Consider the following 57168-nt stretch of genomic DNA (forward strand, 5'->3'; position numbering starts at 1 on the left):
CCGGAGTTCTGCAAGGACAGGCTCGGCCTGGACGCGCCGCTGGGCGCGATCGACACCGCCCGGCTCAACGTCAACGGCTCGTCGCTGGCCGCCGGACACCCGTTCGCCGCCACCGGCGGGCGGATCGTGGCGACCCTGGCCAAGCTGCTGGCCGAGCGGGGCAGCGGACGCGGGCTGATCTCCATCTGCGCGGCCGGTGGTCAGGGTGTGACCGCCATCCTGGAGCGTTGAGGGCGGCAGCCCCGGACAGCCCGGCCCGGTCCAGGTGTCGACCGGTGGGTGCGGGACAATGAGGTACGTGACGACGATCCCCAACGTGCTGGCCAACCGGTACGCCTCGCCCGAATTGGTCGCCCTCTGGTCTCCGGAGGAGAAGGTCCGGATGGAGCGGCGGCTCTGGCTCGCCGTGCTGCGCGCCCAGCGGGATCTGGGCGTCGCCGTGCCGGACGGTGTGGTCGAGGCGTACGAGCGGGTGCTCGACCAGGTCGACCTCGCCTCGATCGCGGAGCGGGAGCGGGTCACCCGGCATGACGTGAAGGCCCGGATCGAGGAGTTCAGCGCGCTCGCCGGGCACGAGCACGTGCACAAGGGCATGACCTCGCGGGATCTCACCGAGAACGTCGAGCAGCTCCAGGTGCGCGCCTCGCTGGAGCTGATCCGGGACCGCGTCGTGGCCACCCTGGCCCGGCTCGCCTTCCTCGCGTACGAGCACACCGACCTGGTCATGACCGGCCGTTCCCACAACGTGGCCGCGCAGGCCACCACGCTGGGCAAGCGCTTCGCGTCGGCGGCGGAGGAGCTGCTGATCGCGTACGAGCGGCTGGAGGACCTGATCGCCCGCTACCCGCTGCGGGGGATCAAGGGCCCGGTCGGCACGGCCGCCGACCAGCTGGACCTCTTCGACGGCGACGCCGACAAGGTGGCCGAGCTGGAGCGGCGCGTCGCCGAGCACCTGGGCTTCTCCCGCGTACTGAACAGCGTCGGGCAGGTCTACCCCCGCTCACTGGACTTCGACGTGCTGGCCGCACTGGCCCAGACCGCCGCCGCGCCGTCGTCGCTGGCCACCACGATCCGACTGATGGTCGGTCAGGAGCTGGCGACCGAGGGCTTCAAGCCGGGCCAGGTCGGCTCCAGCGCGATGCCGCACAAGATGAACACCCGCTCGTCGGAGCGGGTGAACGGCTTCGCGGTGATCATCCGGGGTTACCTGTCGATGGTCGGCGAGCTGGCCGGCGACCAGTGGAACGAGGGCGACGTGTCGTGCTCGGTGGTCCGCCGGGTGGCCCTGCCGGACGCGTTCTTCGCCGCCGACGGGCTGTTCCAGACGTTCCTCACCGTGCTCGACGAGTTCGGCGCGTACCCGGCGGTGATCAACCGGGAGCTGGAGCGGTTCCTGCCGTTCCTGGCCACCACGAAGATCCTGGTGGCGGCGGTCCGGCGTGGCGTCGGCCGCGAGGTCGCGCACGAGGTGATCAAGGAGCACGCGGTCGCTGTGGCCCTGGCGATGCGTGAGAAGGGCTCGCCGGAGAACGACCTGTTCGACCGCCTGGCGGCGGACGGCCGACTCGGCCTGTCCCGCGCCGACATCGACACCCTGGTCGCCGACCGCTCCGCCTTCGTCGGCGCCGCCGCCGCCCAGGTGGCAGCGGTAACCAGCCGCATCACCAAGGTGGTCGAAACCCACCCGGAAGCCGCCACCTACAGCCCGCCCCCCATCCTCTAACCCCACCCCACCCCACCCCCCAACCCCACCCAGCCCCGGTGATCAAGAGGTTTGCGTCAACTTTGATCTCCTACTTGACGGAAATCTCTTGATCAACCGCATGGGGTGCGTGGGCGGTGTGGGTGGGGTCGGTGGGGTGGGGTTATTCGCCAGTTGGGGTTTCGGCGGCGGTTCTGAGGTTGGGTGCGCTGGCCGGTTCGGCGATGCCGCCGGGCGACCCCGTGAAGCCCGCGGGTTCGGCGGTCTCCGCGGCGACCACCGGCTGGTCGGCCGGCATGACCTCGGGCATCTTGGGCACGACGACCACGGCCGTCCCGTACGCACAGATCTCCATCCACATCTCACCGCAGTCCCGGCTGTCGAACCGCATGCCGATCACCGCGTTCGCGCCAAGCCGCAGGGCCTCCTCGCCGAGCCGGGCCACCGAGTCGGTGCGCCACCGGGTCAGGTTGTCCGGAGCCATCGGGTCGTACGCGCCACCGCGCAGGTTCTTGACCCCCTCGCGGTACGGGTTGCGCGTCCTGGCCATCGATGACACCACCTCACCGAGAATCTGGCGGATCTCGTAGCCGGGCAGTTGCTCTGTCGTCACGACCAGCACGTTTCCGATGCTGTCAGGAGTGGCGTGACCCGATCGGGTGCATTGTTCACCTGATCGGATGCTGCAAAACGACGCGGCGCGGACGGCCGGCACGCCGCCGACCATCCGCGCCGCAGCGGGCGTTAACCGTCAGACACCGGCCACCGAGGTGATCCAGGCCCGGTTGTACGCAACGCTGCCGTAGTTCTGGATGCTCTGCCCGTCGGCGGTGGAGGCGACGCCGACCTGCTGGCCGTTGTAGAACTGCGGGCCACCCGAGTCGCCCCGCCACGCGTTGCCGCTGATCTCGGTGCTCCGGATCGCCTGCCCGCCGTACGCGTCGGTGACGCTGTTGCTGGTCACCCGCACGGTGGCGGTCTTCAGCTGGCTCGACGCGGAGCAGCCGCTGTAGCAGGTCATGCCCCAGCCGTAGATCGAGTTCGTCGAGTTGAGGGGCGGGTTGCTGCTGGCCAGGCTGACCGTCGAGGTGCTGACGGTGCTGGAGAGTCGCATGAGGGCGAGGTCGTTGCGGGTGTAGGTGGCGCTGACCGTACGGGTGACGCCGCCGGAGGAGCGGTACACGCTGCCGACCCGGACGGACATGGTGCCGCTGATGCAGTGCCGGGCGGTGAGCACCCATTGCGGGGAGATCACGCTGCCGGAGCAGGTGAACGAGCCGTTGCTCATGACCGCCGCCGCCCAGGGGGCGGACGAGACGGTGGTGCCGCCGATGATGGGTTGCGGGCCGGGCGGGGCGGCGGACGCGCCGGACGCGGTGCCGAGGGCGCCGACCAGCGCGATGCTGAGTACGGCGAGCAGGGGGCGGATGCGCATCGGGTGGACTCCTTGGGTGGGGCGGACCCGGGGTCGCCGGGTGTGGATGGGCGACAGCGGGAGGTCCCCTCTGCCGCCTGGATCGACCTATGTCGATGTACAGTAGGGCCCGGGCCGACCGTTATCAAGGACCTGATCGAGGATCGCCGATGTAACGATTCGGCCTCCCGTTGCGCCGTATATGCCCTGCTGAGGCCACCTGCCCCGCCTGTGGAGCCGCTCAGAGCGCCAGTAATGTTGATCACTGCTTGAACTGCAGCCGGCCGGTGCGTCCGTGGCCGTATCTGCCAGGTACGCTGGCTGCGCTCGCCCGTTGTGGGTCGGCACCCAACTGCGTACACAGTCAGGAGTGCCCAGTGCCTCGCGTCGTCGTCGACGTCATGCTCAAGCCCGAGATCCTCGATCCGCAGGGCCAGGCCGTCGCAAACGCGCTGCCCCGGCTCGGCGTCGGTGACGTCGCCTCGGTTCGGATCGGCAGGCGGATCGAGATCGAGTTCACCGGAGAACCGGACCTGGACCGCGCTCGGGAGATTGCCGACAAGCTGCTCGCCAACCCGGTCATCGAGGACTTCACGGTCCGCCTGGTCGAGGCCGACGAGACCGCGGACGCCCGCTCGTGACCGCCCGGGTCGGTGTGGTCACCTTCCCTGGCTCGCTCGACGACGGGGATGCGGCCCGAGCGGTCCGGATCGCCGGCGCTGAGCCGGTCCGGCTCTGGCACGGCGACCCGCAGCTGCACGGCGTCGATGCGGTCGTGCTGCCCGGTGGCTTCTCCTACGGTGACTACCTGCGCTGCGGCGCCATCGCCCGGTTCGCCCCGGTGATGGAGACGATCGTGGACGCCGCCCAGGGCGGTCTGCCGGTGCTCGGCATCTGCAACGGCTTCCAGATCCTGTGCGAGGCGCACCTGCTGCCCGGCGCGCTCACCCGCAACCAGCACCTGCACTTCCGTAACCGGGACCAGGTCCTGCGCATCGAGTCGGCCGGCACCGCGTGGACCAACGCGTTCCAGCCCGGCCAGGAGGTGCTCATCCCGGTCAAGAACGGCGAGGGCTGCTACGTCGCGGACACCGCGACGCTGGACCAGCTCGAAGCCGAGGGTCGGGTGGTCGCCCGCTACGTCGGCGGCAACCCCAACGGGTCGATGCGCGACATCGCCGCGATCACCAACGCCGCCGGCAACGTGGTGGGCATCATGCCGCACCCCGAGCACGCGGTGGAGGCGCTCACCGGTCCTTCGCTGGACGGCCTCGGGTTCTTCACGTCGGTCCTCAAGCACCTGGTGGGGGCGCCGGCGTGACCGGCGACACGATCATCGGTCTGCTCAACCGCCGGTCTGGCGGGCACGAGCGCAGCGAGGAGAGGTCATGACCACCCATCCGGACCCGGTACGCGACACACCGGAGGCGTACTCCGCTCCGTCGCAGCCGGCGGAGCCCAGCCTGGCGCAGCCCGTGGCACCGGCCACCGCCCCCGCCCAGCCGGCTCCCGCCGTCTGGACCGAGGGCGTGGACACCGTTCCGCGCGCCGACGGCACCCCGGGCGAGCTTCAGCCGTACACCGAGCTTGGTCTGCGCGACGACGAGTACGACCGGATCCGGCAGATCCTCGGCCGCCGGCCCACGCAGTCCGAGCTCGCGATGTACTCGATCATGTGGAGCGAGCACTGCTCCTACAAGTCGAGCAAGGTGCACCTGCGCCAGTTCGGCGAGAAGGCCCCGCCCAGCGACCGGATGCTCGCCGGCATCGGTGAGAACGCCGGTGTCGTGCAGATCTCCGACGAGCTGGCGGTGACCTTCAAGGTCGAGTCGCACAACCACCCCAGCTTCGTCGAGCCGTACCAGGGTGCGGCCACCGGCGTCGGCGGCATCGTCCGGGACATCCTCGCCATGGGCGCCCGCCCTATCGCGGTGATGGACCCGCTGCGCTTCGGTGCCGCGGACCACCCGGACACCGCCCGCGTGCTCACCGGCGTGGTTGCCGGCGTCGGCGGCTACGGCAATTGCCTCGGTCTGCCCAACATCGGTGGTGAGCTGGTTTTCGACCCCTCCTACCAGGGCAACCCGCTGCTCAACGCGCTCTGCCTGGGCGTGTTGCCGGTCGAGCGGCTGCAGAACAAGGCCGCCGCCGGCCCGGGCAACGTTGTCGTCCTGATGGGCGCCAAGACCGGCCGCGACGGCATCGGCGGCGTGTCGGTGCTGGCCAGCGCGACCTTCGACGAGGGCAGCGAGGCACGTCGACCCGCCGTGCAGGTCGGCGACCCGTTCATCGAGAAGCTGCTGATCGAGGCGTGCCTTGAGCTGTACGACGGCCAACTGGTCGTCGGCATTCAGGACCTCGGCGGCGCCGGCCTGACCTGCGCGCTCACCGAGACCGCCGCCGCGGCCGGCACCGGCATGCGGGTCTGGCTGGAGCGGGTGCCGCTGCGCGAGCCCTCGATGGACCCGCACGAGATCCTGGCCAGCGAGTCGCAGGAGCGGATGCTGCTGGTCGTCGAGCCGGAGAAGCTCGACGCGGTGCTCAAGACCTGCGAGAAGTGGGGCGTTCTCGCCACCGCGATCGGTGAGGTCACCGCACCGGAGCCGGACGGCAGCCCGGGTCGACTGCTGATCACCTGGCAGGACCACCTGGTCGTCGACGTGCCGCCGGGTTCGCTGGTCGACGATGGTCCGGTCTACGCCCGGCCGATGCGTGAGCCGGCCGACCTGATCCTGCTCCAGGCCGACCGGGCCGAGACGCTGCCCCGGCCGGCCGACCCGGAGGCGCTGCGGGAGACCGTGCTGCGCATGATCGCGTCGCCGAACCTCGCCGACAAGACCTGGGTCACCGAGCAGTACGACCGCTACGTGCTGGGCAACACAGTGCTCGCCCAGCCGGAGGACGGCGGCGTTATCCGGATCGACGAGCGGACCGGGTTGGGTGTGGCCCTGTCGGTTGACGGCAACGGCCGGTACGCCAGGCTCGACCCGTACAACGGCACCAAGCTGGCCCTGGCCGAGGCGTACCGGAACGTGGCGGTGACCGGCGCGAAGCCGATCGCCGTCACCGACTGCCTCAACTTCGGCTCCCCGGAGGACCCGGGCGTCATGTGGCAGTTCGCCGAGGCCGTCCGCGGCCTCGCGGACGGCTGCCTGGAGCTGGGCATCCCGGTGACCGGCGGCAACGTCAGCTTCTACAACCAGACCGGCGCGGCGGCCATCCACCCGACCCCTGTGGTCGGGGTGCTGGGCGTGCTGGACAACGTCGCCAACCGGGTGCCGATGGGCTTCGTGCCGCGCGCCGGTGGCGACCACGACCAGCTCTACCTGCTCGGCGAGACGAACGTGGAGCTGTCCGGCTCGGAGTGGGCCTGGGTGACGCACGAGCACCTCGGTGGCATCCCGCCGCAGGTCAACCTCGCCCGGGAGAAGGCGCTCGCCGAACTGCTGGCCGAGGCGGCCCGGGTCGGTCACCTGGCCTCCGCGCACGACCTCTCCGATGGTGGTCTCGCCCAGAGCCTGGTCGAGTCCTGCCTGCGGCGTGGCGTCGGTGCACGGGTCGCGGTGCCGGAGCAGTTCGCCGAGGGCTCGATGCCGTTCGTCTACCTGTTCAGCGAGTCCGCCACCCGGGCGTTGGTCTCGGTACCGCGGGGCCACGACAAGGCGTTCGCGGCGCTCTGCGCCGAGCGGGGGGTGCCGTTCGAGCTGATCGGTGTCACCGACCCGTCCGGCGGCGCGCTGGAGGTGCACGGCCAGTTCCGGATCAGCCTGGACGAGCTGCGTACCGCGCACACCGAGACGCTGCCGCGCCTCTTCGGGGGTGCCGCCGCCGTCGAGGTGCCCGCGCCGGCCGCCGGCGTGGCGGGTGCGGTCGAGGCCGTCCCGCTGCCGGTCGCGGAGGCCGAGCCGGTCGATCCCGCGGAGGTGGTCTCCGAGCCGATCGCCTCGTTCGGGCCGGTCCCGCAGACCGGTGCCGTCGAGCCGATCGAGTCGGAGCAGCCGGGCACCGCCGCCGAGTCTGACCCCGGTGTCGCCGAGCCGTCGCCTGACGAGCGCTGAGGCGTTGGCGGCCGCCGTCCACGGCCAACCTGGTTCCGGTGCCCGGTTCGACTGGGGGCTGACCGGGGCGGCCGAGCTCGGACGGGTCTGCGCGGCACTGGTGGTGGTGGACGTCCTGTCGTTCACCACCTCGGTGGAGGTGGCGGTCGCCCGTGGCATGCGGGTGCACCCGTTCCCCTGGGGTGAACAGGCCGCGGACTACGCGGTGCGGGTCGGCGCGACTGCTGCGGTGGGGCGGCGGCGGGTGAGCGCGGAGCATCCGTGGTCGCTGTCGCCCGCCGCACTGAGCACCGCGCCGGTGGTGGCGGACCTGGTCCTGCCCTCACCCAACGGCTCCGCCATCAGCGCCGCCGCCAGCGCCACAGGCCTGCCGGTGGTCGCGGCGTGTCTGCGCAACGCACCGGCCGTCGGGCGTTGGCTGCGCCGCCAGGGGTACGGCACAGTCGACGCCCCAATCGGTGTGATCGCCTCGGGGGAGCAGTGGCCGGACGGCTCGCTGCGACCGTCGGTGGAGGACCAACTCGGCGCCGCCTCGGTGCTGGACGCCCTCTCCGGCGTGCCGGGTGGGCTGTCCGTGGAGGCGGCCATGGCGCTCGCCGCCCTGGCCAGCACCCCGGATCTGCCCGCCGCGGTACGCGGCAGCGTCTCCGGACGCGAGCTGACCGAGAGTGGTTTCGCCGAGGACGTGGACGTCGCCGTCCAGGTGGGTGTGTCGACAGTGGTCCCGGTGCTGAGCCAGGGCGTCTTCTCCGCCGCCTAGGCATTGAATGGGCTGAGCCCCGGAACCGTTACCACGGTTCTGGGGCTCAGTTTTTGGTTGGTTAGTTGGTGGTTAGTTGCCGGTTGGTCGTTTGGGTGTTTGGCAGGTGGTTCGGGCTGATTCGAGGGTGCCGTTGATGGAGGTGACGCAGTATTCGTAGTTCCAGAAGCCTGAGGTTAGGTAGGCGATGCCGTGGGTGGGTTCGGTGAATGTTTCTTCGCTTGGGGTCAGGGGGCTGCCGTTGGTGAAGTCGCGGGTCCAGACGCGGTAGCCGGCGGCTGTGTCGTTTTTGGTCCAGGTGAGTTGGACGGTGTTGGCGTCGAGGGGGTTGATTTGTAGGCCGGTGGGTGCGGTGGGGGTTGTGGTGCCGACCCTGATGGGGCGTGCGGGGCTGGGGACGCCGGAGCCGGTGGTGTTCCAGCTGGCTACCGAGATGAGGTAGCGGTGGTTGGGGTTGAGGCCGTCGATGCGGGCGGAGAAGCCTTTGATGCCGGTGCTGGAGAGGATGGCGTTGGGGGTGTCCTGGTCCCAGAAGAGGACTTCGTAGCGTTCGATGGCGCTCGGGTTGGTGGGTACGCCCCAGGTGATGGTGAAGCCGGTGGCGGTGGGCTGGGTGATGATTCCGGTGGGTCCGGGGGGTGCCGTCGGGTTGGCTGTCGCGGTTCTGATGGGTGACCAGGCGGATTTTTGGTCGTCGGTGTCGCCGTTGTCGGTGCGGACCTGGTATTCCCAAGTCAGGCCTTCGACGGAGAGGGTTCGTGAGGCATATGACGCTGTGCGGTCCGGGGTTCCTGTCTACGTAGCTGCGCTGGAGGCGTCCGAGGCTGCGGTCCGTCTGTACGCCGCTCGTCTGCTCGCCTGGTTCCCCGAGGAAGAGGGCTTGCTCGGCCCAACGTTGGCTGACCTGATCCGGCGGGAGCCGGAACCGGTCGTCGCGGCAACTGCCTGCGTTGCGGCTGGTCTGAGTTGCCCTGACGGCAGTGAAGCACTCGTTGGCGCGCTTTCAACTCGCCGAGACAGCGCTGACCTTGTGGAGCGCTGGTCGGCGGTGTTGGGCCTGTCGCGGATGTTGCGGCGCCCGGACCGGTCCCTGGTCAGGGATCTCTACTCGTGCCTCTTCTGGGCTGTCGAACCCGTTCCCCACTGGCCCTTTCTCGAAGGTGACATGGCCAGCTTGGCGGCCCTGACGATTGCCGACCTGAATCCGGACGTCGCCGGCGATCGCATCGATGTGCTGGCCGAGAGGGCGGCTGCTGCTGACCCCACCACGGACAACGTCACGCTGCTGAGGGCCCTGCTGGATGCCGCGTTCCCTGAGCCGGTGCCGGACACTGCGGAATTCGACGACCCCACGCTGGTCCAGCAACGAACGCTCGCAACGCTGTTGGGTAGCAACATCCTGCAGGGCGGGGCGATGGTGGCCATGCTTCTCGGGCGGTACAACCTCCCTGACAGTGAGCCACGGCTTCGAACGTGGTGCAGCGGTTGATGCATGCCGGGTGCGCCAAGGCCCGCTTGACGTGGCGGGCCGGGCGGCCAACTTTCAGGAGGTGGGGCGGCGGCAGACGGTGCGGATGGTGGGCGGGCGGCTCAGATGAATGTGTCTCCGCAGACCCGCCAGGGATCTCCGTTCCGGCCCTCCAGGGAGAGGTCGACCTCGCGGGTCGCACCGTTCGCCCCGACGAGCCGCACGTCGATCCGCGCCTCATAGCCGGGTTCGTCCGCGAACGCCCCGCCGAGGACGGCGTGATCGACGGGCCGGAAGCCGTCCTTGAGCTTGGCGACGAAGGCGTCTTGAGTCATAGCCTTCTGGGCGTCGGCGCAGAGCAACTGGTATGCCCCGGCGTCGTCACCCGCTTCGACCCGGTCGAAGTATTGCCCGGCGACCGCCTTGGCATCGTCGATGTCCGGCCCCGCGAACCAATACAGAAAGAATCCGGTCACTGGAAGCGCGCAGATCACCAAGGTGACGACGATGCCGATCACGAGACCGACTTGGGTGCCGCTCGACCAACCACCGCTGCCTCCGCTGCGCGGCGAGGGTGGCATCATTTCGCTTGGCGACAAGGGTGGCATCATTTCGGGACCCGGCGCTGACGGTGACGAGGTCATATTCGCGACGGTATTGATCGCCGACACCGAACCGACCACGTTCCGGACACGACTAAGTCAAGATCGCTCGCCGGGCGTCGCCACCTCGGGTGGTAACGCCCGATCATGCGGCGCACCATTTCCGGGACGTTGTCCCTCGGCCGCTTTGGCCGCGCGGATCGACTGGGCAGACGACCTGGGGATGCTTATGAAGCCACCTCGGCACACGCACGGCAGCCGGCCTTGGCTCCACCATGACTGTGGTTACAGTCGGTGACAGCTGAGTGCGTGCGGACGCAGTCGAATTCCGGCAGAGAACGAACCATTGCTGCCAGGACGCCGTGCGCGAGGGGGAGGCCACCCAGCTCGCTGATCCTGAACCAGGCAATGTCGTCATGCTCCTCAGGTGCACTGTTGGTGGGAGAGCCGACCCAGTCGCCAATTTGCCAGACACCCACGTGAACGGCGTCCTCGCCACTGCCGTCATGCACGACGCCCACGCGTGAAGCGGACTCCGCCACAATCTGAACACCGAGCTCCTCGTGCATCTCACGTGCGAGGGCTTGTAGTTCCGATTCACCCGCTTCGACCAGCCCGCCGGGCAGGTCCCAGACATCTGGGTACGCCCGTTTGGTCGGCCTGCGATGGACCAGCAGGATTGCACCGTCCCGTACGAGTGCACCTGTGACGACGACACGCATGACGGGATTAGAGCACGGGGATAGGACACGTTCGTTCCCATCAACGAGGGCTCCCAGCCGTCCAGATCTGCGGGAGACAGCGGGTCGATCACGACGGTGACGCTGGGTGTCCGACGGTGGTGGTGAAGGTGACGCAGCGGATCTGGTCGAGAGTTTCCAGCCACGCACCGTCCGCGGCGCAGTCCGAAGGACGGTGAACGGTCCGGGTGACTTCGGCATCGTGAGCACTTGCGCAGTTGACCACCTTCACCCGGCCACTCACCTCGCGCAGTCCGTCAGTCGTGGCGATGCCCGTTTCGCCGAATACCTGGAAGCAGGTGCCGGCCGGGAACGCACCTGATCGCTGGCGGCGGTGATAGGCGCCCAGGGACAGGACCGCCCCGGCCAGCACCACCAACACCACCACGGACGACCCGGCCAACCATAGGGCCCGCCGTCTACGAGCCTTGTTGTCGCCCGTGTCGTCAGCCATTGCCACCCTCCGATCGGCAGCGCCGAGACTAGAGCACGACGCCGGTCAGCGGGGGACGGCCGGGACCGCACCCACGGACGACAATCGCCGCCAGTCCGGAGCAACGACGACAGGAGAGCGAGAGCCCACGCCAGTCACCAGTTCCCGCCTGACGAAGCGGTCCCTGGGCAGGTGCGGCACGACCGGGGGGCGGCATCCGCCCAGCCGAACCGGAGGTACCCGGCCCGGTGTCGGTTCATCGGACGTCGAAACCACCGGTGCTGCGGTAGACGCCGGGTTCGAATTCCTGGCTCCGTACACCGTGCCCGGTGAGGACGATTTCGGTGGGCTGTTCGGACACCATTGCCAACTCCTGCGGTTCCTGCGCCACGGGCGGCGCGGGCGGATCCTGCGGCGCGGGCGGCACGCGGCGCGGGTAGAGATTGCGTAGGAATCTCTCCACCGGGTGTTCGACCCAGCGGTAGCAGGCCCACGCCAGGGCGATGCCCATCACCGTCCAGATCAGCAGGACCTTGAGCTTCGTCCAGCTCGCGGGGCTGGACTTCACAGTGCCCATCAGCCAGTGGATGACCGACAGGTGGACCAGGTAGAAGGCGTAGGACCAGGCGCCGAGGGCGACGAGAGGTTTGCTCCGGAAGATCGAGGGGCGCCCGGAGATGTCGCGGATCGCTGCCGCGAGCACCACGACTACGCAGGCCGGCACCAGGCCCTGCTGCGACCAGTGCGCGCCCCACCAGCTCTGCTGTGCACCCCACCACAGCAGCAGCACCGAGGCGGGCACCGTCGACAGGGCGAGCCACAGGTTGAGTTTCGGCCGCCATCCGCGCAGGAGCGCAGCGGCGGCGATCATTCCCAGCAGGAATTCGACGAATCGGACCGGCGGGAAGCGAAGGAACCAGGAGAGCCGGATCCAGTACTGCTTCGGGTCGATCAGATCCTGCACGAAGAACCAGTAGGCCCATTCGACGAACAGGCCAACCGCCGCGATGATCGCGAGCGCCGGCAGCCGCAGCCGCAGCAGCGGCCGGATGACGATCTTGAGACAGTTATCCCAGGTAAGACTCATCCAGCCAACGACAGATCCAAATGAATCGCTCCCACTGGGACCTCGGGCCCAGGCTCCCCTGTAATCGGCCTTACGGCGAGGTGCCGCCCCCGGACGCAGAAAAGAGCGGCTGCCCGGTTCGGGCAGCCGCTCTCGTCGTTCGAGGCCGGACGGAGGAGTCCCGGTCAGTCGTCCAGCCAGTCGAGGCGTCGGCCGCCCCGCTCGGTCGGCGGCGGGGTGTCCGGCCGGGCCCGCCCGCCCTGCTGGTCGTAGCCCCGGTTGTCGTAGCCGCCGGGCTGCGGGGGCTCCTGACCGTAGCCACCACCCTGCTCGTAACCGCCGGCCTGCTGGCTGCTGCCGTAGCCGCCCTGGTCGTAGCCCCGGTTGTCGTAGTCGCCGCCGCGCTGCTGCGGGGCTTCCTGCCCGTAGCCGCCGCGCTGCTCGTAGCCGCCGGCTTGCTGGCCGTAGCCGCCCTGGTCGTACGCGCTGGTCTGCTGGCCGTAGCCGCCTGCTGGCTCCGCAGCCCGGCCGCCGCCGTACGGGGCCGGGTCCGGCTGGCCGTAGCCCTGCCCCTGCTCGGGCTGGTAGACGCCGGTCGCGTACGGGTCGGCCGGAGCCGGGTACTGGGTGTTGTCGCCGGTGTACCGGCCGGTCGGCTCGTCGTACCGCTCGCCGTAGGCCGCTCCGCCAGCGGGAGCCGGCGGGTAGGCGGCGGTCCCGGCCGGCGCGGTGTAGTCACGGCTGCCGTAGCCGCCACCGGAGGCCGGAGCGTTGCCGTAGGCCGGTGCGCCGCCATAGCCAGCGCCGGAGCCGGGCGCGGCGCCGTAGCCGTCACCGGCCGCGCCAGCGCCGTAGCCGCCCTCGGGGCCCGCGGGAGTGCCGTAGCCGCCGCCAGAGGCGGGTGCGTTGCCGTAGCCGCCGGCACCGTAGCCACCCGGTGCCGGCTCGTCGCCGTAACCGGCGCCGCCCCAGCCCTGCTGGCCCGCGCCGCCGTACGCCTGTGCAGGCGCGGCGTACGGGTCCGGCGGAACGTCGTCGACCACCGGGCGGTGCATCATCGTCGGCGCATCGCTCAGCGCCGCGCCACCGATCATGGTCGGGTCCGCCCCGCCGCCGGGCCGTCCGCCGACCACCCGCGTCTCTTCGGCGCCACGGAAACCGCCCCGCGCAGGTGGGACCGGACCGCCGCCGCCAGCCGCCGCAGGGGCGTCGTCGTCGTCGCCGTTCTCCCTGCGCTTCATCCAGAGCAGCACGATGGTGCCGACGCCGGCGGCCACCAGAAGACCGCCGAGCAGAATGATCAGGTACGAGCCCATGCCGCCGCCGCTGTCCTCGTTGTTCGAGGCGTTCGCCGCGGCACCTGGGCTGGCGTCCTCGGAGGCCTGCTCCTCGGCGCCCTCGTCGGTCGCCTCCTCGGTGGGAGTGGCCTCGGCGGTAGCAGATGGGGTGGCGCTGGGCGTCACTTCGACCTTGATATCCAGGCTGATGCGCTGCCCGGTAACAGACTGTCCCGCGTTCGCGTTCAAACTCTTGGTGGCATTGATGTTGTCGAAACTGGCACCAAGGTCGAGCCGTCCCGGAGCGATCGGATTGCCGGCGGTTCCAGTGATTCTAAAGTCGCCGCTTCCGTTGCTGACGGTGTCGAACCGCTTGCCGGTGCTGTCCTGAAGGATCACGATGGCGTTAGGCACCGGCTCGCTGTTGGCCCTCTTGACCACCTTGCCGGAGACCGACCGCACGGTCTGGTTCTGCGGCGTCGACGGCGGCGCGGCCTTGCCCTTGACCGTCAGCGCGACGGTGGCGGTGTCCGGGCCCGAATCGGCCTCGACAGCCACCGTGACGGTCGCTGTCGCGTCGCCGGCGTTGTCGTTGGCCGCGATCCTGACCAGCACCGACCTGGCTTGGGGGTTGCCCAGACCGGGGAAATCGACGTCGCCGCAGCCGCTGGCGCAGCTGACGCCCGACGGCAGACCGGACAGGCCGATCTTCGCCTTCCGGTCGTTGTCACCGGGAGTGACGCGCACGGTCACCGTGGCGTCGCTTCCGGCGTTTACGGTGACGGAGCCGGGGGAAACTTCGACATCTGCGGCCATGGCTGGTGTGGCGGGGACGGCGAGCAGAGCGCCGGCAACCAGCGCTACGACCACACCGGCCCGCTGGTTCCAGGCACGTCGGTGTGTTGACACGTCCACCGCCTTCCGGGCTGACTTCCCTCTGACCGGCGGGGCGCCGGGCCGGGGATCATCACGGTTCAGATACGCCGTCGGCAACTATGCCTTGTCCGACCGGATCGGCGCGACCCAGGGCCAGCGTCAGGTAGTTGGCCTGCGGGTCGTATCGTCCCGTCGTGTCCTCTCCGCACAGTAAGTCCGCTGCCGTGACGGCGGCGTTGTTGGCGCTTGACGAGGGGCGTACGCCCGAACGGCCGGTGTTCCGAGAGGCGGTCCGGTCGTTGTTGGCCGTCCTCGCGGAGCGCGCCCCCGGCCGATCGGTGGAGGTGCGCGTCCCACCATACGGGGCGATCCAGTGCGTACCCGGACCTCGACACACCAGGGGAAACCCACCAAACGTCGTCGAGATGGCTCCCGACACCTGGTTGCGGTTGGCGACCGGGAGGATCGGCTGGGTCGAGGCGGTCGCCGAAGGTCGCGTCCAGATGAGCGGTGTCCGCGCGGATCTCTCGGCGTATCTGCCCCTCTAATTATCTCAGAGTCCCACTCACGGTGACGGCCTGCGCAGGAATCGTGACTATCTGTATTGACGGCGATTCGCGTACACTGTCAGGCGACGACAGTGGTCCCGGCAGAGAAGTGTGGATCCGCCCGTGATCCCGCCCGGCCGGTCCAGACCAGCATGAGGGAGCGGTAGGTGCCCCGAGGCGACGGCCGGCTGAGCCACGACCTTGACCCCCAACGACCTGGCCCCCAGGATGCCTGTGGCGTCTTCGGCGTCTGGGCCCCCGGCGAAGAGGTTGCCAATCTGACCTACTTCGGCCTCTACGCCCTGCAGCACCGCGGCCAGGAGGCGGCGGGCATCGCGGTGAGCGATGGCTCCGGCGTGGTGGTCTACAAGGATCTCGGGCTGGTGGCCCAGGTCTTCGACGAGCCCACCCTGGCGAGCCTGCGTGGCCATCTGGCCATCGGGCACGCCCGCTACTCCACCACCGGCGCGTCGAACTGGGAGAACGCCCAGCCGACGATCCGGTCGACCACCTCCGGCACGACCATCGCGCTGGCTCACAACGGCAACCTGGTCAACACCGCCGAGCTGGAGAAGGAGGTCGCCGAGCGCGGCCTCGTCGCGGACGGTTCGACCAACGACACGTCCCTGGTGACGATGCTGCTCGCCAGCCGACCGGATCTGTCGGTCGAGGCGGCCGCACTGGAGGTGCTGCCGCAGTTGCGTGGCGCGTTCAGCTTCGTCTTCATGGACGAGTCGACCCTCTACGCGGCCCGCGATCCGCACGGCGTCCGCCCGCTGGTGCTCGGCCGCCTGGAGCGCGGCTGGGTGGTGGCCAGTGAGACCGCCGCACTGGACATCGTCGGTGCCAGCGTGGTGCGCGAGGTCGAGCCGGGCGAGCTGATCGCGATCGACGAGAACGGCCTGCGCTCCACGCGGTTCGCCGCGCCGGAGCCGAAGGGCTGTCTCTTCGAGTACGTCTACATTGCCCGCCCGGACGCCACGATCGCCGGGCGCAACGTCCACTCGGCGCGGGTGCAGATCGGCCGGCAGTTGGCCAAGGAGCACCCGGTCGAGGCCGACCTGGTGATCCCGGTGCCCGAGTCGGGCACCCCGGCCGCGATCGGCTACGCGGAGGCCTCCGGCATCACCTACGGCGCCGGCCTGATGAAGAACCCGTACGTGGGGCGCACCTTCATCCAGCCGTCGCAGACCCTGCGTCAGCTCGGCATCCGGCTCAAGCTCAACCCGCTGCGGGAGAACGTTCGGGGCAAGCGGTTGGTGGTCGTGGACGACTCGATCGTGCGCGGCAACACCCAGCGCGCCATCGTGCGGATGTTGCGTGAGGCGGGGGCGCTGGAGGTGCACGTCCGGATCTCCTCACCGCCGGTCAGCTGGCCGTGTTTCTACGGCATCGACTTCGCCACCCGGGCGGAACTGCTGGCCAACGGGTTGGACAACGACGGCATCCGGCGCTCCATCGGCGCCGACACGCTGGGTTACGTCTCGCTTCCTGGCCTGATCGCCGCGACCGAGCAGCCGAAGACCAGGCTGTGTCGGGCGTGTTTCGATGGGGAGTACCCGATCGAGCTGCCGGCCGGCAACCTGATCGGCAAGCACGTGCTCGAAGGGGTGGGCCGACGGGTCGCCAACTCGGCGCTGGAAGCCCCGCACACCAACGGCTCGTTCGTCGCCACTCCGGGTGGCGTTACCGCAAACCGCCCGTAGCACCAACCGGCGCGGCCCGGCCACCGCCGGCGCGGCACCGAGAACCAAAGGGGAGAACCGTGACGCACGTGTCCGAGCGCAACGGCGCAGGAAGCAGCCCGACCGGCGCCGGCGGCGACCGTCAGCCCTGGACGGCCGGCGCTGGCCGTCAGGCGCGCAAACGCTCGGTCTCGTACGCCGATGCCGGGGTCTCGATCGACGCGGGCGACCGCGCGGTGGAGTTGCTCAAGTCGAAGGTGCGCCAGACCCGCCGGCCCGAGGTGATGGGTGACTTGGGCGGGTTCGCTGGCCTGTTCCGGCTGGACACGAAGAAGTACAAGAGCCCGATCCTGGCGTCCTCCACCGATGGCGTGGGCACCAAGCTGGTGATCGCTCAGCAGATGGACATCCACGACACGGTCGGCATCGACCTCGTGGCCATGGTCGTGGACGACCTGGTGGCCTGCGGCGCCGAGCCGCTGTTCCTGCTCGACTACATCGCCACCGGCGAGGTCGTTCCGGACAAGGTCGCCGAGATCGGGGCGGGCATCGCCGACGGCTGCCGTTACGCCGGCTGCGCGTTGCTGGGCGGGGAGACCGCCGAGCACCCCGGTGTGCTGCGCCCGGACGAGTACGACATCTCCGCGACCGGTGTCGGCGTGGTCGAGGAGGCCGACATCCTCAGCCCGGACCGGGTCGAGGTGGGCGACGTGGTGATCGCCATGCGCTCCTCCGGTCTGCACTCCAACGGCTACTCGCTGGTCCGGCACGTGCTGCTCGGCGCGGCCCGGATGCGCCTGGACATCGTGATCGACGACTTCGGTCGGCAACGGACCCTCGGTGAGGAGCTGCTCACCCCGACCAAGATCTACGCCAAGGACTGCCTCAAGCTGATCGCCGAGGCGGAGGTGCGGGCGCTGTCCCACATCACCGGTGGCGGCATCCCCGGCAACCTGGTCCGGGTGCTGCCCGAGCACGTCGACGCTGTGGTCAACCGTTCCACCTGGAAGCCGCAGCCGATCTTCGACCTGATCCAGTCGAAGGGTCGGATCGACGACCAGGACATGGAGTCGACCTTCAACATGGGCGTCGGCATGTTCGCGATCGTGTCGGCCGAGGACGCTGACCGGGCGCTGGCCACGCTGACCGGCCGTGGGGTCGAGGCCTGGCAGGCCGGCGAGATCATTGAGGGCACCGGCAACGTGCAGATGGTTGGTCAGCACACCCGAGGATGATCATGTTCCGGTGATCGTACGGGCACCTGATCAGGGCTTCACCCGAGTGGCCTATGCCGCCTAGCCTGAAGGGCTCAGGCTTGGCGGAGGAGGGCGATGGCTGCTCGGGGACAGTCGTTCAGCGGGATGCGGGGTCTTTCCACCGTCCCGTCGTACGTCGTCATGCAGCCCACCACCCTCTGCAACCTCGACTGCGCGTACTGCTACCTGCCGTTTCGTGCCACCGACCAGCGGATGCCGGTGGCGGTGGCCGAGGCGGTGGCGGCGGCGGTCAACCCGTGGGCGGCGGCCGGCCGGTTCTCCGTGGTGTGGCACGGCGGCGAGCCGTTGGCGGCCGGCCGGGAGCACCTGGCCGACCTGATGGCGCCGTTCGACCCCGAGGTCGAGCATCACGTGCAGACCAACGCCACGCTGATCGACGACGACTGGTGTGACTTCTTCGCCCGGCACGAGATGCGGGTGAGCGTGAGCGTCGACGGGCCGCGGGCCCGCAACGGCGACCGGGTCAACCGGGGCGGCCAGCCGGCGTACGACCGGATCCTGCGCGGCGTCGCGGCACTGCGCCGTCATGGTCTGCCCTTCTCCGCCCTGGCCGTGGTGTCCCAGCCGGGCCCGGGGCTCGCCACCGAGCTGTACGACTACTTCCTCGAACTGGGCTGCGATGTACTGGGCATCAACATCGAGGAGACCGAGGGGGTCAACACCCGGGACAACCGCCATGACTCCTCGGCGGTGACCGCGTTCTGGGCGGAGCTGGTCGCGGCGTGGCGCCGTGACCCCCGGATCCACCTCCGCGAGGTCGAGTGGACGTTGCGCTACGCCGCGGCGGTGCTCGACAACTCGGCTGACGGGGTGCTGCCCCGCCAACTGGACCCGATCCCGACCATCGGTCACGACGGCTCGGTGACCGTGCTGTCCCCGGAGTTGGCGGGCTTCACCGACCCGCGCTACGGCGATTTCAGCAGCGGCAACGTCCTGCACGCTCCGCTGGCGGAGATTCTCGGCGGAGCGGCGGGGACCCCGTGGGTGGGGGAGTTCCTGGCCGGGGTGGAGGCCTGTCGGGTGTCCTGCCCCTACTTCGGCTTCTGTGGCGGTGGCCACGCGGCCAACCGCTACTTCGAGCTGGGGCGTTTTGACGGTACGGAGACCGAGCACTGCCGAAACAGCAAGATCCGCCTATTGGATGGAGTGTTGGAGCATGCCCGAGAGCACCAGTAACCGGCGGCCTGAGCGCGAGGCGGATGACGGAGTCAACGAGCGGGTGCGGGAGGCGGCCCCTGCGCTCGTCGCGCTGCTACAGGAGGCTGAGGACGCCAGGCGGCTGCGCTCGGAGGTGTCGGGCGGCGATGGTGCCAGCGCGGTCTGCGCCTGGAACCACTTCGAGAACATCCCGACCTTCTACAACTGGAACAACCGCCCGCGCTGACGGGAGCCGTGAACAGGGGCCTGTCGAGCGGCCGGAATAACTCCGGTCGGGTCAGGCCCCTGATCGTCGGCAGCTGAACCTGCACGGGACGTGCGTGAGCACGCGGGTATCACCGCGTGCTCAGCTGCGTCGAGAGGTCAGCGGGCCGGACGGACCCAGGGATCCGGATCGTCGTCCGCGTGATCCTCATCATCGTCGTCGACGAACTCTTTAGAGTCGTCGTCGAAGTGGTGCTCAGACTTACCAGCACCCGCCAGTTCGCGCTGCAAGGCGGTGAGGTCGGTGTTCGGGGAGTGGTACTTCAACTCCCGGGCCACCTTTGTCTGCTTGGCCTTAGCACGGCCGCGCCCCATGGCTCGACCCCCTCGCACAGAATGCGGGGCAGCCCGAAGGCGGGCCCCGATGACGTCAGGCATCTCTCGTGGCTCTTACGGTACATGGGGATGCCACCGTTCGGCACCTCGGGTTACCGTCAGCCGGCTCTGCGCGTCGCGTCGATCCGGCCGTCACCCAGTGTACCGGGTAAGGAGTGGAACGGTTAGCGCCCGTGACACCGGACAAACCGCATCAAAATTCGATCCGGCCCTCAGCCTACCGAGCCGCGTCGGCACAGGGGGCCCGGAGGCGGATCCCGTCGATCCGCCTCCGGGGAATGCTCAGCGCAGGTGGATCGACCGCAGGCGGCCGACCTCCGCCATCCGGCGCTCGGCCAGCCGATCCGCGGCGACCGCTGGCGGCACGCCCTCGGCGTCGGCCAGGCCCAGGATCTCGCGGGTGGTGTCGTAGATCCGGGTTGCCCGCAGTTTCGCCCGGTCGAAGTTGAAGCCCTCGATCTCGTCGGCGACCTGGATCACACCGCCGGCGTTGACCACGTAGTCCGGCGTGTAAAGGATGCCCCGGTCGGCCAGCAGCTTCTCGATGCCCGGGTGGGCGAGCTGATTGTTCGCCGCACCGGTCACCACCTTGGCGCGCAGCGCCGGCACGGTGTCGTCGTTCAGCGCGCCGCCCAGCGCGCACGGCGCGTACACGTCGATGTCCGCGGCGACCAGCGCGCTGGCGTCGTCCATCAGGGTGACCTGCGGGTGGTTGCTGCGAACCCAGGCCAGCGCCTTCGGGTTGACGTCGGTGGCGACCACCTCGGCGCCGTCCTCCAGCAGGTGGCCGGTGAGGTATTTGCCGACCTTGCCCAGACCGGCGACGCCGACCCGGCGGCCTCGCAGGCTGGGGGTGCCCCAGACGTGCTCGGAGGCGGCCCGCATGCCCTGGAAGACACCCCAGGCGGTGAGGATCGACGAGTCGCCGGCGCCGCCGTGCTCCACGCTGCGCCCGGTCACGTAGCGGGTCTCCCGTGCCACCACGTCCATGTCCGCCACGTAGGTGCCGACGTCGCACGCGGTGTAGTAGCGACCGCCCAGCGACTCCACGAAGCGACCGTACGCGCGCAGCAGCGCCTCGCTCTTGATCTGCTCGGGATCACCCCAGATGACGGCCTTGCCACCGCCAAGGTCCAGCCCAGCGAGCGCGTTCTTGTACGCCATCCCACGGGACAGGTCGAGCACATCGGCGAGGGCGTCGTCCTCGCTGGCGTACGGGTAGAAGCGGGTGCCGCCGAGCGCCGGCCCCAGCGCGGTGGAGTAGATCCCGATGATCGCCTTCAGGCCGCTCTGCTTGTCCTGGCAGAAGACGACCTGTTCGTGACCGGTCGATACCGGATCGTCGGTGCTCGCGAATACGCCCATGGTTGGCTCCTGGAGTGGTGTGCGTCCTTGTGGGACGCGGACCTGGTGGACCCCGGCGGGGATGCTGCCGGTGAGATCGAGCCTAGTATCGGCCGCCCTGGGGACGCTCGACGCGCCGCCGCCGTCCCACGTTGCGGCGCGCGTGGTCCGGCCGCTGACTTCATACGGCTGTGGTTCGTGGGAGGATCGCGCCGTGCCGTCGCTCTTCGCTTCTTACCTGCGCGTGTACGAACCGTTGACCGCCTTCGACCGGGACCGGCAGAGCTACTGGCGCCGCTACGTGTCCGAGGGGCGGGCGGTGGCCCCGGTCGAGGGGCCCGGCCGACAGCGGACGGCGGTGATCGAGGCGCTGGGCGCGGGCTGGACCCGGCTGCCGGACCTGCCGGAGGAGGCGTACGTCCTGGAGACGGACGACAGCCTGCTTGTCTGCCCATGGAACCTGCGGATCCGGGTCGCTGAGGCGGCGCTCAGCGCTCGGGACGGGGTGCCCTCGGTGCTCGCTGACGCCTTCGTGCCGCCGGTGCTCGCCGGCCAGGCCAGGGCGGTCGTCGACGACTGGCGCAGCGGCGCCCGGGTGCTGGAGCACGGGGTGCCCCGGGTGCACGAGCAGATCGCCACCTGGGGAGTGCCTCTGCGGTGGTTCGTGCTCTTCGAGCCGGCCGAGCGGGACCTGGTCACCCAGCCGGGCCGGCGGGCGCTGCGCTACCGGACCGAGATCTCCAAGGCCCGTCGCCGGTCCTCACGGGCGCTGTCGGTGCTGCGCAAGTCGGTGGGCGAGGCTCCGATCACCGAGGCGGTGGAGGAGGCGGCGCGCTGGCTGGAGGAGTTCCATCCGCGCTCGGTGGTCGAGTTGGACTACGGCGGCCTGGTCGACCTGCTCTCCGACGAGACCCTCTCCGCGGACGACTCGCCCGAGTTGGTCGCCACGGGCCTCGCGGGGCTGTCGCGCGGTGAGGCCGAGGAGGCGTCCGCCGCGTACGACACGTTGGTGGCCCGGTGGCGTGCCGTGCAGCTGCTGGAGCGGTGCAACTAGGGGCATATCGCCCGAGGAGCGCTCCCAAGGTGAGGTGCGCTCGTAGTTGACGCATCACGAACCGTGATCATGAGTCCGAATAAGGTACTTTCTGCCGTGTAAAAGTCGTAAAAATCGGGCATGGTTCATCCGTCCGTCTAGGGACCTTCATCCGTTCGGCCCATGTCGGACATCGGGGACTAGCCGGACCATGGGAGACGCGTCGGCCGGCGGGACCCCGGCCGATGTCTATACATGTGGAGGAGTGACCGATGGCATCGCGAACGCACGAACCAGAGCCGCTACTCACGCCGGCCGAGGTGGCGTCGATGTTCCGTGTCGACCCGAAGACGGTGACCCGGTGGGCAAAGGCTGGCAAGCTCAGTGCCATCCGCACCCTGGGTGGCCACCGTCGATACCGCGAGTCGGAGGTCAGGGCGCTGTTGCAGGGTCAGATCCCGCAGCAGCGGCAGGGCGACTGAAGCGGCAATAGTTTTCCGGTCAGGGGCGGTGGATCTCGATCCGCCGCCCCTTTCCATGTCCTGAGTGGCCGCCGCCGCTATGTCTCAGCGCCGCGTCTCGGCCAGCGTCACCCGGATGCCGACCGTGCCGCCCTCGCCGCGCCGCAGCCGGCTGCCGAGCAGGCTGAGCCGACCGATCAGGCGGTACTTGTGCTTGAGCAGGTCCCGTACCCGACCGGTGTCGCCGTTGCCGTAGATCGTCGCGTGGGCTGGCACCTCCGCCCCGTGTGGCCGCCCCCGCACGTCGCACGGGGCCACTGTCACCTCACCGTTGTGGCGGATCCGCTTCACCTTGCCCGAGTCGGCCCGGGTCCAGACCGCCAACGCCTCACCATCTCGTACCGCCCAGACGGGGGTCGGCACCGCCCGACCGTCCTTGCGGAAGGTCGTGAGCAGGATGTACTTCTCGGCCGACAGCCGGTCCAGCATGGTCACGCCGCCAGGATACGGCCGCTACCGGCCGCTGAGTGGACAGATAGCGTGAACGTCGTGACGGTTGAGCCTCGAATCGGTGACGTGGTCGGCGAACTGCTGCGGGACACGCTCGCGGTGGCCAGCGGGGTGGGCCCTCGACCGCTGGTCGGTGGGCGCCTGCCCCGGCCGGTCATCGAGATCATCGAGCGGGACGACGGTCTGATCAACGGCGCGCCGGCGGCCCACTATCTGGACGGTCCGCAGGACTGGCAGCCGTACGACCACCGCGCGGTGGACCAGGCTTGCGGCGAGACGCTGGACATCGGCACCGGCGCCGGCCGGATCGCCCTGCTGCTCCAGGAGCGCGGCGTACCGGTCACCGGGCTGGACACCTCCGCGGGCGCGCTGGCCGTGAGTCGACGCCGCGGTGTCCGGCGGCTGGTGCACGGCACCGTCGACACGCACGTCGCGGACGGGCAGCGTTACGACACATTCCTGCTGCTCGGCAACAACCTCGGGCTGTTCGAGGGGCGGGAGCGTGCCCCCGTGTTCCTGGCCGCGCTCGCCGCGCTGGCCCGACCGGGGGCGCAGATCATCGCGCACGGCACCGACCCGTACGGCACCCGTGACCCGGTGCACACGAGTTACCACGAGCGCAACCGCAGTCGGGGTCGGCTCGGCGGTCAGCTCCGGCTCCGGTTGCGCTACCGGGAGCTGAGCACCGAATGGTTCGACTATCTGGTCTGCTCGGCGGAGGAGTTCGCCTCGCTGGTGCACGGCACCGGCTGGCGGTTGACCGATGTGGACGACCGCGACAAGCCCTACTACCTGGCCACGCTGCGGCGCGCCGACTGAGCGACGGCCCCCGCGCTCCGCATCGGGGAGGCGGGGGCCGTCGTACGGCTCAGACCTGGACGGTCGGGGGAAGCTGCTCGGGCGGCAGACCGCCGTCGCCGTCGACCACCTCGTCCGGCTGGCCGTCCTCGTCGATGTCGACCATGGTGATGTCCACCTTGCCGTCACCGTCGGTGTCGAACTGGAACAGGTCCGCCTTGCCGTCGCCGTCGGTGTCCACCACCCACACGTCGGTCTTGCCGTCGTTGTTGGTGTCGGCGCGCAGCAGTTCGACCCGCTCGTCGCCCCGGGTCTCCACGATCTGCCCGTCAGTGACGCTCTCCGGTGCCTGGCTCATCTCGGTGGTCCTTCCCTCGGTTGACGGGCCGTCAGTACCCGATCCCGCGCTCCCCCACGCATGAGCCGGGTCGTCGAGCTGTCTAGGGTCGCACCATGAGCGAGCGGAGCGGGCGGAACACCCCGGTCGGCGTGGCGGGGACCCCGCGCGCCGACAGGCGGGACAGGGAGGCGTGATGAGCGATCGTTTCGTGGTCGTCGGTGCCGGCACGATGGGGCTCGGCATCGCGTACGTGGCGGCCGGGGCCGGGTACGCCGTGGAGATGGTCGAGGTGGACCCCGAGCGGGGCGCCTCCGCGCTGAACCGGCTCGCCGACCTGTGGGAGCGGGCGGTGCAGCGCGGGAAGCTGAGCGCTGACGAGGCCGCCGCGAACCGGCAGAGGGTCACGCTGCGTCCCACGCTCGCCGACGTCGCTCCCGCCCCCGAGGTGATCGTGGAGGCGGTGCCGGAGCGGCTCGACCTGAAGCGGGCAGTGCTGCGGGACGCCGCCGCGCTGAACCCCGCACTGCTGGGCAGCAACACCTCCAGCATCGCCATCGGTGAGCTGGCCGCTGGGCTGGACGCGCCCGAGCGCTTCCTCGGCCTGCACTTCTTCAACCCGGTCTGGGCGATGGCCCTGCTGGAGATCGTGGTCGGCCCGGCCACCGCCGAGGAGACCACGGCTGCGGCCGTCGCGCTCGCCGGCCGGTTGGGCAAGGACCCCGTCGTCGTACGCGACCTGCCCGGCTTCGCCACCTCACGGCTCGGGGTCACCCTCGGGCTGGAGGCGATCCGGATGGTCGCCGACGGGGTGGCCAGCCCGGCCGACATCGACAAGGCGATGGTGCTGGGCTACCGGCACCCGATCGGGCCGTTGGAACTCACCGACCTGGTCGGCCTCGACGTGCGGCTGGACATCGCCCGCACCCTCCAGGCCGCGTACGGCGACCGCTTCGCACCGCCGCCCCTGCTCGTGGAGATGGTGGCCGACGGGCGGCTGGGCAAGAAGTCGGGGCAGGGCTTCTACCAGTGGAAAGCCGGGGTCAAGCAGTGAGCGCGAGGAGTGAGCTTGCGAGCCCCGCAGTCGCGAACGGAAGGTGGGCGCAGTGAGCGCGGTGGGCGCGGTGAGCGGCTTGCGGATCGAGGAGCGACCGGACCGGCTGGTGGTCACCCTGGACCGGCCGGAGAAGCGCAACGCCATCGACGCCGAGCTGATCGCCGAGCTGCACCAGGTCTGCGCCGAGCTGGAAGCCCGGCCCAGACTGCTGCTGCTCACCGGTGGCGCGGCGGGCATCTTCGCCGGAGGCGCCGACATCGGCCAACTGCGTGAACGGGGCCGCACCGATGCCCTCGCCGCGATCAACTCCGCTGCCTTCGCCCGGATCAGAGCGTTGCCGATGCCCACCGTCGCCGCCGTCGACGGCCCGGCGTTGGGCGGTGGCGCGGAGCTGGCGTACGCCTGCGATCTGCGGGTGTGCACGGCGCGGGCGGTCTTCGGTCAGCCGGAGGTGCGGTTGGGCATCCTGGCCGGCGCTGGCGCGACCCACCGGCTGCCCGCGTTGGTCGGTGAGGGCCGGGCCAAGGAGCTGCTCTTCACGGGCCGGCGGGTGGACGCCGCGGAGGCGCTGCGGATCGGCCTGGTGAACCGGGTGGTGGACGAGCCCGACGAGTTGCTGACGGTGGCGCACGCGCTGCTGGACGAGATCGCCCTGGGTTCGCCGCTGGCGCTGCGGCTGACCAAGCTCGCGGTCGACGCGCCCGCCGCCGCGCATCCGCAGCTCGACCTGGTCAGTCAGGCGGTGCTCTTCGAGGACGAGGAGAAGCACCGGCGGATGACCGAGTTCCTGGAGCGCCGCCGGCCGCGGTGACTCCTGGAGACGAAACGGCCGCACCGGCGAGCGCCGGTGCGGCCTTCGTGTGCCTGTGGTCGTGCTACTGCCGGATCTGCACCTCGGCGTCGGCCAGGCCGCGGATCACCTGGGCGGACTCGCCGAAGCCGATGATCAGCACGGCGTCCGCGCCGAAGTCCTTGATCTCCTTCGCACCCCGGCTGAAGTCGACGGGTGCCGCCTTGGCATCGGCCGGCGGCTCGTACGTCAGCAGCTTGAGTCGATCGGCAGCGATACCGGCCTTCTCCAGCTCCTCACGGACGGTGCCCTGGAGGCCCTCACCGTAGGAGTCCTTGCGAGCCACGATGACGATCTTCTGCGAACCGTCGCGGAGGATGACGTCGGCCAACGCCCGGCCCTGGAGGCTGTCCGGTGGGGCGGTGCGGAAGTAGAGGCCCTCGTCGTCCACGTCGGTCAGGCTGCTGTCGGTGTTCGACGGAGAGAAGAGGATCTTCCCGGCCTGCACCACGTTCGGCAGCACGGCCCGGGAGATGCCCGAACCACCAGCGCCGATGATCACGCTGACGCCAGCCGCCGCGTGCCGGGCCACCGTCGCCTTGGCCACGTCCGGGTTGGTGCCGTCGTCGCCGTCCAGCCACGTCACCGGCTTGCCCAGGGCGCCGCCGGCGGCGTTGATCTCCTTGATCGCCAGCGCGGCGCCGGCGGCCATCGGCGGGTAGGCGATCGACAGGTCACCGGTCTTCGGCAGCAGACCGCCCAGGATCAACGGTTCCTGCTCGGGGTCGCCGCCCGGGCGCTGCTTCTTCGGCTTCGGCGGCGTCTTGGTGCTCGCCGCCGACTCGATGCCCGCGCCGACGAACTCGGTCTTGCCGTCGTTGATCTGCTGCCCGTCGAAGGTCAGCGTGGCGTAGCTCGCGGTGGCCGGCTCACCCTTGTCGGTGAAGCCCGCCCGGGTCAGCGAAACCCCGCGGTACTCGATGTCCTGCCCGTTGCGGGCCAGCGTGAGGCAGCTGACCGGGTCCTCGCAGCGCTGCCCGTCGTTGGTCACCGCGACGATCTGCTTCGCGATGGCAGCCGGGTCGGTGCTTCCGGCCAGCTGCGCGGCGAGCACGGCGATCACCACCGCGTCGTACGTCTCGGCCGAGTACACGTAGTCCGTCAGCGCCGGATTGACGGCCCGTAGCCGGCCCTTGAAGTCCTCGGGTAGCGGAACGAGTGGCGTGGTGCCCTTCATCCCATCCACAAGACCTGCGCGTTCTTTCAACTCCGCAGGGTAGGTGTTGAGCATGTTGCCGTCCGTGCCGTAGAGGCGCACCTGTTGGGCGCTGGTCTCCTTGGCCTTGTCATCCCCGCAAGCGCTTGTGGCGAGCAGGATCGTCGCGCAGGCAGCCAGTGAGGCCACCCGCGAGCGGCGTGATACGAGCATGGTCGTCCTTCCTCCGGCGAAGGTCCGCTGCGCACATTAGCGTGCCGAGGCCGACGGCGGGACCGTGGAGGTGGCGCAAAGCGCAGGTAGCTCGCCTTGAACACGGACAGTGACGGTTGTCGGGAGCCTTGACGACGCGTCCTACTGTGCGCTGGGTGACGGACCTACCACAGCAGACGTTCGACGACGCGGCCGCCGTGCTCCACTCGGCGCTGACCGGGGATGGAGAAGCGGTGGTGGGAGCGTTCGACGCGGTCGTCGACCGGGCCGGCCTGAGCGGCGCGTACGGGGTCGCGTGGTGCCTGGCCGCGACGATGCTCGGTGACGCTCCGGCGGCCAGCGGTGCGGCCCTGGACTTCCCGGGAATCGACCAGGCTGAGTATGACACCCGCTGGGTGGCCCGCTTCGTCAGCGCGTACGCCAACCGGGACGAGCCGACCGGGGAGGCGCTGTTCGGTGCCGCGGCAGCCGACGGGCTGCTGCCCGACTGCCTGCTCACGCTCGCCGGCTCGACGATCGCCACCCTGCGCAGCCGTGCCGGGTGACCGGCCGCCGGTTCGCGGCGTCCGTCGGGGGGCGGACGCCGCGACCGCGCGGACCACTCAGAACGCGTGGTACGCGATCAGCGGCTCGTACTCGTAGCGCAGGTTCTCGAAGCGGACCCGGAAGTTGACCCCGTCCCGGACGTCGGTCGCCACCGTGATCCAGCCCGAGTTGGCCGGCAGGTAGGTCCAGTAGTTGCAGGCACTCGTCTTGTCCACGAAGATCACGCACGCCTCGGTGGCGTACACGCTCGCGTTGCGGACGTTGATGTCGCGACAGCGGGTCGTGGTGCGGTACTGGCCGGCCGATCCGCCGTAGCGGCCCGTCTCGAAGTACGACCGGACCGCCCCGCCGTAACAGGTGGCGAGCGGGGCGAACGCGTTCGCCCCGGAGCTGACCGGTGCGGTCGGTGTTGTCGGCTCCGCCTGCGCGGGTGTGCCGGCGAAGAGCAGGGTGGTGGCCGTGGCGACGGCGAGCAGGCGAGCGGTCGGGGATGACATGCGTGCCTCCGAAGCGGGTGACTGACCGTCCGTATTGGACTGATCATCCGACCGTGACGATGATACGTATCGATCAATGGCGGCGTGACCCCGTGATGTCCGGCCCGTGTGGTAGCTCTGTAGGCATGTCCGAGGCGATGCTCAGCAAGGTGCGCAAGCTGCTGGCCCAGGCCGAGGACCCGGCCTGTACGCCCGCCGAGGCCGCCGCGTTCACCGCCAAGGCGACCGAGTTGATCGCCCGCTACGGGGTGGACCGGGCGCTGCTCGCCGTCCGCGACCCGACCACCGACCTCGTCGGTGACCGGGTGCTGGACATCGTCGCCCCGTACGCCCGCGACAAGGTCGGCCTGCTCGCCGCGGTCGCCGAGCCACTGCGCTGCCGCTGCGTACGCCGCCGGCAGGGCAACGGCTTCGCGCTGCACCTCTTCGGCTTCGCCAGCGACCTGGAACGGGTCGACCTGCTCTTCACCTCACTGCTCGTACAGGCGGCGCACGGCCTGGCCGCCACCGCCGTGCCGGCCGACGACCACCCCGCCGCCTTCCGCCGCTCCTGGCTCGCCGGTTTCGCGGAAGTGATCGGGGGTCGGCTCTGGGCGGCCGAGACGGCGGCGGCCAGCGAGTCGGGCACGCCGTCGGTGGCGCTGGTGCTGGCCGACCGGTCCGACCGGGTGCAGCGACGGCTCACCGAGGAATACCCGCGGCTGCGCACCGCACCGCCGCGCCGGCTCGGCGGCACCGGCTTCGGTTCGGGGGCGGAGGCCGGCCAACGCGCCAACCTGGGTGGTCGGGACCTCGGCGGCTGCTCCGCCGGCGACCGGCAGCTCGGTCGGTGACTCCGTGCGCTCGTCAGCTTGTCAGGCGGAAGTGCCGGGGCCGCGTGACACAGTGGCGACGTATCGGGTGAGCAGCTCGTGCCAGCCGGCGGTGAGCGCCTTGCGATATCCCTCGGCAGCCTCGCCGTGCCGGTCGAAGTGCCGGTGCTCCAGCTCGACCCGGGTGCGCTCCGGCCCTTCGGGAAGGAACAGCACCTCGACCTCGCTGGCGCGGGCCGGGTCCGGCACCGGCGCCCGGTCGGGGCCGATCTGCCAGACGAAGACCAGCCGCCGCGGTGGATCCCAGGTGAGCACCCGACCCCAGTCGGCGCGGAAACCGTACGGGCCGATCTCGTAGAGCATCCCCCCGGCGCGCGGCTCCATGCCCAGCTCCGCGAGAGCGTCCGGGCCGGACCAGGTGTACTCGGTGACCCACCAGTCAGTCAGCTCGTCGGTGAACACCGCGAACGCGTGCTCGGCGGCGCCCGGGACGAGGAGACTGCACCGTAGGGAGAACCGGTCGACGTCCTGCCGGATGTCGGCCGGATCAGTCATTTCCTGTCCCATAGGCCCGGACCATACCGGCTGATGCCCGCGTGTGCAGCTTCGCACGGTGCCCGGTTCCAGACAGAGGGTCGCCGACTCGTCACGGACGGGATGCCCCGCCGGAAAGCGGGTAAGCGCGCCGAACGCCCGGACGACCGGGACGGTGGCAGGCGGGGCGGGAGATCATGAGCGAGAGCGCGCAACAGCGAGGGCCGGACCGGAACGTCGAGAGCGCGGACCCCGATGTCCTGCTCGACATCCCGAAGGTCTCCGTCGACTCGATCCGACTGGCCGTCGACGGCCTGGACGCCGACCTGTCGCTGCGGGCCCGGGTGGCCAACCTGCTCCAGGTCGACGCCGGCGTACGGGTGCACCTGAACGGCGGCGAGCTGGACATCAACGGGGTTCAAGCCGAGGCGCAGTTGCGGGTGCGGTTGGAGCAGCTGACCAGGATCCTGGGCCGGGCGCTCGACACACTCGACGCCAACCCAGAGATCATCGAGGCGCTCGCCCGGACGGCCGTCACCACCGTCGACGACGTGAACCGCAGCGCGCAGCAGCTGGCCCCGGGGTCGATGGGGGCCGCTGAGGTGCGGGGGTCGGCGCGGCGCTCCAACGGCGTACTCCAGGAGTTTGGTCAGCAGGTCGGTGCGGTCGGGGCCGTCGCCGACCGTGCCCAGCCAGGCCCCGGTCGGCCGGGGCCGGGTGCGGGTCAGCCGGGTGGGGGCCGGCCGGGTCCGGGTCAGCCGGGTCCGGGTGGGCCAGGAGCGGTTTTTGGTCGGTCAGAGGCGGCGCTGGGCGGGCCCGGGGCTGGTCCGGGTCGGCCTGGGGCGGGGCCCGGCGGCGCCGGGAAGGGTCCTGGGGGCCCTGGGCCCCATGCCGGAGGTCCGGGACCCAGTGCGGGCGGACCCGGGTCTCAAGCGGGTGGCCCCGGGCCGGGCCAGAAGTCGCAGCCGGAGTCCGGTGGGCCGCAGGGCGGCCGGGCTCCGGAAGGCCAGCCGCACGAGGAGCCACGCCACGCTGAGGGGCAGCGGCACGAGGAGCCACGCCACCCCGAGGGTCAGCGGGCCGCAGGCCCCGGTGACGGGAAACGGTCGGCCGGCGCGGACCGGGGAGGTGAGGGTCCGGCGGGGTCGTCTAACGGGGAGCGTGGGAACCGACCGGGCCAGTCGGCAGGCCCCGGGCCAAGCCCATCCGGCGATCGTGACGGCGGTGGAGGGTTGCTGGGCGGGGCGCAGAGCGCAGCGCAGCTCGCCGAGCAGGCGGGGGAGACCCTGCGGCAGGCCGGGCGCAGCGTGTGGGAGGCGATCCAGAGCGGCGTGGCGCAGCACCGCCAGCAGGGGCGCCGAGACGAGTGACGCCGGGCAAGGCGGACCAGCGACGCCGCGCGACCGGTCCGCGCAGCCGGTCCCGCGCAGCCGGTCCCGCGCAGCCGGTCCCGCGCAGCCGGTCCCGCGCAGCCGGTCCCGCGCAGCCGGTCCCGCGCAGCCGGTCCCGCGCAGCCGGTCCCGCGCAGCCGGTCCCGCGCAGCCGGTCCCGCGCAGCCGATCCGCGCGACCCAGGCATGATCGACTCGCTTTTCAGGAAAGCGCGGTATTGGGCACCTTCCGATGCCCCGATTTCCGGGAAGTCGAGTGGATCACACCCGTGGCGGGCCGGTCCCGCAGCCGTAAACAGCAAGATCCCCACCTGCGTTTCCGCTGGTGGGGACCTCTGTAGCCCGGCGAAAGGCTATGTGGCCAGGGGCGGGGTCGAACCGCCGACCTTCCGATTTTCAGTCGGACGCTCGTACCAACTGAGCTACCTGGCCGTATCGCTGCTCGGCTCATGCTACCCGGCAACCGGACGAACCGGTGGCAGGGCGACCTGCTCCGATACGCAGAACGCCGCGCGAGGCGCGGCGTCAGCGCTGCGGTCCTGACGGGACTTGAACCCGCGACCTCCGCCTTGACAGGGCGGCGAGCACTCCAACTGCTCCACAGGACCTAGCTTGTGTTGCTCCGACTTGCGCCGGTCGTGCCCCCAACGGGATTCGAACCCGTGCTACCGCCTTGAAAGGGCGGCGTCCTGGGCCGCTAGACGATGAGGGCGGCCCCGCCATCATTGCACACTCGCAACTTCAAGCGGACTTGCTCCCATCCGGCCCCGCCGGAGGCTTGGAAAGCATACGTGATGCCCGGTCGGTCGACAAAATCGGTATCCGCAAGGGCTTCGGAAGAGACATAACAGCAGGTCAAAGCCGGTCTAGCGGAGTTTGGTGATGCCGAAGCGCTTCTTCAGGTCGGCGATCAGGTGGGGGCAGGCGGCGAGCGTCGCGGCCCGATCGCCACCCCCGTCGTGCAGCAGCACGATGGCGCCGGGGCGGGCGGCGGTGTGGATGCGCTTGCCGATCGTGACGGCGTTCGGCTTGTCCCAGTCCTGTGGGTCGACCGACCAGTGCAGCGGGCGCATGCCGAGACCCTTCGCCACCGCCAGCACCTCCGGTGTCCACCGGCCGCCCGGCTGCCGATAGAAGGACACCTTGGCGCCGGGCGCCGCTGCCTGGATGGCCCTGTTCGTGCGTTTCAGGTCGGCCTTTATCTCGTTGACGGGCCGTCGGGCCAGGTCGAGGTCGTGCCGCCAACTGTGGTTGCAGAGCTGATGCCCCTCGTGGACGATCCGCCGGACCAGCTCCGGATGGCGCTGCACCTCGCGACCGACCACGCAGAACGTGGCGGTCACCTTGGCTGCCCGCAGTTGGTCGAGAACCTTGGGAGTCCAGGTCGGGTTGGGCCCGTCGTCGAAGGTCAGGACCACCGGGCGTACGCCGCTGTTGCGCCGCAGGCCGGCCGGGAGCTTGGCCGGCAGCGGCCGCAGCGGAGGCTTGGTGGCCGTGGGATGCGGTGACGGCGTGGGCGCAGTGGTGGACTCCACCGGCTGCGGCGCGCCGGCGGGCGCGATGGTGTGGTCCGGCCCCGCACAGCCGGACAAGACCAGCGCCACGGCGAGGACGGACGCCAGAAAGGCGCGGGCTCGCATCTGCTCGCTCCCGGAGGGTCGGGGTAGGCGGACCCGCCCGACGGTAGTTCACGCGATCACCGGGCAACAGTGCGATCAGTCACGCCTCGACTGGTCCAGGGAGTCACGGACCGCGACGGCGAGCGACACCGCCTCGGCCAGGTCGACCGGCCGCACCACCCCGGCGGGCAGCGTGTCGGCGCGCCAGCCGGGGCCGGCGGCGAGCGCCAACAACGGGCGGCGGGGTGCGGCGAGCAACGCGCTGAGCTGGGACGGATCGGCGGTGGCCCGGGTGTGCGACCAGAGCACCACGGCGGCCGGACCGGTCCGGTTGACCGCCTCCACGAGAGCGGCCACCGGCACCCGGGCGCCGAGCATCCGGTAACTGACCCCGGCCTCCGCGAGCGCGGCGGCCAACGCCTCCAGTGGCAGGGTGTGCTGCTCCTCGTCGGCGCAGGAGAGCAGGATCCGGGCCGGCCCGGTGGGAACCTTGGCCCGACTGGCCGCCGCCAGAGCCTCCGAGACGCAGCGGGACACCAGGTGTTCCACCTCGATCAGGCCGGTGGTGGCGGCGTGGCGTTCGCCGATGCCGGCTAGCACCGGGCGCAGCAGACCCTCCCAGGTGGCGACGACCCCGACGGTGGCGAGGGCGTGCGCGATCGTCTCGCTGATCGCCGCCGCGTCCAGCCGCATGGCGGCGCGGGCCAGACCACGGGCTGCCGGGCCGGCGCGGCCGACCGGGATGGTGCCACCGCCGTCGCGGCCGGACGGGGGGATCCGGACGGGGGTGACGGTGCCGTTGGGTGTCGGATCCGGTGCCTGGCGAGCCCAGCGAGCCGCCTCGGCGGGGCTCACCCCCTCGGCGGTGAGCCGTCGCATGATTTCGAGACGGGCCAGGTCGGTCGGGGTGTACCGGCGGTGGTGACCGGGGATGTGCTCACTGGGCCCGAGCCCGTAGCGCTGGTGCCACGTGCGGAGGGTCGTCACCGCGACCCCCAACCTGCGTGCGACCGCGCCCGCGCTCAGCGCCTCATCGACCACCCGACCGCTCCGCCGAGTCATCCGCCGACAGAGCAGGCGGGGTCACGACCAGGCCGGGTGCGCCGGACGTGGGGCCCGAGGGGTGCAGCAGCCGGTTCACCACCCCGCCCAGCCAGGGCGCGTACGACCGGGGGTCGAGATCCAGCTCGGCTTCCAGCGCGGTCGGATCGGCCCACCGCAGCTCGGCGACCTCGTCCGGGTCCGGCAGGAGCGGGGCCCCGGGCAGGAAATCGCCCCGCAGCACGTGGTCGTACTCGAATTCGACCCGACCGGTCGCCGGGTCCTCGGCGTAGTAGACGTAGACGCCGACCTCGGTCAGCTCGACCGGGCCGGCGCCCAACTCCTCGCGTAGCCGCCGGTTGGCCGCCTCGGCGAGGGACTCGCCGGGCTGGGGGTGGCCACAGCAGGCGTTGGCCCAGCGCAGCGGGAACCGGGTCTTGACGGCGGCGCGCCGCTGGAGCAGCACCTGGCCGTCCGAGTCGACCAGCAGCACCGAGAAGGCCCGGTGCAACTGCCCCGGAGCCTGGTGCGCCGCCGCGACGGTCGTCTCGCCGTGGGCCTCGCCGTTCTCGTCGACCAGCTCGACGAGGTGGTCCTCGCGGCTGCTCATCGCCCTTCCCCGGTGATCCGGCCGGCTGCGAGCTTGCCGGAGATGAGCACCATCGGTACGCCGACGCCGGGCTGGGTCCCGGAGCCGACGAAGACCACGTTCGACAGTTTGCGGTGCAGGTTCGACGGGCGGAACGGGCCGGTCTGGAAGAGGGTGTGGGCGGCGGCGAACGGCGTGCCCGCGGCCATGCCCTGGTCCTCCCACTCGGCCGGGGTGATCGCCCGCAGCACCTCGACGCCGGCACCGAAGCCGACGTAGCCGCGCTCCTCCAGGGTGCCGATCAGCTGGTCGCTGTAGCGCCGGGTCAGGTCGCCGCGCCACTCGAACGGGGCCCGGTGCAGGTTGGGCACGGGCGCCAGCACGTAGTAGGTGTGCCGATCGGGTGGGGCCACCGACGGGTCGGTCCGGCTCGGGTTGGTCACCAGCAGCGACGGGTCGGTCATCAGCTCACCCCGCCGGATGACCTCATCGAAGGTGCCCTTCCACGCTCGTCCGAAGTGGATGTTGTGATGGGCGATCTTTTCATATCCCTGTCGGGAGCCGATGTGCAGAACGACGCAGGACGGTGAGTAGGTGAGCCGGCGCTGCGGGGCGGCGGGGAGCAGGTCCCGGTAGGCGACCGGCAGGTCGGGGTTGAGCACCACCACGTCCGCCGGCACCAGTTCGCCGTCGGCGGTGATCACGCCGGTGGCGCGGCCGTTCGCGGTTTCGACCCGGGTCACCGTGGTGCCGTACCGGATCTGCACGCCGTGCTTCTCGGCCGCGCCGGCCATCGCCTTGGAGACCGCGTGGATGCCGCCGCGCGGGAAGTAGACCCCGGCCACCGAGTCCAGGTACGCGATGACCGTGTAGATGGCCAGCGCGTCGTGCGGGGCGAGGCCGGCGTACATCGCCTGGAAGGAGAAGATCCGCTGGGTACGCGGGTCCCGGAAGAATTGGTTGATCTTCGTCTGGAGTCGCCGGAAGGCCCCGCTGGCGAGCAGCTTGAGGAGGTTGCCGGTGATCAGGTCGGTCGGCGCGTCCAGGTTGCGCTCGATGAAGTCGGCGCGCTCCAGGCGCCACAGCTCCCGCGCGTAGTCGACGAAACGCAGGTAGCCGTCGGCCTCGCGCGGCCCACAGACCCGGGAGATCTCCGCCGCCATCCTGGTGGTGTCGGTGAGCACGTCGAGGGTGGAACCGTCCGGGTAGTACGCCCGGTAGGCAGGGTCGACCGGGGTCAGGTCGAGCCAGTCGTCCAGCTCCTCACCGACCGCGCCGAGCGCCTCGGCGATCAGGTCGGGCATGGTGAGCACGGTCGGGCCGGTGTCGAACTCGTAGCCGTCGACCCCGAGACGGCCGGCCCGCCCACCCGGCACCGGCTCGCGTTCCAGCACTGTCACCTGCCGGCCGCTGCCGGCCAGGTGCAGCGCGCAGGCGAGCCCGCCCAGCCCGGCCCCGACGACCACCACCCGGTCCGTCCGTCCTGTCACCGTCCGCACGTGACCACCTCTTCCAGAAAGTCGCTCATCAGGCCCGCCGGTTGGTGGCGGCGGTGGCCAGCCCGGTCAGCGCGGTCCGCGCCGTCCGGTCCACTGGTGCGGCGTCGAGCGCGGCCAGTGCGTCACTCACCCGCTCGGCGATCATCCGCTCCACCCGGGCCACCGCGCCGGTCTCCTCGACCAGCTCGGCGAGCCGGTCGACCGGCCCGTCGCCGGCCCGATCCATCGCCCGGAGCTGGGCTGGCGTGGCCAGCTCCCGGGCCAGCATGAGCAGCGTGGTCGGCTTGCCGGTGCGGAGGTCGTCGCCGGCCGGCTTGCCGGTGTCGGCGGGATCGCCGTAGACGCCGAGCAGGTCGTCGCGGAGCTGGAACGCCTCGCCGACGGCAAGGCCATAGCGGGTGTACGCGGAGACCAGCGCGTCGTCGACGGGCACGCCGGCCAGGCAGGCCCCGAAGAGCAGTGGCCGCTGGACGGTGTAGCTGGCGGTCTTGTAGCGGGCCACCCGCAGCGCCCGGTTGACCGACCAGCTCGCCGGGTCGTTCTCGCCGAGCACGTCGAGATATTGCCCGGCGACCGTCTCCACCCGCATCTGGTCATAGCAGCGCCGCACTTCGAACAGCCGGGCCGACGGCACTGTGGCCTGGGCCAGCAACCGGTCGGCCCAGACCATGCAGAGGTCACCGATGAGCACGGCGACGGCTTCGCCGAATCGGCGGGGATCACCCCGGTGGCCTGCGGCGATGTGCTGTTCGGCGATCGCGACGTGTGCGGTGGGCCGGCCCCGGCGGGTGGTGGACGCGTCCATCACGTCGTCGTGCACCAGGGCGAAGGTGTGCAGCAGCTCCAGCGCGGCCAGCGCGGGCAGGACGGGTGGTAGCGCCTCGGTGCTGCCGACCGCCCCGCGCCACCCCCAGTAGGCGAACGTGGAGCGGATCCGCTTGCCGCCCACGAGGACTGCTTCCCGCGCGGTGGCGGCGAAGCGGCCCATCGAGATGTCGATCTCGGTGAGGGAGTCGACCTCGGCGGTGAGGAAGGTTGCCAGGGTCTCGTCGACCGCGGTGATCAGGTCATGGGTGTACGCGGCCAGAACGGCGCGGACCGGATCGTCACCGTCCCCCGGCCCCCGCTGCGCCACACGGGTCGCATTGCCCGCAACTGCGTCGTTGGCCATGCGACTGAGCGTACCCTAGGCTACGAGTTGCGTCGATTGGTGCGTCGATAAAATAAGGAGGGCCGGTGGACACTGATCTCACCGCTGCCTATGACCGGTGCCGTGAGCTGCACAAACGCCACGGCCGCACCTACTATCTCGCCACCCGGCTGCTCCCCGCTTGGAAACGACGACATGTCCACGCCCTCTACGGGTTCACTCGGTACGCCGACGAGATCGTCGACCGCACCGAGGACCTGCCGCAGGTCGAGCGTGCCGCCCGCCTCGACGACTGGGCCAGCCGATTCGTGTCCGGCCTGCACGGTGCGTCGGTCGACGACCCGCTGCTGCCGGCCGTGCTGCACACCATCGCCGTCTTCGACCTCGACCGGGACGACTTTGCGTCGTTTCTGAAGAGCATGGCGATGGACCTGACCGTCACCTCGTACCCGACGTACGACCACCTGCTCGACTACATGGAGGGCTCGGCGGCGGTCATCGGCACCATGATGCTGCCGATCCTGGGCACCTCCGACCCGGTGGCGGCACGGGAGCCGGCACGGCAGCTCGGCTTCGCGTTCCAACTCACCAACTTCATCCGGGACGTCGCCGAGGACCTCGACCGGGGCCGCACCTACCTGCCGGACGAGGACCTGGCGAAGTTCGGCGTCACCCGCGAGGAGCTGGCCGAGGCCTGCGCCCGGGGCCGCGGCACGCACCGGACCCGCGAGCTGATCGAGTACGAGGTGACCCGCGCCCAGGCGCACTACGCCGCCGCCGCGCCGGGCATCACCATGCTCGCGCCAGCCTCGCAGGCCTGCATGCGCACCGCGTACGCGTTGTATGGCGGCATCCTCGACGAGGTGGCCGCGCAGGACTACGACGTCTTCACCCGGCGGGCACTGGTGCCGCAGCGGCGACGGATGGCGGTGGCCGCACGGGCTCTGCTCACCTCGACCGGTACGCCGGTCACCATCCCCGGGCCGACGGTCCACCCGCAGACCCGGTGACCGCAAGCACCGCGATCGTGCTCCTCACCCGCGACCTGCGGGTGCACGACCACCCGGCGCTGGCCACCACCTGCGCGGCCTTCGACCGGGTGGTTCCGCTGTACGTGCTCGACCCGGCACTGGCCGGCCTGTCGGCCAACCGCACCCGGTTTCTGCACCAGGCGCTCGCCGAACTGCGGGCCGAGCTGCGCGAGCGCGGTGGTGACCTGGTGGTACGCCACGGCGACCCGGTGGCCGAGACGATCCGGTTGGCCGGTGAGGTCGACGCCACCGCCGTCGCGCTCTCCGCCGACGTCAGCAACTACGCCCGGCGCCGCGAACGACGACTGCGCGCGGAGTGTGAGCGGCACCGGCTGCACCTGCGACTGTTTCCCGGGCTGACAGTGGTCGAGCCGGGCGCGTTGCGGCCCGGTGGCGGGGGCGACCACTACCGGGTGTTCAGCCCCTACCACCGGGCCTGGGCGGCCAGTCAGTGGCGTGCGGAGTTGGCCGCGCCGCACCGGGTGGAGCTGCCCGGCGGGGTGAGCGTGGGCAGCCTGCCGAAGCCGCCGGCCGGGGACTCACCGGACGCGGCGGTCGGCGGCGAGCGGGTTGCCCGGCAGCGGCTCACCGACTGGCTGCCCGACCTGGACCGCTACGACGATCAGCACGACGACATGGCCGGCGACGACACGTCCCGGCTCAGTCCGTACCTGCGGTTCGGCTGCGTGTCCCCACTGGCGGTGGCCAACCGGGCCGGGGACCGGTCCGGGCCGTTCGTCCGGCAGATCTGCTGGCGGGACTTCTACTACCAGGTCACGACGGCCTTCCCGGAGATCTCGACGTCGGCGTACCGGCGGGGCGCCACCGAACAGTGGCGCTACGACGACGACGCGTTGGCGGCCTGGGCCGAGGGTCGGACCGGCATGCCCATCGTCGACGCCGGGATGCGGCAGATGCGTACGCAGGGCTGGATGCACAACCGGGCACGACTGATCACCGCCGGCTACCTGACCAAGCACCTCGGGCAGGACTGGCGGCCCGGGGTGGCCGTCTTCTTCCGCTGGCTGCTCGACGGGGACGTGGCCAACAACTCCGGCAACTGGCAGTGGGTCGCCGGCACCGGCAACGACACCAAGCCGTACCGGGGGTTCAACCCGGTCCGGCAGGCCGAGCGGTACGACCCGGACGGCGACTACGTGCGCCGGTGGGTGCCGGAGCTGGCGAAGGTGCAGGGCAAGGCCGTGCACCAACCTTGGCGACTGCCCGACGCGCTCCGCCAGACGCTCGACTATCCGCCGCCGCTCTCGGTGCCGGGCACCGACCCCGTCTGGCTGCGCTGATCAGAGGCAGGAGTGCAGCACCTCGACCAGCTCGTCCACCCGGTCGTGCTCGGCGAGGTGCCCCGTGGCGTACCCGAAGGCGTAGCCGCGCTCCGGGTCGGCCCACGCGCTGCTGCCGCCGATGCCGCCCATGCCCCAACTGCCGTCCGGCTCCCACTGCATGCCCAGCGTCCATCGGACCTGGCGGTCCAGCAGCAGGTCCGGCCCGTCGTACTGGACCCGGGTCGCCTCCGCCAACAGCTCGGGGCTGAGCAGACGGACTCCGTCCAGGACACCCCCGGCGAGCAGACCGGCGTAGAGCCGGGCCAGGCCGGAGGCGGTGGCGTGCAGGTTGACCGCGGGCATCTCCGCAGCACGCCAGAGCGGGCTGTTCAGCACGGCCAGGTCCAGCCCTCCGGCCGGGTTGCCCAGCGCTCGCGCCCGCAGCGATCCCGGCTCACCGAGCTTGCGGGCCGGCCACTGCGGGTCGCCGTAGCGCAGGTCGGCGCAGCGCCGCTGGTCCGCCTCGGTCAGCCCGAAGCCGAGGTCGAGCTGCCACCGGTCGGCGATCTCCTCGGCCAGGAACCGGCCCACCGACCGGCCGTCGACCCGGCGAACCACCTCGCCCACCAGGTGCCCGTACGTCCAGGCGTGTTCCGCGGCCACCGAGCCCGGTGACCACTCGGGGTCGGCGGCGGCCAGGTCGCTGGTGAGGAGCGTCCAGTCGGCGATCGCGGTGGCCGGTCGGGGTACCGGAAAGGCCGGCAGCCCGGCGGTGTGCGACAACACCTGACGCACGGTGGCGGGTGTGCGGAACTCCGGCCAGTACCGGTCGACGGGTGCGTCGAGGTCCACCTGCCCCCGGTCGACGAGCATCAGCAGGCAGAGCGCGGCCACGGGCTTGCCGACCGAGTAGACGTTGACGAGCGTGTCCGGCCGCCACGGCTCGCCGTCCGACCCGGCAGCCGTCCGGGTTCCGCCGATCAGGTCGACGACGGGCTGACCGTCGTACCAGATGACCAGGCCGGCACCGGTCTCCCGGCCGGAGGTGAGCAGGTCGTGGAAGCAGTCCCGGACCGGTGCGAAGCGTGCGTGCATCCCGCCACGGTAGGCGTCCCGGACCGGTGAGGGTGCCGACTTTTCTCCGACCCTGGTGGTCGGGCTGGTGTCGCTGGGGGATGCTGTCGGGGTGGCAGAGCCGGAGCTGGTGGATGTGGTCGTGGTCGGGCTCGGGGTCGGCGGCGAGGAGGTGGCCGAGCGGCTCGCCGAGGCCGGCCTGAGCGTCGTCGGCATCGAACGGGATCTGGTCGGCGGGGAGTGCCCCTACTGGGGTTGCATCCCGAGCAAGATGATGATCAGGGCGGCCAACGCCCTGGCCGAGGCGCGCCGGGTCGACGGGCTGGCCGGGACGGCGCAGGTCCAACCGGACTGGGCGCCGGTGGCCAAACGCATCCGCGAGGAGGCCACCGACACCTGGGACGACACGGTTGCCGCCGACCGGTTCACGGGCCTGGGCGGCCGGCTCGTCCGGGGAAGTGGCCGCCTCGACGGCCCTGGCCGGGTCCGCGTCGGCGACCAGGTGTTCCAGGCTCGGCACGGGGTCGTGCTGGGCACCGGGACCCGTCCGTCGGTGCCACCGATCGACGGCCTGGCCGACACTCCGTACTGGACCAACCACCAGGCGATCGAGGTCGAGGAGTTGCCGGAGTCGCTGCTGGTGCTCGGCGGCGGCGCGATCGGTCTGGAACTGGCACAGGTCTTCGCCCGCTTCGGGGTCCGGGTCACGGTGGTGGAGGCGCTCGACCGGGTGCTGGCCGTCGAGGAGCCGGAGGCGTCCGAGGTCGCCGCCGCGGCGCTGCGCGCCGACGGCGTGGAGATCCACACCGGGGTACGCGCCGAGCGGGTCGAGCACGACGGCACCCGGTTCACACTGCGCGGCAGCGGCGGTTCGGCGTTCACCGCCGACCGTCTGCTGGTGGTGACCGGGCGCAAGGCCCACCTGACCGAGCTGGGGTTGGACACGATCGGCCTGGACGCCAGCCAGCGTTACCTGCCGGTCGACGACCGGTTGCACGTCACCGACCAGGTCTGGGCGGTCGGTGACATCACCGGCGAGGGTGCCTTCACGCACATCGCCATGTACCAGGCCGGGATCGTGATCGCCGACATCCTGGCCCATGCCCGGCAGGCGAGTGCGGGAGCGGACGCCAGCGGGACCTCCAGCGTGGTCGGCGGTGCGATGGGCGCGTCCAGCTCGCTGGCCGCCAGCGGGTCGAGTGGGTCGGCCGGCACGGTCCCGCGAGCGGACTACCGCGCACTGCCCCGGGTGACCTTCACCGATCCCGAGGTCGGAGCGGTCGGGCTCACCGAGCAGCAGGCGCGCGAGCGTGGCATCAACGTGCAGGTCGGTTTCACCAAGCTGGGCAGCTCGACCCGCGGCTGGATCCACCGGGTCGGTGACGACGGCTTCATCAAGCTCGTCGCGGACGCCGACCAGGGTGTGCTGATCGGCGCGACCTCGGTCGGTCCGGCCGGCGGCGAGGTGCTCTCCGCGCTGGTCGTGGCGGTGCACGCGGCAGTGCCACTGAGCCAGCTCCGGCACATGATCTACGCGTACCCGACCTTCCACCGGGCCATCGAGTCCGCGTTGCGCGACCTGTCCTGACGCCCGCCCCGGTGGTCGATGTCGGAAGAATCCGGCAGCAAGCCAGCAAACGACGGGCACTTTGCTGTTCATTTCTTTCATCCTGGTGACGTACGATTGCGACCGTGACCAAGCGGTTGACTGAAGTTGCCAAGAAGGCAGGCGTCAGCGAGGCCACCGTCAGCCGGGTGCTCAACGGCCGCGACGGGGTCTCCGAGACGACCCGCACCGCCGTGCTGACCGCGCTGGACGTGCTCGGTTACGAGCGGCCGACCAAACTGCGCGGCGAGCGCGCCCGGTTGGTCGGGCTGGTGCTGCCCGAGTTGCAGAACCCGATCTTCCCGGCGCTGGCCGAGGTCGTCACCGGGACTCTCGCGCAGCGCGGCTACACCCCCGCCCTCTGTGCCCGCACCATCGGCGGTGTCTCCGAGATGGACTACGTGGAGATGCTGCTCGACCACCAGGTCTCCGGCGTGATCTTCGCGGGTGGTTCGTACGCGCTCGCCGACGCCCGACACGACCACTACCGTCGGCTGACCGATCGGGGTCTTCCGGTCGTTCTGGTCAACGCAGGCGTGGCCGAGCTGGGCTTCCCCCGGGTCTCCACTGACGACGCGGTGGCGGTGGAGCAGGCGTACGGGCACCTGCGCTCGCTCGGGCACGAACGGATCGGGATGGTGCTCGGCCCGGAGGGGCATGTGCCGTCCCGACGCAAACTGGACGCGATGATCCGGGCCGCCGGCTGGGACGAGGGTGACGCCGAGTGCGTCGAGCGTTCCAGCTTCTCCATGGAGGGCGCGCGGGTCGCCGCGACGAAACTGGTCGAGCGTGGTGTGACCGGCATCATCTGCGCCAGCGACGTGCTCGCGTTGGGCACGATCCGTGCGGCCCGGCGGCTGGGTCGCTCGGTGCCGGCCGACGTGTCGGTGGTGGGCTACGACGACTCCGCGTTCATGACCTGCACCGACCCGCCGTTGACCACGGTCCGGCAGCCGATCGAGACGATGGGGCAGGCCGCAGTGGATCTGCTGGTCACCCAGATCGAAGGCGCCGGCGTCCTGCACGACGAGTTGCTGTTCGAGCCCGAGCTGGTGGTGCGGGGTTCCACCGCGCCCGCCCCGGGTCGCTAGGCACCGCTCCAGACGACGCTCCGGCCGTCGACCGCTCCATGCGGTCGGCGGCCCTTTTCGTCGTTGCCCATCGGGAGCGGCATCGATCTCGCCGAATGACCCGCCATAAGGGACCAAAAGCCCGCATATCTGGCTGCTTTCAAGCGCTTGCCAACATCTGCCGTAATCACGTCGTGTCCTTTCGGAACAGGGTCGATACCTTGCCGAAATGAGTCCCCCTCGCTACAGTGACTCCACTCACACCTGGCTCCGACGCAGCTACTGGGCGTCAGGTCGCATCACCGCAGATCAGCGAAGGTCATTGGAGACACCCGTTCCCGAAGGGATGGACAGATGTCCGTACCGCAATACCGAAAGGCTGCGGCGGTTGCGCTCGTGGCCGGCCTGGGGCTCAGCCTCACGGCATGCTCCACGAAGAGTGACGACAAGGACGCGACCGCAGGCGGCAAGGTCACCATCACTGTCGACTGCCAGCCGGTCGGTGCGCAGAAAGAGCTGCTGAAGAACTGGAACGACGACGTCGCCGAGTTCCAGAAGCAGAACCCGGACATCGTCATCAAGAGCGTCAGCGTCGGTGAGCAGTGCAACAACCCGCCGGACTTCACCGCCCGCCTCGCCGGCGGCACCGTCACTGACGTGTTCTACGGATACATGACCGATCTCCAGCAGGTGCTCGACTCCGGTCAGGCCATGGACATCACCTCCCAGGTCAGCAAGGACACGATCCCCACCTGGGACAGCGTCGACCCGGCACTCAAGGGCGTCTTCACCGACGGCGGCAAGCTCTACGCCGTTCCGGTGAAGAACTACTCGATGGGTCTGGTCTACAACAAGGTCCTGTTCCAGCAGGCCGGGCTCGACGTCAACAACCCGCCGAAGACCTGGGCCGACGTCCGGGCCGCCGCCAAGAAGATCTCCGCACTCGGCAACGGCATCGCGGGCTACTCGGAGTACAGCGCCGGCAACACCGGCGGCTGGCACTTCACCTCCCTGCTCTACTCGCAGGGCGGCCAGGTGCTGACCCCGGACGGCAAGAAGGCCGACTTCAACAACGCCATGGGTAAGCAGGTCCTGCAGAACATCAAGGACATGCGGTACGGCGACAACAGCATGGGCGCCCGTCAGCTGCTCCAGTGGGGCGATCTGCTGACCAACGCCGGCGCGGGCAAGGTCGGCATGTTCATCGGCGCGCCGGACGCCACCCAGGCGATCGTCAGCCAGTTCCAGGGCAAGTTCCAGGACTGGGCGATGGCCCCGCTGCCCGGCCAGGATGGCGCGGCGAAGGGGACGCTCGGTGGTGGCGAGGGCTACTTCTTCAAGAAGGACCTTACCCCCGAGCAGGTCAAGGCCGGCCTGAAGTGGATCGCGTACCAGAAGCTCACCCCGGGCAAGGGTCAGTTCGACTACGTCCGGGCCAAGCCGCAGAACTACCCGGTGGGTCTGCCCCAGCCGCTGCTCTTCGCCAACGGCAGCGACGCGCAGAAGCAGGAGCTCGAGCTGCGCAAGGCGAACGCGAACGTCGACACCACCAACTTCGCTCTCTTCGAGGCGACCCCGGTGCCGATCAAGGGCGAGCCGCGCAACGCACAGGCGATCTACGCGGTGCTCGACGCCGCGATGTCCGGTGTGCTGACCAACCCGAACTCGAACATCGACGCCCTGCTCAAGACCGCCGAGGAGAAGGTCAACCAGCTCCTCACCGCGGAGAGCTGACCTGAGGGTGTGGGGGCCGGTACGCCGACCCGGCCCCCACACCACCCGCGCCGCATCGTCGACGTCACCGACTCACCCAGGAGTTGCCTTGGCGATCACCACCGTCCCGGAGACCCCCAGGAAACCGGGCCGCCCGCCGTCGCCGTACTCGGCGAGGCCGCAGCGTACGAGCCTCGGCCGAAAGGTACGGGACAACCTCACCGGGCACGCGTTCCTGATCGGCGCGGTGCTCTGCTTCGTCGTCTTCTCCTGGTACCCGATGGTCCGCGGCATCGTCATGAGCTTCCAGCGGACCCGGCGCGGCGAGACCACCTGGGTGGGTTGGGACAACTACTCCCGCATCATCGCCGACCCCAGCTTCTGGACGGCCTGGCAGAACACCTTCTACTTCACGGTGCTCGCGCTCGTCCTCGGGTACGCGGTGCCGTTCTTCGTGGCGATCCTGCTCAACGAGTTCCGCCACGCCAAGGGCTACCTGCGGATCCTGGTCTACCTGCCGGTGATGCTGCCGCCGGCCTCGGCGCTGTTCCTCTTCAAGTTCTACGCGTACGACCCCAGTGAGGCCGGGCTCTTCAACGCGATCCTCAAGGCGCTGCACCTGCCCACCTCGCAGTGGATGCAGTCGCCCGAGATGACGATGCCGGCGATGGTGGTCGCGTCGACCTGGATGAACATGGGCGGCGCCGTGCTGATCTACCTGGCGTCGTTGCAGAACATCCCCGGCGAGTTGTACGAGGCGGCTGAACTCGACGGCGCCGGGATCTGGCGCCGGATCCGCCACGTGACGATCCCGCAGACCCGGCTGATCCTCGCGCTCCTGGCGATGTTGCAGATCGTCGCCACGATGCAGCTCTTCATCGAGCCCTTGATCCTGGCCAACGGCGCGGGCGCGGAGGACTCGGCGACCTCGGTGGCGTACCTCATCTACCAGCACGGGTTCTTCCAGAACGACCTCAACGGCGCCGCCGCCCTGGGCGTGATCATGCTCGTGGTGCTGGCCGGCTTCTCCGCCGTGTACGTGCGGCTGACTGCGAAACAGGACTAGGACGGCGAGGAATGGCACAGGATTCCGGAACCCGGACCCTCATCTCCCACTCCCAGCTCAGCCGGGGGCGCGGCAAAGTCATCTACTGGACGCTGCTGATCGTCGTCGTGGCGGGGTTCACGCTCGTCTTCCTCGGGCCGCTCTACTGGATGGTCACCGGCGCGCTCAAGTCCGGCCAGGAGATCGCGCAGACCCCACCCTCGCTGTTCCCGAAGGATCCCCAGCCGCAGAACTACATCGACGCGTGGAACAACCTGGCCCTCGCCAAGCTGCTGTTCAACACGTTCTACTACGCCATCGGCGCGGTGCTGTTCCAACTGGTCTTCGACAGCGCGGCAGCGTACTCGCTGTCCAAGCTCCGACCGATCTTCGGCAACACGATCCTCGCCCTGATGCTGGGAACTCTGATGATCCCGGCGATGGTCCTCATCGTCCCGCAGTACGTGACAGTGCTGGACCTGCCGATCCTGCACATCAACCTGCTGGACTCGCCGTTCGCGATCTGGCTGCCGATGGTCGCCAACGCGTTCAACATCTTCCTGCTGAAGCGGTTCTTCGACTCGATTCCCGAGGAGCTGATGGCGGCGGCCCTCATGGACGGGGCGTCGTCGCTGCGCACGCTCTGGTCGATCATCCTGCCGCTGTCGCGCCCCATCCTCGGCGTCGTGTCGATCTTCGCGGTGACGGCGGTGTGGAAGGACTTCCTCTGGCCGAAGCTGGTCATGCCCTCGCCCGAGACCCGGACGGTCAGCGTCGGCATCTACACCTTCGCCGGCGGCACACCGATGAACGTGGTGATCGCCGCGTCGGTCATCGCCGCGATCCCGACTGTCATCATCTTCCTGATCTTCCAGCGGAACATCATGTCCGGTCTGACCACGGGCAGCATCAAGGGATAGCCACCAGCGCATCCTCCCGCGCGGCGAACAACGCCCGTTCGTCCGACACATATCTAGGTCCGGCGAACACGCCGACGTACTGACGCAGAAAGCAGGTGCTCGTGTCCACAGCTGACAGAAGTCCGTGGTGGCGTGGAGCCGTGATCTACCAGGTGTATCCCCGGAGCTTCGCCGACGGTAACGGCGACGGCATCGGTGACATCGCCGGCATCCGGTCCCGGCTGAACCACCTGTCCGCGCTCGGCGTCGACGCGATCTGGTTCAGTCCCTGGTATCCCTCGCCGATGGCCGACGCCGGCTACGACGTGTCCGACTACCGCGACATCGACCCCGTCTTCGGCAGCCTGGCCGAGGCGGAGGCGCTGATCGCCGAGGCACACGCGCTGGGCATCCGGACCATCGTCGACGTGGTGCCGAACCACTGCTCCGACGCGCACCCCTGGTTCCAGGCGGCGCTCGCCGGCGGGCCCGGCGCGCCCGAGCGGGACCTGTTCTGGTTCCGGCCGGGCCGGGGCCCGAACGGCGACCATCGGCCCACCGACTGGATCGGCGAGTTCGGCGGCGAGACCTGGACCCGCACCACCAACCCGGACGGCACCCCCGGTGACTGGTACCTGCACCTGTTCGCCCCGCAGCAGCCGGACTTCAACTGGGACCACCCCCGGGTACGCGCGGAATTCGAGGACATCCTGCGGTTCTGGTTCGACCGGGGCGTGGACGGCATCCGGATCGACTCGGCCGGGCTCCTGGTCAAGGACGGGGAGCTGCCCGAGGTCCGACCGGACCACCCGCACCCCTTCCACGACCTCGACGGGGTGCACGACATCTACCGGGGCTGGCGGCGGGTCGCCGACTCCTACCCCGGCGAGCGGGCCCTGATCGGTGAGGTGTGGCTGCCGGACCGGCAGCGGTTCGCCAACTACCTGCGCCCGGACGAGCTGCACGCCGCGTTCAACTTCGACTTCCTCGGCTGCGCCTGGGACGCCTCGGCGCTGCGGGAGAGCATCGACGGGACGCTGAGCGCGCACGCGCCGGTCGGCGCGCCAGCCACCTGGGTGCTCTCGAACCACGACGTCACCCGACACGTCACCCGCTACGGTCGGGCGGACACCCGGTTCAGCTTCGCCGCCAAGCGCGAGGGCACCCCCACCGACCTTGAGCTGGGCACCCGCCGGGCCCGCGCCGCCGCGCTGCTCTCGCTGTCACTGCCCGGCGCCGCCTACGTCTACCAGGGCGAGGAACTGGGCCTCTACGAGGTCGAGGACATCCCGTACGCGTTGCGTCAGGACCCGATGTGGGAACGGTCCGGCCGGATCGACCCGGGTCGGGACGGCTGCCGCGTGCCGCTGCCGTGGGCCGGGGACGAGCCGCCCTTCGAGTTCAGCCCCGCCGGTGCCGCAGCGCCCTGGCTGCCCCAGCCTGCCGACTGGAAGGACCGGACGGCCAGTGCACAGACCGGCGACTCCGCCTCGATGCTGGAGCTGTACCGGGCGGCGATCCGGGCTCGAAAGGCCGACCCGGCGCTCGGTGACGGTGAGCTGACCTGGCTGCCCGCCCCGGACGGGGTGCTCGCCTTCAGCCGTGGCGGTGGCTTCACCTGCCTCGTCAACCTGTCCGACACGCCGGTCCCGATGCCGGCCCGGGGGCGCTTGCTGCTGGCCAGCGGGCCACTCGACGACGGGTTGCTGCCGTCCGACACAGCGGTCTGGCTGCGTACCACCGAATCCACCGACGGGCCGCGAGGGGCGGACGGCCCGGCCTGACCTGACTCTGCTCGCCGTGGTGCCGGCGGCCCGTCCCGGCCGCCGGCACCACGCCACCAAAGGAAAGGAGAAACGAGGGGGAGACGCGCCACGCCGCACCGACACGGGGGGATCTGGCCTGCCTGACGAAAGGGAGAGCGCAGCTCATGGCCAACCACACCACCGGCACCCCGCACCACCGACACCCGACCCGGGCAGGGCTGGCCGCCATTGCCGCCACCCTGCTCGCCGCCACAACGGTGACCGCTCTCGCGGTCACCGGCACCGCAACGCCGGCCTCGGCAGCCGGACTGTCCCCCTTCGACATCCCCAATCGAGGCGCCACCGCCCCGTTCATCGAGCAGGAGGCGGAGGAGGCCGCCCACAACGGCTCGAGGATCGGCCCGGACCGGCGCTACGGCACGCTGCCGTCCGAGGCGTCCGGCCGGGAGGCGGTCACCCTCGACGCCGTCGGCGAGTACGTCGAGTTCACTCTCACTGCGCCGGCCAACGCGGTCACCTTCCGGTACAGCCTGCCCGACAGCCCGTCCGGCACCGGCCGGGACGCCACCATCGACCTGCGGGCCAACGGGTCGCTGCTGAAGTCGGTCCCGGTGACGTCGAGGTACGGCTGGTACTACGGCGGATACCCGTTCAACAACAACCCGGGTGACACCAACCCGCACCACTTCTACGACGAGACCCGGGCGATGTTCGGCAGTACCCAGCCGGCCGGCACGAAGATCCGCTTCCAGGTCTCCTCGACCGCCCAGTCGCCCACGTTCACCATCGACCTGGCCGACTTCGAGCTGGTCGCGCCCGCGATCACGAAGCCCGCCGGTGTGCTCGACGTGGTCACCGACTTCGGCGCCGACCCGAGCGGTGGGACCGACTCGACCGCCAGGTTCCAGGCGGCGGTCGACGCCGGCAAGGCCCAGGGCAGGGCCGTCTGGATCCCGACCGGGACCTTCACCCTCTGGGATCACGTGGTGGTCGACGGGGTGACACTGCGTGGTGCCGGGCCCTGGTATTCGGTGCTCGGTGGCCGGCACCCCACCGACCGGAACAGGTCCGTCGGCATCTACGGCAAGTACGTGCCCGGTGGCGGCTACACCGGGCCGGTCCGCACGCACGAGGCGAACGGGCCGAGCCGCAACGTCACGCTGCGGGACTTCGCCATCATCGGCGACATCCGCGAGCGGATCGACGACGACCAGGTCAACGCCCTGGGCGGGGCGATGACCAACTCGGTGGTCGACAACCTCTGGCTGGAGAACACCAAGGTCGGGGCGTGGATGGACGGCCCGATGGACAACTTCACCATCCGCAACAGCCGGATCCTGGACCAGACCGCGGACGGGGTGAACTTCCACACCGGCGTGACCAACTCGACGGTGACCAACACGTTCGTGCGCAACACCGGCGACGACGCGTTGGCCATGTGGGCGCAGAGCGTGCCGAACGTCAACAACTCCTTCACCCACAACACCATCGGTGTGACCCTGCTGGCGAACCACCTGGTCAGCTACGGCGGTCGGGACATCAAGATCACCGACAACGTGACGGCCGACTCGCTGACCAACGGCGGCGGCATCCACGTGGCCAACCGCTACCCGGGTGTGCAGGGCGACACCGCGGTCCGGGGCACCTGGACGATCGCCCGGAACACGTTGATCCGTAACGGCAACTCGGACTACAACTGGAACTTCGGTGTCGGGGCGATCTGGTTCTCCGCACTCAACGAATCGTTCCAGCAGGCCACCATCAACATCACCGACACCGACATCCTGGACAGCTCGTACGCCGCGCTGCACTGGATCGAGGGCCAGACCAGCGGCATCAACCTGAGCAACGTGCGGATCGACGGCGCCGGCACGTACGCGCTCCAGGTGCAGGCACCCAGTCAGGTGTCGTTCACCAACGTTCGTGCCACCAACATCGCGCAGAGCAACCCGATGCACAACTGCGTGGGCGGTGGCTTCCAGATCACCCAGGGCAGCGGCAACTCCGGCTGGTACACGCCCACCCCGTACTGCGGTCCGTGGCCGAACCCGCAGTGGGGCGGTGGGCCCACCACCCCGCCGCCCACCACTCCGCCCCCGACGACCCCGCCCCCGACGACCCCGCCTCCCACCAGCGGAAACCTCGCCCTGAACCGGCCGGCGACAGCGACCAGCACCAACCAGAGCTACACGGCGGGCAACGCGGTGGACGGCAACGCGGCCAGCTACTGGGAGAGCGCCAACAACGCGTTCCCCCAGTCGGTCACCGTCGACCTGGGCTCGGCCCGATCCGTCGACCGGGTGGTGCTAAAGCTGCCCGCCGGCTGGGAACGCCGTACCCAGACGGTGTCGGTCCTCGGCTCCACCGACGGATCGTCGTACGCCACGCTGGCGTCGTCCGCCGGTCGGGTCTTCGACCCGGGCGCCGGCAACGCCGTGTCGATCGGGCTGCCCTCCGGCGACCGCCGCTACATCCGGGTGACCGTCACCGGCAACACCGGCTGGCCGGCCGCGCAACTCTCCGAGGTCGAGGTGTACGGCGGCACCCCCACCACGCCGCCGCCCACCACACCGCCCCCGACCACGCCGCCCCCGACCACCCCGCCGCCCACCGGCAACCTGGCGGCCGGGCGGCCGGTGACCGAGACCAGCCACTCCGACGTGTACGCCGCCGCCAACACTGTGGACGGCAGCCCGAACACCTACTGGGAGAGCGCCAACAACGCCTTCCCGCAGTCGCTGACCGTGGACCTGGGCACCAACCGGACGGTGTCCCGGGTCGTGCTGAAACTCCCACCGTCATCGGCCTGGCAGACGCGCACCCAGACACTGGCGGTGCTCGGCTCCACCAACGGCTCGACGTTCGCCACAGTGAAGGCGTCCGCCGGCTACACCTTCAACCCGGGCAGCGGCAACACGGTCACCGTGACCTTCACGGCGACCAGCCAGCGGTACCTGCGGCTGACCGTCACCGGCAACACCGGTTGGCCAGCAGGTCAGCTCAGCGAGTTCGAGGTCTATTCCAGCTAGGCCAGGTGCCCCCGCCCGCCCAGGGTGGGGGCACCCCGGTCCGGGCGGTCCGGCGCAACGCAGCACCGGCCACCCACCCCGTCCCCCAGCCCGCACCGTCCCCCACCTGTCGCGGAACGACGGGCGTACCCCTGCACCCGTCGCCGGGCAACGCACCCACACCCACCCCCGAAAGAGGTGTAGCGACCCCATGTTGAGAAACGGCACCAGACGAGGCACGCCGCCGACCGGCGCGCCCACTCCCGTCCCCGGCACCACCCGCTCCGGCCGTCGGCGGCTGCTCTCCAGCGTGCTCGCCGGGATGCTCCTCGTCACCGCACCGGTCGTCACCCCCGCGGCGGCCAGCGCGGCACCAGTTTCCGACCCGGTCGCGGCCGCCGCCCGCGTCGCCATGCTCGCCGGGCTCTCCGCCACCATGACCGCCAGCAGCTACAACCAGAACTACGTGGCGAGCAACGCCAACGACGGCAACGCGTCGACCTACTGGGAGAGCGCCAACAACGCGTTCCCGCAGTGGATCCAGGCCGACCTGGGCGCCACGGTCAGCGTGGACCGGGTGGTGCTCAAGCTTCCGCCCGCGTCGGACTGGCAGACCCGCACCCAGACGCTGTCGGTGCTCGGCTCCACCAACGGCTCGTCCTTCACCACCCTGAAGGCGTCCGCCGGCTACACCTTCAACCCGGCCAGCGGCAACACCGCGACGGTCAGCTTCACCGCCGCCAGCACCCGCTACGTACGGGTGCAGGTCACCGGCAACACCGGATGGCCGGCCGCCCAGCTCTCCGAGGTCGAGGTCTACGGTGCTGCCGGCAACACCGACACCCAGGCGCCGAGCGTTCCCGGCAACCTCGCGTACACCGAGCCGGCCAGTGGGCAGATCCGGCTCACCTGGTCGGCGTCGACCGACAACGTCGGGGTGACCGGGTACGACGTCTACGCCAACGGCGCGTTGCGCGGCAGCGTCAACGGCTCGACGCTCACGTACACCGACAGCCAGTCGGCCAGCACCACGGTCTCGTACTACGTGCGGGCCAAGGACGCGGCCGGCAACCAGTCGGCGAACAGCAACACCGTGACCCGGACCGGCACCGGCAACCCGCCGACCGGTTCCAACCTGGCGATCGGCAAGCCGATCACCGCCTCCGGGTACGTGCACACGTTCGTGGCCACCAACGCCAACGACAACAACGTGGCCACCTACTGGGAGGGCAACGGCAACCCGAGCACGCTGACCGTGCAGCTCGGCGCGAACGCCAGCCTCAGCCAGGTCGTGGTGAAGCTGAACCCGGACTCGGCGTGGGGTGCGCGTACGCAGAACATCACAGTGCTCGGCCGGGACCAGGGCTCGTCGAGCTTCACCACCCTGGTCGGCGCGGCGAACTACACCTTCAGCCCGGGCAGCGGCAACACGGTGACCATCCCGGTCTCCGGCGCGGCGGCCGACGTACGGCTCTCGATCGCCTCGAATACCGGCGCCCCGGCCGGGCAGGTGGCCGAGTTCCAGGTCTTCGGCACCCCCGCGCCGAACCCGGACCTGACCGTGACAAGCATGTCGTTCAGCCCGTCTGCACCCGTGGAGACCAGCACCATCACGCTCTCCGCGACAGTGCGTAACGCGGGTTCGGCGGCCTCCGGCGCGACGAACGTCAACTTCTACCTGGGTGCCACCCGGGTCGGCACCGCGTCGGTCGGCGGCCTGGCGGCGGGCGCCTCGACCACGGTCAGCGCCAGCATCGGCACCCGTGACTCCGGCAGCTACCCGCTCAGCGCGAAGGTGGACGAGTCGAACACCGTCGTCGAGTCCGACGACACCAACAACAGCTACTCCAACCCCAGCCCGCTGGTGGTCAGCCCGGTCGCCACGTCGGACCTGGTCGCCTCGTCGGTGGCCTGGTCGCCGGGCAACCCGTCGGCCGGCAACACGGTCACCTTCTCGGTGTCGGTGCGCAACGCCGGCAGTGTGGCGTCCGCGTCCGGCGCGCACGGCATCACGCTCACCGTGCTCAACGAGTCCGGCGCCGTGGTCCGTACGCTGACCGGCTCGTACTCCGGCGTGATCAACGCCGGTGCCACGGTCGGCCCGATCAACCTGGGCACCTGGACCGCCGCGAACGGTAAGTACACCGTCCGGGTGGCGCTCGCCGTGGACGGCAACGAGCTGCCGGTGAAGCAGGCCAACAACACCAGTGACCGCCCGCTCTTCGTCGGTCGCGGCGCCAACATGCCGTACGACATGTACGAGGCCGAGGACGGCGCGGTCGGCGGCGGCGCCAGCGTCGTCGGGCCGAACCGGGAGGTCGGAGACCTGGCCGGCGAGGCGTCCGGTCGGCGGGCGGTGACCCTCAACTCGACCGGCAGCTACGTCGAGTTCACCACCCGGGCCAGCACCAACACGCTGGTCACCCGCTTCTCCATCCCGGACGCCCCGGGCGGCGGGGGGATCAACTCCACGCTGAACGTCTACGTCAACGGCACGTTCCACAAGGCCATCGACCTGACGTCCCGGTACGCCTGGCTCTACGGCAACGAGACCAGCCCGGGCAACTCGCCGAGCGCGGGCGGGCCGCGGCACATCTACGACGAAGCCAACGTCATGCTCAACTCCACCGTCCCGGCCGGCAGCAAGATCCGCCTCCAGAAGGACCCGGCCAACACCACCACGTACGCCATCGACTTCATCAACACGGAGCAGGTGGCGCCGATCGCCAACCCGGACCCGGCGCGCTACACCACGCCGACCGGCTTCACCCACCAGGACGTGCAGAACGCCCTGGACCGGGTGCGGATGGACACCACCGGCAACCTGATCGGGGTGTACCTGCCGGCCGGCAACTACTCCACCTCGTCGAAGTTCCAGGTGTACGGCAAGGCGGTGCAGGTGACCGGCGCCGGCCCCTGGTACACCCGGTTCAACGCTCCGTCGGGCCAGGACAACACCGACATCGGCTTCCGGGCCGAGAACTCGGCGGCGAACTCGTCCTTCAAGAACTTCGCCTACTTCGGCAACTACACCTCGCGGATCGACGGTCCGGGCAAGGTGTTCGACTTCTCCAACGTGTCGAACATCGTGATCGACAACATCTGGAACGAGCACATGGTGTGCCTCTACTGGGGCGCGAACACCGACTACATGACGATCAAGAACTCCCGGATCCGCAACATGTTCGCCGACGGCATCAACATGACCAACGGCAGCACCAACAACCTGGTCAGCAACAACGACGCCCGGGCCACCGGTGACGACAGCTTCGCGCTGTTCTCGGCGATCGACGCGGGCGGCGCCGACATGAAGGACAACATCTACGAGAACCTGACGTCGACCCTGACCTGGCGGGCTGCCGGTGTGGCCGTCTACGGCGGCTACGGCAACACGTTCCGCAACATCTACATCGCGGACACCCTGGTCTACTCGGGCATCACCATCAGCTCGCTCGACTTCGGCTACCCGATGAACGGCTTCGGCGCGAGCCCGCCGACCCGGTTCGAGAACATCTCGATCGTGCGGGCCGGTGGGCACTTCTGGGGCTCGCAGACCTTCCCGGCGATCTGGGTCTTCTCCGCCTCGAAGGTGTTCCAGGGCATCCGGGTCAGCGACGTCGACATCGTCGATCCGACCTACAGCGGCATCATGTTCCAGACCAACTACGTCGGCGGGCAGCCGCAGAACCCGATCACCGACACGGTCTTCACGAACATCTCGATCAGCGGGGCCCGTAAGAGCGGTGACGCCTACGACGCGAAGTCCGGCTTCGCCATCTGGGCCAACCCGATGCCGGAGGCCGGGCAGGGGCCGGCCGTCGGGTCCGTCACCTTCAACAACCTGCGGCTGAGCAACAACGCGGTGGACATCCAGAACCCCACGTCAACCTTCACCATCAACCGCAACTGATTCAGCTCGCACCGGGTGCCGCCGGGAGGGTCCCCTCTCCCGGCGGCATCGTGCCGTGTCGGCCAGCGCCGGCCGCGAACCGGGCCGCGCCGGCCGCCGCGTCCGTGGCCAGCGAGTCCATCCCGTACGCCAACTCGGTCGCCAGCGCCTCCGGCTCTCCTCGCCCGCTGCCGGCCAGCAGCGCGGCCCGGTCGTTGCGCAGGCAGGTCTGCGGGTGCCGGGCGATCGCCGCCGCCAACTCCTCGGCCGCGGCCCGCGCCTGGCCCGGTGGCACCAACCGATTGACCAACCCCATCGCGTACGCCTCGTCGGCCGGCACCGGGCGGCCGGTCAGGATCAGGTCCATCGCCCGGCTCTCGCCGATCAACCGGGGCAGCCGGACCGTTCCGCCGTCGATCAGCGGCACGCCCCAGCGGCGGCAGAACACCCCGAGCGTCGCGTCGGACTCGGCGACCCGCAGGTCGCACCAGAGCGCCAACTCCAGGCCGCCCGCCACCGCGTACCCGGAGATCGCCGCGATCACCGGTTTGCTGAGCGTCATCCGGGTCGGGCCCATCGGCCCGTCCCCTTCCGGCTCGACCCGGTTGCCGCTCGGCGTGCCGATCGCCTTGAGGTCCGCGCCGGCGCAGAACGTGCCACCGGCGCCCCAGAGCACGGCCACCGCCGCGTCGGGGTCGGCCTCGAAGGCCCGGAAGGCGTCGGCCAGCGCCCGAGCCGTCGGCCCGTCGACGGCGTTGCGAGCCGCCACCCGATCCAGCACGACGGTCGTCACCGGCCCGGCACGCTCCACCCGTACACCCATCGACTCAGCATGCCCGTACCGTCCCGCACCCACAATCCCCGTCGATCTTGCGGCTGGCGGCCTGGTTCGGCCAGGTCTGGGCGGTTTCCCGGGGCAGCAACCGCAAGATCGCACTCAGTGACGAATTTGTCGCCCGAGACCGGTTTGCGACCCCCTTCGCCGGGAAGTCGGTACGGGTGCGAGCACTTTTGACGAAAGTTGAGCAGGCATCCAGCCTCGACCGGACGGGTGACCGGTTGCAGCGAGTGGTCCTGAGCACGCTGCGTCCGCGGCGGCTGCGGGACCTGCTGCACGGGGTGACCCTCGGGCATCCACTGCACCCGGCGATGGTGCAGGTGCCGGTCGGAGCCTGGATCAGCGCCGCGGTGCTGGACCTGATGCCCGGGCAGCGCCGGCCCGCCACCGTGCTGGTCGGCCTGGGCACCGTCAGCGCGGTGCCGGCGGCGATCGCCGGGTTGAACGACTGGGCCGCCCTCGCCCGCGACCAGCGTCGGGTCGGCCTGGTGCACGCCGCCGCCAACACGGTCGGCTTGACGCTGTACGCCGGGTCACTGGCTGCGCGGCTGTCCGGCCGGCACGGCGTCGGCCGCGCTCTCGGTTTCCTCGGGCTCTCCACCGTCAGCCTGGGGGCTTACATCGGGGGCCACCTTGCGTACAAGCAGGGGGCGCAGGTCAACCAGAGCATCTCCGAGTTGCACCGGATGACCGACGGCTGGCACTCGCTGGCCGACATGGCGACGCTGCCGCAGCGCACCCTGATCACCCGAGAGGTGGACGACGACATCTCGGTGATCCTCTACCGGCACGGTGACGAGGTGACCGTGATGTTGGAGCGCTGCCCGCACCAGAGCGGCCCGCTCG

At 70.3% G+C, this 57168-nt stretch carries 53 protein-coding genes and 3 tRNA genes (2 of these 56 running past the window's edge); 31 read left to right on the top strand and 25 right to left on the bottom strand.

Features of this window, described 5'->3' with window-relative positions:
- On the top strand, positions 1-231 hold the final stretch of the coding sequence (locus tag FBZ33_RS31950; protein WP_141912136.1) for an acetyl-CoA C-acetyltransferase. It extends 1062 nt beyond the left edge of the window; only the last 231 of its 1293 coding nucleotides appear in the window; its start codon lies off the left edge, out of view; its stop codon occupies positions 229-231.
- Between the two features lie 67 nt (positions 232-298).
- The gene (gene purB / locus FBZ33_RS31955; protein WP_088952121.1) at positions 299-1723 is read left to right on the top strand and encodes an adenylosuccinate lyase; all 1425 of its coding nucleotides are present in this window, start codon (positions 299-301) and stop codon (positions 1721-1723) included.
- Positions 1724-1865: 142 nt separating this feature from the next.
- Here purB and FBZ33_RS31960 read toward each other — a convergent pair whose 3' ends face one another.
- Positions 1866-2429: a YbjQ family protein gene (locus FBZ33_RS31960; RefSeq protein ID WP_099849694.1), complete on the bottom strand. Its 564-nt coding sequence runs from the start codon at positions 2427-2429 to the stop codon at positions 1866-1868.
- A gap of 24 nt (positions 2430-2453) precedes the next feature.
- Positions 2454-3137 carry a trypsin-like serine protease gene (locus tag FBZ33_RS31965; RefSeq protein ID WP_088950943.1) on the bottom strand — a complete coding sequence of 228 codons (684 nt, stop codon included), beginning with the start codon at positions 3135-3137 and terminating at the stop codon, positions 2454-2456.
- Positions 3138-3493: 356 nt separating this feature from the next.
- Between FBZ33_RS31965 and purS the strand changes: the two genes are divergently transcribed.
- The 4 genes from purS (at position 3494) to FBZ33_RS31985 (ending at position 7934) form a co-directional block, all read left to right on the top strand.
- Positions 3494-3757: a phosphoribosylformylglycinamidine synthase subunit PurS gene (gene purS, locus FBZ33_RS31970; RefSeq protein ID WP_030491392.1), complete on the top strand. Its 264-nt coding sequence runs from the start codon at positions 3494-3496 to the stop codon at positions 3755-3757.
- On the top strand, positions 3754-4437 hold the full coding sequence (gene purQ, locus FBZ33_RS31975; RefSeq protein ID WP_088950944.1) for a phosphoribosylformylglycinamidine synthase subunit PurQ: 684 nt from the start codon (positions 3754-3756) through the stop codon (positions 4435-4437). Before purS ends, purQ begins: the two co-directional genes overlap by 4 nt.
- Before the next feature lie 67 nt (positions 4438-4504).
- Positions 4505-7174, top strand: a complete 2670-nt coding sequence (gene purL / locus FBZ33_RS31980; RefSeq protein ID WP_141912138.1) for a phosphoribosylformylglycinamidine synthase subunit PurL — start codon at positions 4505-4507, stop codon at positions 7172-7174.
- Between the two features lie 4 nt (positions 7175-7178).
- Positions 7179-7934 carry a 2-phosphosulfolactate phosphatase gene (locus FBZ33_RS31985; RefSeq protein WP_141913062.1) on the top strand — a complete coding sequence of 252 codons (756 nt, stop codon included), beginning with the start codon at positions 7179-7181 and terminating at the stop codon, positions 7932-7934.
- 72 nt (positions 7935-8006) lie between these two features.
- On the opposite strand, the gene FBZ33_RS33880 is transcribed toward FBZ33_RS31985, so the two are convergent.
- A complete protein-coding gene (locus FBZ33_RS33880; protein WP_370453117.1) occupies positions 8007-8603 on the bottom strand; it encodes a fibronectin type III domain-containing protein in 597 nt (198 codons plus the stop codon).
- Here FBZ33_RS33880 and FBZ33_RS33590 point away from each other — a divergent pair.
- Positions 8488-9423 (top strand): hypothetical protein, encoded by a 936-nt coding sequence (locus tag FBZ33_RS33590; protein WP_255509088.1) that lies wholly within the window; start codon positions 8488-8490, stop codon positions 9421-9423. The genes FBZ33_RS33880 and FBZ33_RS33590 overlap by 116 nt on opposite strands.
- Positions 9424-9524: 101 nt before the next feature.
- Here the strand turns inward: FBZ33_RS33590 and FBZ33_RS31995 are convergent, their stop codons facing one another.
- The 5 genes from FBZ33_RS31995 to FBZ33_RS32015 form a co-directional block, all read right to left on the bottom strand.
- On the bottom strand, positions 9525-9920 hold the full coding sequence (locus tag FBZ33_RS31995) for a hypothetical protein (RefSeq protein ID WP_141912140.1): 396 nt from the start codon (positions 9918-9920) through the stop codon (positions 9525-9527).
- Positions 9921-10231: 311 nt separating this feature from the next.
- Positions 10232-10726, bottom strand: coding sequence for an NUDIX domain-containing protein (locus FBZ33_RS32000; RefSeq protein WP_141912141.1), 495 nt, complete (start codon positions 10724-10726; stop codon positions 10232-10234).
- Positions 10727-10814: 88 nt separating this feature from the next.
- Positions 10815-11198, bottom strand: coding sequence for a hypothetical protein (locus FBZ33_RS32005; protein WP_141912143.1), 384 nt, complete (start codon positions 11196-11198; stop codon positions 10815-10817).
- Between the two features lie 235 nt (positions 11199-11433).
- A complete protein-coding gene (locus FBZ33_RS32010; protein ID WP_141912145.1) occupies positions 11434-12264 on the bottom strand; it encodes an acyltransferase in 831 nt (276 codons plus the stop codon).
- Positions 12265-12428: 164 nt separating this feature from the next.
- The gene (locus tag FBZ33_RS32015) at positions 12429-14273 is read right to left on the bottom strand and encodes a hypothetical protein (RefSeq protein WP_255509089.1); all 1845 of its coding nucleotides are present in this window, start codon (positions 14271-14273) and stop codon (positions 12429-12431) included.
- A 347-nt stretch (positions 14274-14620) separates the two neighbouring features.
- Here FBZ33_RS32015 and FBZ33_RS32020 point away from each other — a divergent pair, with 347 nt between their 5' ends.
- The 5 genes from FBZ33_RS32020 (at position 14621) to amcA (ending at position 19290) form a co-directional block, all read left to right on the top strand.
- The gene (locus FBZ33_RS32020) at positions 14621-14944 is read left to right on the top strand and encodes a sterol carrier family protein (RefSeq protein ID WP_099849700.1); all 324 of its coding nucleotides are present in this window, start codon (positions 14621-14623) and stop codon (positions 14942-14944) included.
- A 167-nt stretch (positions 14945-15111) separates the two neighbouring features.
- Entirely contained in the window at positions 15112-16650 is a 1539-nt protein-coding gene (gene purF, locus FBZ33_RS32025) for an amidophosphoribosyltransferase (RefSeq protein ID WP_141912146.1), read from the top strand.
- Between the two features lie 59 nt (positions 16651-16709).
- Positions 16710-17864, top strand: coding sequence for a phosphoribosylformylglycinamidine cyclo-ligase (gene purM, locus FBZ33_RS32030; RefSeq protein ID WP_141912148.1), 1155 nt, complete (start codon positions 16710-16712; stop codon positions 17862-17864).
- Positions 17865-17990: 126 nt separating this feature from the next.
- Entirely contained in the window at positions 17991-19082 is a 1092-nt protein-coding gene (amcB, locus tag FBZ33_RS32035) for a cyclophane-forming radical SAM peptide maturase AmcB (protein WP_305069805.1), read from the top strand.
- Positions 19063-19290, top strand: a complete 228-nt coding sequence (gene amcA, locus FBZ33_RS32040; protein WP_088950950.1) for a multiple cyclophane-containing RiPP AmcA — start codon at positions 19063-19065, stop codon at positions 19288-19290. The genes amcB and amcA overlap by 20 nt, the downstream gene beginning before the upstream one ends.
- A 137-nt stretch (positions 19291-19427) precedes the next feature.
- Here amcA and FBZ33_RS32045 read toward each other — a convergent pair whose 3' ends face one another.
- Together FBZ33_RS32045 and FBZ33_RS32050 are read right to left on the bottom strand one after the other, a co-directional pair.
- The gene (locus FBZ33_RS32045; RefSeq protein ID WP_088950951.1) at positions 19428-19643 is read right to left on the bottom strand and encodes a DUF3073 domain-containing protein; all 216 of its coding nucleotides are present in this window, start codon (positions 19641-19643) and stop codon (positions 19428-19430) included.
- A 303-nt stretch (positions 19644-19946) separates the two neighbouring features.
- Entirely contained in the window at positions 19947-21029 is a 1083-nt protein-coding gene (locus tag FBZ33_RS32050) for a Glu/Leu/Phe/Val dehydrogenase dimerization domain-containing protein (protein ID WP_088950952.1), read from the bottom strand.
- 193 nt (positions 21030-21222) lie between these two features.
- On the opposite strand from FBZ33_RS32050, the gene FBZ33_RS32055 reads away from it, so the two are divergent.
- Together FBZ33_RS32055 and FBZ33_RS32060 are read left to right on the top strand one after the other, a co-directional pair.
- On the top strand, positions 21223-22062 hold the full coding sequence (locus FBZ33_RS32055; protein WP_141912151.1) for a hypothetical protein: 840 nt from the start codon (positions 21223-21225) through the stop codon (positions 22060-22062).
- A 251-nt stretch (positions 22063-22313) separates the two neighbouring features.
- Entirely contained in the window at positions 22314-22523 is a 210-nt protein-coding gene (locus FBZ33_RS32060) for a BldC family transcriptional regulator (RefSeq protein ID WP_007073996.1), read from the top strand.
- An 84-nt stretch (positions 22524-22607) separates the two neighbouring features.
- Here the strand turns inward: FBZ33_RS32060 and FBZ33_RS32065 are convergent, their stop codons facing one another.
- The gene (locus FBZ33_RS32065; protein WP_088950953.1) at positions 22608-22997 is read right to left on the bottom strand and encodes a PPOX class F420-dependent oxidoreductase; all 390 of its coding nucleotides are present in this window, start codon (positions 22995-22997) and stop codon (positions 22608-22610) included.
- A gap of 54 nt (positions 22998-23051) precedes the next feature.
- Between FBZ33_RS32065 and FBZ33_RS32070 the strand changes: the two genes are divergently transcribed.
- Positions 23052-23831, top strand: coding sequence for a bifunctional 2-polyprenyl-6-hydroxyphenol methylase/3-demethylubiquinol 3-O-methyltransferase UbiG (locus FBZ33_RS32070; protein ID WP_141912152.1), 780 nt, complete (start codon positions 23052-23054; stop codon positions 23829-23831).
- A 49-nt stretch (positions 23832-23880) separates the two neighbouring features.
- Here FBZ33_RS32070 and FBZ33_RS32075 read toward each other — a convergent pair whose 3' ends face one another.
- Positions 23881-24168 carry a hypothetical protein gene (locus tag FBZ33_RS32075; protein WP_141912154.1) on the bottom strand — a complete coding sequence of 96 codons (288 nt, stop codon included), beginning with the start codon at positions 24166-24168 and terminating at the stop codon, positions 23881-23883.
- 175 nt (positions 24169-24343) lie between these two features.
- Between FBZ33_RS32075 and FBZ33_RS32080 the strand changes: the two genes are divergently transcribed.
- Positions 24344-25201, top strand: a complete 858-nt coding sequence (locus FBZ33_RS32080; protein ID WP_141912156.1) for a 3-hydroxyacyl-CoA dehydrogenase family protein — start codon at positions 24344-24346, stop codon at positions 25199-25201.
- A gap of 70 nt (positions 25202-25271) precedes the next feature.
- Positions 25272-26015, top strand: coding sequence for an enoyl-CoA hydratase/isomerase family protein (locus tag FBZ33_RS32085; protein ID WP_088952126.1), 744 nt, complete (start codon positions 25272-25274; stop codon positions 26013-26015).
- Between the two features lie 64 nt (positions 26016-26079).
- Here the strand turns inward: FBZ33_RS32085 and FBZ33_RS32090 are convergent, their stop codons facing one another.
- Positions 26080-27423 carry an ABC transporter substrate-binding protein gene (locus tag FBZ33_RS32090; protein ID WP_141912159.1) on the bottom strand — a complete coding sequence of 448 codons (1344 nt, stop codon included), beginning with the start codon at positions 27421-27423 and terminating at the stop codon, positions 26080-26082.
- Positions 27424-27578: 155 nt separating this feature from the next.
- Between FBZ33_RS32090 and FBZ33_RS32095 the strand changes: the two genes are divergently transcribed.
- Complete coding sequence (locus tag FBZ33_RS32095) at positions 27579-27968, top strand: hypothetical protein (protein WP_088952127.1); 390 nt, start codon at positions 27579-27581, stop codon at positions 27966-27968.
- Positions 27969-28025: 57 nt separating this feature from the next.
- Here the strand turns inward: FBZ33_RS32095 and FBZ33_RS32100 are convergent, their stop codons facing one another.
- Positions 28026-28466 carry a hypothetical protein gene (locus tag FBZ33_RS32100; protein WP_099849712.1) on the bottom strand — a complete coding sequence of 147 codons (441 nt, stop codon included), beginning with the start codon at positions 28464-28466 and terminating at the stop codon, positions 28026-28028.
- Between the two features lie 125 nt (positions 28467-28591).
- On the opposite strand from FBZ33_RS32100, the gene FBZ33_RS32105 reads away from it, so the two are divergent.
- The gene (locus tag FBZ33_RS32105; RefSeq protein ID WP_141912161.1) at positions 28592-29299 is read left to right on the top strand and encodes a DUF2786 domain-containing protein; all 708 of its coding nucleotides are present in this window, start codon (positions 28592-28594) and stop codon (positions 29297-29299) included.
- A 21-nt stretch (positions 29300-29320) separates the two neighbouring features.
- Here the strand turns inward: FBZ33_RS32105 and FBZ33_RS32110 are convergent, their stop codons facing one another.
- Positions 29321-29845, bottom strand: a complete 525-nt coding sequence (locus tag FBZ33_RS32110) for an SRPBCC family protein (RefSeq protein WP_088950959.1) — start codon at positions 29843-29845, stop codon at positions 29321-29323.
- A gap of 164 nt (positions 29846-30009) precedes the next feature.
- Between FBZ33_RS32110 and FBZ33_RS32115 the strand changes: the two genes are divergently transcribed.
- Positions 30010-31182: a hypothetical protein gene (locus FBZ33_RS32115; RefSeq protein WP_141912164.1), complete on the top strand. Its 1173-nt coding sequence runs from the start codon at positions 30010-30012 to the stop codon at positions 31180-31182.
- 378 nt (positions 31183-31560) lie between these two features.
- Here FBZ33_RS32115 and FBZ33_RS32120 read toward each other — a convergent pair.
- From FBZ33_RS32120 to FBZ33_RS32155, 8 genes are all read right to left on the bottom strand, one after another.
- Positions 31561-31634: transfer RNA gene (locus FBZ33_RS32120), tRNA-Phe, on the bottom strand.
- Positions 31635-31736: 102 nt separating this feature from the next.
- A tRNA-Asp gene (locus FBZ33_RS32125) sits at positions 31737-31810 on the bottom strand.
- Positions 31811-31841: 31 nt separating this feature from the next.
- Positions 31842-31914: transfer RNA gene (locus tag FBZ33_RS32130), tRNA-Glu, on the bottom strand.
- Positions 31915-32068: 154 nt separating this feature from the next.
- Entirely contained in the window at positions 32069-32842 is a 774-nt protein-coding gene (locus FBZ33_RS32135; RefSeq protein ID WP_141912167.1) for a polysaccharide deacetylase family protein, read from the bottom strand.
- Between the two features lie 75 nt (positions 32843-32917).
- Entirely contained in the window at positions 32918-33862 is a 945-nt protein-coding gene (locus FBZ33_RS32140) for a MerR family transcriptional regulator (RefSeq protein ID WP_088950962.1), read from the bottom strand.
- On the bottom strand, positions 33852-34472 hold the full coding sequence (gene idi, locus FBZ33_RS32145; RefSeq protein WP_141912170.1) for an isopentenyl-diphosphate Delta-isomerase: 621 nt from the start codon (positions 34470-34472) through the stop codon (positions 33852-33854). The genes FBZ33_RS32140 and idi overlap by 11 nt, the downstream gene beginning before the upstream one ends.
- Positions 34469-35950: a phytoene desaturase family protein gene (gene crtI / locus FBZ33_RS32150; RefSeq protein ID WP_141912171.1), complete on the bottom strand. Its 1482-nt coding sequence runs from the start codon at positions 35948-35950 to the stop codon at positions 34469-34471. The genes idi and crtI overlap by 4 nt, the downstream gene beginning before the upstream one ends.
- Positions 35951-35978: 28 nt before the next feature.
- Positions 35979-37121, bottom strand: a complete 1143-nt coding sequence (locus tag FBZ33_RS32155) for a polyprenyl synthetase family protein (protein ID WP_141912174.1) — start codon at positions 37119-37121, stop codon at positions 35979-35981.
- Positions 37122-37186: 65 nt separating this feature from the next.
- Between FBZ33_RS32155 and FBZ33_RS32160 the strand changes: the two genes are divergently transcribed.
- Together FBZ33_RS32160 and FBZ33_RS32165 are read left to right on the top strand one after the other, a co-directional pair.
- Positions 37187-38110, top strand: a complete 924-nt coding sequence (locus tag FBZ33_RS32160) for a phytoene/squalene synthase family protein (RefSeq protein ID WP_141912177.1) — start codon at positions 37187-37189, stop codon at positions 38108-38110.
- Positions 38107-39432, top strand: coding sequence for a deoxyribodipyrimidine photo-lyase (locus tag FBZ33_RS32165; protein ID WP_141912180.1), 1326 nt, complete (start codon positions 38107-38109; stop codon positions 39430-39432). Before FBZ33_RS32160 ends, FBZ33_RS32165 begins: the two co-directional genes overlap by 4 nt.
- Here FBZ33_RS32165 and FBZ33_RS32170 read toward each other — a convergent pair whose 3' ends face one another.
- The gene (locus tag FBZ33_RS32170; RefSeq protein WP_141912182.1) at positions 39433-40509 is read right to left on the bottom strand and encodes a serine hydrolase; all 1077 of its coding nucleotides are present in this window, start codon (positions 40507-40509) and stop codon (positions 39433-39435) included. It lies immediately after the preceding gene.
- 91 nt (positions 40510-40600) lie between these two features.
- Between FBZ33_RS32170 and FBZ33_RS32175 the strand changes: the two genes are divergently transcribed.
- The 8 genes from FBZ33_RS32175 (at position 40601) to FBZ33_RS32210 (ending at position 55505) form a co-directional block, all read left to right on the top strand.
- A complete protein-coding gene (locus tag FBZ33_RS32175; RefSeq protein ID WP_141912185.1) occupies positions 40601-42076 on the top strand; it encodes an NAD(P)/FAD-dependent oxidoreductase in 1476 nt (491 codons plus the stop codon).
- Between the two features lie 104 nt (positions 42077-42180).
- The gene (locus FBZ33_RS32180; protein WP_088950969.1) at positions 42181-43185 is read left to right on the top strand and encodes a LacI family DNA-binding transcriptional regulator; all 1005 of its coding nucleotides are present in this window, start codon (positions 42181-42183) and stop codon (positions 43183-43185) included.
- A 333-nt stretch (positions 43186-43518) separates the two neighbouring features.
- On the top strand, positions 43519-44898 hold the full coding sequence (locus tag FBZ33_RS32185) for an ABC transporter substrate-binding protein (RefSeq protein WP_141912187.1): 1380 nt from the start codon (positions 43519-43521) through the stop codon (positions 44896-44898).
- An 88-nt stretch (positions 44899-44986) separates the two neighbouring features.
- Entirely contained in the window at positions 44987-45943 is a 957-nt protein-coding gene (locus FBZ33_RS32190; RefSeq protein ID WP_088950971.1) for a carbohydrate ABC transporter permease, read from the top strand.
- A gap of 11 nt (positions 45944-45954) precedes the next feature.
- Positions 45955-46842: a carbohydrate ABC transporter permease gene (locus tag FBZ33_RS32195; RefSeq protein WP_088950972.1), complete on the top strand. Its 888-nt coding sequence runs from the start codon at positions 45955-45957 to the stop codon at positions 46840-46842.
- A 140-nt stretch (positions 46843-46982) separates the two neighbouring features.
- Positions 46983-48605, top strand: coding sequence for a glycoside hydrolase family 13 protein (locus FBZ33_RS32200; RefSeq protein WP_255509090.1), 1623 nt, complete (start codon positions 46983-46985; stop codon positions 48603-48605).
- A 146-nt stretch (positions 48606-48751) separates the two neighbouring features.
- Entirely contained in the window at positions 48752-51616 is a 2865-nt protein-coding gene (locus FBZ33_RS32205; protein WP_141912192.1) for a discoidin domain-containing protein, read from the top strand.
- Positions 51617-51806: 190 nt separating this feature from the next.
- Entirely contained in the window at positions 51807-55505 is a 3699-nt protein-coding gene (locus tag FBZ33_RS32210; protein ID WP_141912194.1) for a discoidin domain-containing protein, read from the top strand.
- A 1-nt stretch (position 55506) separates the two neighbouring features.
- On the opposite strand, the gene FBZ33_RS32215 is transcribed toward FBZ33_RS32210, so the two are convergent.
- Entirely contained in the window at positions 55507-56307 is an 801-nt protein-coding gene (locus FBZ33_RS32215; protein WP_141912197.1) for a crotonase/enoyl-CoA hydratase family protein, read from the bottom strand.
- Between the two features lie 176 nt (positions 56308-56483).
- Between FBZ33_RS32215 and FBZ33_RS32220 the strand changes: the two genes are divergently transcribed.
- Positions 56484-57168, top strand: partial view of a Rieske 2Fe-2S domain-containing protein gene (locus tag FBZ33_RS32220; RefSeq protein ID WP_099856886.1) — the 5' portion only. Its footprint extends 170 nt past the window's final position; the window shows 685 of its 855 coding nt (coding positions 1-685); its start codon is at positions 56484-56486; its stop codon lies beyond the right edge, outside the window.

It is taken from the genome of Micromonospora sp. A202 (assembly GCF_006715105.1).
Classification (GTDB): domain Bacteria; phylum Actinomycetota; class Actinomycetes; order Mycobacteriales; family Micromonosporaceae; genus Micromonospora; species Micromonospora zamorensis.

Excerpts from the sequence above, each read along its gene's own strand:
- FBZ33_RS31960 (WP_099849694.1), bottom strand. The coding sequence starts at position 2,429 with ATGGTCGGCGGCGTGCCGGCCGTCCGCGCCGCGTCGTTTTGCAGCATC.
- FBZ33_RS32050 (WP_088950952.1), bottom strand. The coding sequence starts at position 21,029 with ATGGGCGTATTCGCGAGCACCGACGATCCGGTATCGACCGGTCACGAA.
- FBZ33_RS32080 (WP_141912156.1), top strand. The coding sequence starts at position 24,344 with ATGAGCGATCGTTTCGTGGTCGTCGGTGCCGGCACGATGGGGCTCGGC.
- FBZ33_RS32105 (WP_141912161.1), top strand. The coding sequence starts at position 28,592 with ATGTCCGAGGCGATGCTCAGCAAGGTGCGCAAGCTGCTGGCCCAGGCC.
- FBZ33_RS32000 (WP_141912141.1), bottom strand. The coding sequence starts at position 10,726 with ATGCGTGTCGTCGTCACAGGTGCACTCGTACGGGACGGTGCAATCCTG.
- FBZ33_RS32185 (WP_141912187.1), top strand. The coding sequence starts at position 43,519 with ATGTCCGTACCGCAATACCGAAAGGCTGCGGCGGTTGCGCTCGTGGCC.
- FBZ33_RS32010 (WP_141912145.1), bottom strand. The coding sequence starts at position 12,264 with ATGAGTCTTACCTGGGATAACTGTCTCAAGATCGTCATCCGGCCGCTG.
- FBZ33_RS32155 (WP_141912174.1), bottom strand. The coding sequence starts at position 37,121 with ATGGCCAACGACGCAGTTGCGGGCAATGCGACCCGTGTGGCGCAGCGG.
- purL (WP_141912138.1), top strand. The coding sequence starts at position 4,505 with ATGACCACCCATCCGGACCCGGTACGCGACACACCGGAGGCGTACTCC.
- amcB (WP_305069805.1), top strand. The coding sequence starts at position 17,991 with ATGCGGGGTCTTTCCACCGTCCCGTCGTACGTCGTCATGCAGCCCACC.
- FBZ33_RS32100 (WP_099849712.1), bottom strand. The coding sequence starts at position 28,466 with ATGTCATCCCCGACCGCTCGCCTGCTCGCCGTCGCCACGGCCACCACC.
- FBZ33_RS32115 (WP_141912164.1), top strand. The coding sequence starts at position 30,010 with ATGAGCGAGAGCGCGCAACAGCGAGGGCCGGACCGGAACGTCGAGAGC.
- FBZ33_RS32170 (WP_141912182.1), bottom strand. The coding sequence starts at position 40,509 with ATGCACGCACGCTTCGCACCGGTCCGGGACTGCTTCCACGACCTGCTC.
- FBZ33_RS32195 (WP_088950972.1), top strand. The coding sequence starts at position 45,955 with ATGGCACAGGATTCCGGAACCCGGACCCTCATCTCCCACTCCCAGCTC.
- FBZ33_RS32110 (WP_088950959.1), bottom strand. The coding sequence starts at position 29,845 with ATGGGACAGGAAATGACTGATCCGGCCGACATCCGGCAGGACGTCGAC.
- FBZ33_RS32090 (WP_141912159.1), bottom strand. The coding sequence starts at position 27,423 with ATGCTCGTATCACGCCGCTCGCGGGTGGCCTCACTGGCTGCCTGCGCG.
- FBZ33_RS32210 (WP_141912194.1), top strand. The coding sequence starts at position 51,807 with ATGTTGAGAAACGGCACCAGACGAGGCACGCCGCCGACCGGCGCGCCC.
- idi (WP_141912170.1), bottom strand. The coding sequence starts at position 34,472 with ATGAGCAGCCGCGAGGACCACCTCGTCGAGCTGGTCGACGAGAACGGC.
- FBZ33_RS32075 (WP_141912154.1), bottom strand. The coding sequence starts at position 24,168 with ATGAGCCAGGCACCGGAGAGCGTCACTGACGGGCAGATCGTGGAGACC.
- FBZ33_RS32135 (WP_141912167.1), bottom strand. The coding sequence starts at position 32,842 with ATGCGAGCCCGCGCCTTTCTGGCGTCCGTCCTCGCCGTGGCGCTGGTC.
- FBZ33_RS32045 (WP_088950951.1), bottom strand. The coding sequence starts at position 19,643 with ATGGGGCGCGGCCGTGCTAAGGCCAAGCAGACAAAGGTGGCCCGGGAG.
- FBZ33_RS33590 (WP_255509088.1), top strand. The coding sequence starts at position 8,488 with ATGGCGCTCGGGTTGGTGGGTACGCCCCAGGTGATGGTGAAGCCGGTG.
- FBZ33_RS32215 (WP_141912197.1), bottom strand. The coding sequence starts at position 56,307 with ATGGGTGTACGGGTGGAGCGTGCCGGGCCGGTGACGACCGTCGTGCTG.
- amcA (WP_088950950.1), top strand. The coding sequence starts at position 19,063 with ATGCCCGAGAGCACCAGTAACCGGCGGCCTGAGCGCGAGGCGGATGAC.
- FBZ33_RS31965 (WP_088950943.1), bottom strand. The coding sequence starts at position 3,137 with ATGCGCATCCGCCCCCTGCTCGCCGTACTCAGCATCGCGCTGGTCGGC.
- FBZ33_RS32205 (WP_141912192.1), top strand. The coding sequence starts at position 48,752 with ATGGCCAACCACACCACCGGCACCCCGCACCACCGACACCCGACCCGG.
- FBZ33_RS32060 (WP_007073996.1), top strand. The coding sequence starts at position 22,314 with ATGGCATCGCGAACGCACGAACCAGAGCCGCTACTCACGCCGGCCGAG.
- FBZ33_RS32005 (WP_141912143.1), bottom strand. The coding sequence starts at position 11,198 with ATGGCTGACGACACGGGCGACAACAAGGCTCGTAGACGGCGGGCCCTA.